Genomic DNA, 46,041 nt, shown 5'->3' with positions numbered 1-46,041 from the left:
GGGTCGACAACGGCAACCGGGCCTGATAGACCAGTGCCGGGCCCTCGGCGGGCAGATTGATGTGTGTCACGACCAGCGATCCTCGCCGAGGGCCTGCTTCATGCCTGGATGCCACGCCCGCACACCGGCCAGCACCCGGCAGATGATCACCGCGGAGATCACCACACCCGTGGTCAGCGACTCGACACCCACCACACCATCGTCAAGACCCCCCGACCAGCACAAACAGGATGAGACAAGCTCCGTGAAAGAGGCGCGACGGGGGGTGGGGGTGGGGGAGTGGGGGAGGGTCACTCGGACTCGGCGAGGATGGCGTAGAGCTTGCGCCGGGTCTCGTCGAGCACCTGGGCGGCGCGGGCCCGCTGGTCGTCGGTGCCGGTGGTCATCACCTGTCGCAGCGCGTCCATGGCCTGGGCCCCGGCGTCGCGGATGTCGTGCCAGCTGTTGACGGTCTGCTCGGCGAACTCCGCCCAGGGCGGGGCCTGCGCCGCCTGCGCCGCCTCGGCCTGCCCCGGCTCGGTGAGGGCGAACCGCTTGCGCCCGCCGTCGGAGTCGGGGGCGGTGGCGATGAGGCCCTCGTCCTCCAGCAGTTGCAGGGTGGGGTAGATCGATCCGGGGCTGGGCCGCCAGGCCCCGCCGGTGCGGGCGTCGATCTCCTGGATCATCTCGTAGCCGTGCATCGGCCGCTCGGTGAGCAGGGCCAGCACCGCGCCGCGCACGTTCGGTCGCCGGCCGCGACCCCGGCCACCCCGGCCGCGCCCGTGACCGTGCGGTCCGGGCGGGAACGGCGGCGGACCCGGCGGTACGGGCGGGAAGCCGAAGCCGCCGTGGCGGCGCATCTCGTCGTGCATGGTGTGCACGTGTCGGCGGAAACCCATCGGGCTCTCCTTCGCTAGGTGTATCGCTGATGCATCAACGATATATCGGCAACGCATCGCCGACAAGACGCGATCCGGAATCATCGCGGTGCCCGGTCGGCCCACCGGCTCCCCGGTGCATCTGGCAGGCTGGTAACCGTGCTCACGATGCCGGTACGCCAACTGGGGGAGTCGGAGCGCCGTTCGGTCGAGCGGCTGCTCGACCTCGACCCCTACGCCGGCGCGCAGGTCGCCGAGCGGGTCGCGGCGCGCGGGCTGGCCTGGTGGCGGGCCGAGGCGCGGATCCTCGGCTACGGCTCCCGGCGCAACCTGGAGTCGATCTGCTGGCTGGGCGGCAACCTGACCCCGGTGCTCGCGTCCGGGTCGGCGGTGGCCGCGTTCGCCGAGCAGTTGGGCGAGGAGGATCGGCTCTGCTCCTCGATCGTGGGCCGCGCCGACGCCGTGCTCGGTCTGTGGGACCGCCTCTCCGTGCACTGGGGGCCGGCCCGGGACGTACGCCCGAACCAGCCGTTGCTGGCCACGGACGCGCCGCCGCCGGTGGCGCCCGACCCGCACGTGCGTCGGGTCCGGGTCGGTGAGGTCGACCGGCTCTTCCCGGCGGCGGTGGCGATGTACACCGAGGAGGTCGGCATCTCGCCGCTGGCCGAGGACGGCGGGCGCGGCTACCGGCGGCGGGTGACCGAGCTGGTGCGCGCCGGTCGGGCCTACGCCCGGTTCGTCGACGGCCGGGTGGTCTTCAAGGCCGAGTTGGCGGTGGTGACCCGGCGCACCGCGCAGGTGCAGGGCGTCTGGGTGGCGCCCGAGTGGCGCGGCCGGGGCATCGCGACCGCCGCGATGGCCGCGGTGGTCCGCGACGCGCTGGCCCGGGTCGCGCCCACGGTCAGCCTCTACGTCAACGACTTCAACCGGCCGGCCCGGCGCGTCTACGAGCGCTGCGGCTTCCGCCCGGTCGGCACGCTCGCCACCGTGCTGTTCTGAGGATCACTCCGCCCCGCGTTGCCCCGAACCGGACACCCGGCGCTATGCTGGCCATGTTTTTATACTGACTGGTCAGTCTAGAAGGGTGCCATGACAATCGTCGAGGCAAGCGGGCTGGGACTGCGGACCCGCCGGGGCTGGGTCTACCGGGACGTCGACCTCACCGCCGGACGCGGTGAGCTGCACGCGGTCACCGGCCCACCCGGCAGCGGTCGCACGTCGCTGCTGCTCGCCCTCGCCGGGCGCTTCCCGCACAGCCACGGCGAGCTGCGCCGCCGCGGGCCGGCCGCGCTCGGCCAGGTGGCCGGCGTGCACGAGCCCGACCCGACGCTCACCGTCGCCGAACACCTCACCGAACGCCTGCTGCTGCTCGGGCCGGTGCCGCGCCGCCGCCGGCAGCTCGTCCCGGTGGCCGCGCTGCGGGCCCGCCGCGCCTACCGCCGCGACGCCTACGCCGCCGCCATCGCCGGCGCCGGCTTCACCGACGCCCCGCTCGACCCCGACCGGTACGGCCGCGACCTGACCCCGGTCGAGCGGCAGGTGCTCGGGCTGGTGCTGGCCGGCCTCGGTGGCCCCAGCCTGATCGTCGCCGACGACGTGGACGCCGGCGCCGACCGTCCCGAACGGGAGTGGATCTGGGCCGCGCTGGAACGCCTCGCTGGCCAGGGCTACGCGGTCGTCGCCAGCGCCCGCGCCGTCGAGCCGGGCGTCGCCGCCACCGTGCACCGCATCGGCGACCCGGCCCTGCCCACCACCGCCCTGACCGTTCCCGCCGAGGTGACCGCATGAGCATCCTGCGACTGGCCCTGTTCGAGCTGCGCCGGATGACCCGGGGCCGGCTGCCGCGCGCCGCGCTCGCCGTGCTCACCGTCGTCCCGCTGCTCTACGGCGCGCTCTACCTCTACGCGTTCTGGGACCCGTACGGGAACCTCGACCGGATTCCGGTCGCGCTGGTCAACGCGGACCGGCCGGCGAAGGCCGGCGACGGCAGCGAGGTGCACGCCGGCCGGGACCTCGCCGACGAACTGATCGACCGCAAGGTCTTCGGCTGGACGGTCACCGACCAGGCCGACGCCACGAAGGGCCTCCGCGACGGCCGCTACCACCTGGTCTTCTCCATCCCGGCCGACTTCTCGGCCACGCTCGCGGCCAGCCCCGAGCCGGACCGGCCGGCCCGGCAGGGCGAGCTGAAGGTGGTCAACGACGACGCCACCAACTACCTCTCCGGGCTGCTCGCCCGCTCGGCGTTCAGCGAGATCCGGGCCGCCGCCGCGGAGAGCACCGCCGCCTCGTACTTCGACAAGATGCTGATCGGCTTCACCGACGCCAAAGCCGAGACCGGCCGCGCCGCCGACGGGGCCGGAAAGATCTCCGACGGGCTCGACGCCTCCCAGCGGGGCGCCGGGCAGCTCGCCGACGGGCTGGGCAGCGCCGAGAACGGCGCCGGGCAGCTCGCCGGCGGGCTGAACACGTCGGTCCAGGGCGCCGACAAGCTGGCCAAGGGGCTCGACCAGTTGCAGACCGGAGCCGCCCAGCTCGCCGACGGCGCCGGCCGGGCCGCCACCGAGACGAAGGCCGCCGCCGCCACCGTCGACGCCGCCGCCGACAAGTACGAACCGGTGCTGCGCCGCAACGCCGACAGGATCCAGCAGGCGGCCACCGCGGTCGCCACCGGCGCGCAGCAGCTCGCCGCCGGCCTGGACGCGCTGCCCGCCAAGGCCGACGAGGTGGTCAGGCTGGCGCAGCAGATCTCCGACCGGCTCGACGCGGTCGCGAAGGAACACCCCGAGCTGGCCGACGACCCGAACCTCGCCGCCGCCCGCACCGCCGCCGACCGGGCCGTCACCCAGGCCAAGGCGCTGGCGTCCGCCGTGGACAAGTCCGACCTGGCCGCGTTGAAGAAGCAGATGACCGAGGTCGCGAAGACTGCCCGGGAGGTGGCCGCCGCCGCGCCGCACCTGGCCGACGACGTCGCCGCCGCCCGCGCCAAGGTCGACGCGCTGGCCAGCGGGCTCGGCACGCTGGCCCAGGGCAGCGCCAAGCTCCGCGACGGGCTCGGCGACGCGTCCACCGGCGCCGACCAGTTGCGCGGTGGCCTCTACCAACTGTCCACCGGCGCCCGCGCGCTCGACGGCGGCCTGGCCCGGCTCGGCACCGGCAGCACCTCGCTCGTCGACGGGCTGAGCAAGCTGGAGGGCGGCGCCGGCGACCTCGCCGACGGGCTCGCCGCCGGGGAGAAGAAACTGCCCGGGTACGACGACGCGGCCAGTCGCGCCGACGTGCTCGGTGACCCGGTCGGCCTGATCCGCGACGCGCAGCACCCGGCCGGCTCGTACGGCGTGGGCTTCGCCCCGTACTTCCTGGCGCTGGCGCTCTGGGTCGGCGCGATGATCACGTACATGCTGTTGCGGCCGGTCAACCGACGGCACGTGATGTCCGGCGCGCCCGGCTGGCGGGTGGTGCTCGCCGGCTGGCTGCCGGCCGCCGCGATCGGCCTGGCCCAGGTCGCCGTGCTCTACACCGTGGTGACGCTGGCCCTGGGGCTCGACCCGACGCACGGCGCGGCGACGTTCGGGCTGCTCGCGCTCACCTCGCTGGCGTTCACCGCGATCATGCAACTGCTCGGCGTGGCGCTCGGCCCGGCCGGCCGGCTGGCCGCGCTGGCGCTGCTGATGCTCCAGCTCACCTCGTCCGGCGGCACCTACCCGGTGCAGACCTCGCCGGGCTTCTTCCAGGCGATCCACCCCTGGCTGCCGATGACGTACGTGGTGGGCGGCCTGCGGCACACCGTCAACGGCGGGCCGGCCGGCCCGGTGGTCACCGCGGCGCTGGTGCTGCTCGCGTTCGGCCTGGGCGCGCTGGCGCTCACCGTCGGCTCGGCCCGCCGGTCCCGCCGGCTCACCCCGGGCAAGCTGCACCCCGAACTGACCATGTGAGGATGGGCCGGTGACGGACGGACGGACCCGCCGGCGGGAGGACACCCGCCAACGACTCTTCGTGGCCGCGGTGGACCTGATCGCCGAGCAGGGCTTCTCGGCGACCACTGTGGACGACATCGCGGCCCGCGCCGGGGTGGCGAAGGGGACCGTCTACTACAACTTCGAGTCCAAGACGGTTCTCTTCGAGGAGCTGCTGCGACACGGCATCGGCCTGCTCACCGCCGAGTTCCGGGCCGCCGTCGACGGGCTGCCGCCGCGCGAGGCGCTCGCCGCGCTGGTCCGCGCCGAACTGGACTACATCCGCCGCTACCGGGCCTTCGCCCAGCTCCTGCTCTCCGAGATGTGGCGCACCAACCGGGAGTGGCAGCAGACGTTGCGGCTGCTGCGCGGCGAGGCGATCGAGGTGATCGCCGAGACGGTCCGGGCCGGGGTGGACAGCGGCGACCTCCCGGCCGACCTGGACGTGCGGACCGCCAGCTCGGCGCTGTTCGGCGTCGGGCTGGTGGTGGCCGTGGACTGGCTGGTGTTCCAGCCCGAGCGGCCGATCAGCGACGTGCAGGAGGCGCTGCTCGGCATCGTCCGCCGCGTCGCCCGGACCTGACCGGAACGCGGTAATTCGGTTGAACCACGCCGGTCCGACGGGAAGGCTGGGTGCACCGCCCCCACCCGTCCGAGTCCGGAGGACCGTCCCATGCGCCTGCTCCGAGACCTCTGGGCCACCGCACCCCGGCGGATGGCGGCCGTCCTGCTGTTGATCGTGCTGGGCGCCGGTGGCCAGGCCGCCGCCTCCGCGCTGGCCGGGCCGGTGCTCGTGCACCGCTCGTCCGGCTGGTTCGTCGCGCTGGCCGTGGCGCTGGTCGCCGCCGTCGTCACCGACCTGCTGATCGGGCTGATCATGGCCCGGCTCACCGCCGACTGGTCCGCCGACGTGCGTCGCCGGCTCTGCCGGGTCGCGCTCGGGCAGGAGCTGCCCGCCCTGGAGACCACGCCGGTCGGCGAGCTGCTCGACCGGATCGACAACGACGTCTACCAGGTCGCCGCCGAGATGCGGAACACCGGCGTACGGCTGGCGCAGGGCATCGCCGTCTGTGTGCTCGCCACCGTCAGCGCGCTCGTCGTCTGGTGGCCGGCCGGCGTCGGGATGGTGCTGCTCACCACGCTGCTCGCGGTCGCGCTGCGCCGGCCCACCGCCCGCATCGCCCCGGCCCGGATGGCCGAGGAGGAGGCCTGGTCCGACCTCGCGGCCGTGATGGAGGAGGCGGTGCACGGGCAGGACGACGTGCGCACCAGCCTCGCTCGGCCGTACGTGCTGCGGCTCTACGCCCGCCGCGCGGCCGAGGTGGTCGCGCGCTGCGGCCGGGTGTTCCGGCTCTCCGCCCGGGTCACCTCGGTGGCCGCCGGTGGCGTCCGGGCCGGCATCGCCGGTGTGGTGCTGGCCGGCGCGTGGGCGCTGTCCACCGGGCGGGTCGACGCCGCCCGGCTCACCGCCGTCTGGCTGCTCGCCATCGCATTCGGCGCCACCGTCGAGCACATCGCCCGCTGGGTGCCGCACCTGCAACAGGCGTTCGGCGCGTGGGCCCGGGTGCAGTTGCTGGCCGGCGCGCGGCAGGAGCCGGCCGGCGGGGCCGCCCCGACCGACGGCGACCTGAGCGTGCGCGGGCTCACCTTCCGCTACCCGGCCGCCGGGGAGGAGCGCGGCCCGGCGCTGCGCGACGTGCGGCTCGACTTCGTCCGCGGGCGCTCGTACGCGCTGGTCGGGCGCACCGGTTCGGGCAAGTCGACGCTGGCCAAGGTGCTCACCCGGGCCGTGGAGGTGCCTCGTGGCACCGTCTTCCTGGGCGACACCGACCTGGTCGACCTGGACGTCGAGGAGCTGCGCCGGTGGATCGCCGTGGTGCCCCAGCGCACCGAGATCCTCGCCGGCACGCTCGCCGAGAACGTCGCGTTGCACGACCCGGAGCTGCTCGACGCCGCCGAGCGGGCGCTGGCCGAGCTGGGCCTGGCCGGCTGGATCGCCGAGCTGCCCGACGGCGTGCACACCCGGCTCGGCGAGGGCGGGCACGTGCTCTCCGCCGGCCAGGAGCAACTCGTCGCGTTCGCCCGCATCCTGGTCCGGGACCCGCACGTGGTGATCCTCGACGAGGCCACCGCGCGACTCGACCCGGTCACCGAGAACCGGGTCCGCGAGGCCACCGAGCGGCTGCTCACCGACCGGATCGGCATCGTCATCGCACACCGGCTCTCCTCGGTGCGCCGCTGCGACGAGGTGGTGGTGATGGCCGACGGCGCGGTGCTGGAGGCCGGCCCGATGCGCGAGTCCGCCCGCTTCGCCGAGCTGCTCGCCACCAGCCACGCCGGGGCGTACGCCGGCACCGGCGCGCGGCGCGGCGGCGTGGAACTGCTCGACGCGCCCGGCTGGGCCGACGAGGCGGTCGTCGCGCCGGTCCCCGCGCCGCGTCGCGCCGGGATGCCGCGCGCCGAACCGCCACCGGCGCCGCCCGCGCCGTCCGCGCGGACCATGCGCGAGATCCTCCGGCTGGGCTTCAACGATCCCCGGTACGGCCTGGCCGCGATCGGCCTGTTCATCGTGCTGACGCTGCTCGGGCTGGACGGTTCGGTGCTGCCCTGGCTCTGGGCCGAGCTGGTCGCCGGCGGCGACCCGTGGCTGCCGGCGCTCGGCATCGCCGCCGCGCTGCTGCTGGCGCTGCCGCTGCCCTACCTCACCAACCTGTGGTTCCCGCAGTGGTGGATCCGGCAGATGCTGCGGATCAGCGCCCGCCTGGTGCACGGGCAGACCGGCCCGCGCCGGGTCAGCGGGCACACCCCGGCCGAGGTGGTCGCGCAGGGCGGCGACACGGACCGGGTGGTGCAGCTCGCCGACAACCTGATGGACCAGTTCATCTCGCTGGCCATCGTGCTCACCATGACGCTGGTGACCGGCAGCTTCGTGCCGGCGCTGTTCTTCGTCGGCACGATGGTGGTCTCCGGGCTGGCGGCGACGCTGTTCGGGCCGCGGCTGGAACGCACCGCCGCCGGCACCGTGAAGGCGCGTGCCGCGTTCGCCACCGCGCTGGTCTCCGCGCTCTCCGCCGCCCGCACGGTGAAGCTGGCCGGCGCCACCCGGCCGGTGTTGACCCACCTCGCCGGGCTGGACGCGGTGCGCAGCGAGCGGCAGCGCCGGGAGATCGCCATGCAGGTGTGGGCCCGCTCCACCCCGGCGGTCGTCAGCGGGCTGCTGCCGATCGGGGCCTGGGCGCTCTACCTGACCGGCGGGCTCTCCGCCGGCGCCACCCTGGTCGCGGTCTCCACGCTGGGCGCGGCCCGCTGGTTCGCGTGGACCACCGCGGCGCTGGTCTCGCAGTACCCGTCGGCGCGGGTGTGGACGCGGCGGACCGTGGCGATGACCGGGACCACCAACTACTCCGAGCCGGTGCCCGGGCTGGACCTGGTCGCCGGCACCGCGCCCGCGCCCGAGCCGCCGCCCCGGCATCCGTTGCGCCGGCTGGAGCTGGCCGGCTTCGGCGCGCTGCACTCCGACGGCACGCTCGCCGTCCGCGACGTCGACCTGGTGGTCGAACGCGGGCAACTGGTGCTGGTGGTCGGCCCGGTCGGCGCCGGCAAGTCGTCGCTGCTGCGCGCGCTCGCCGGGATCGTGCACCACGTCGGCGCGTTGCGCTGGAACGGCGAGCCGGTCACCGAGCCGGAGCTGTTCCTGCGCCCCAACCAGGTCGGCTACGTGGGGCAACTGCCCCGGGTGCTCTCCGGCACGGTGGCCGAGAACATCGCGCTCGGCCATCCGGTCGACGCCGCGAGCGCGGTGTCGACCGCCCAGCTCGACCACGACCTGGCCGCCGCCGGAGGCGGGCTCGGGCTGCTCATCGGGCACAAGGGCACGCGGCTCTCCGGTGGTCAGCTCCAGCGGCTGGCGCTGGCCCGGGCGCTCGCCCCGCGTACCGAACTGCTGGTCGCCGACGACGTGTCGTCGGCGCTGGACGTGACCACGGAGCTGGCGCTCTGGGCGGCGCTGCGCGAGCACGGGGTGACAGTGGTCGGCTCGACCGCCAAGCGCGCCGCGCTGGTCCGTGCGGACCACGTGGTGGTGCTGGTCGACGGCGTGGTCGCCGAGCAGGGCGCCTGGTCCGACCTGGAACCCCGCTGGAACCACCTGGCCGGCTGACCTCCCGCCCCGCCCTTCCCGGGCGGGGCGGGAGACCGTCAGAAGGCGCGGGTGTACTGGTCGGGCCAGGCGGGGGTGGCGCCGAGCTTGGCGGCGGCACGGCGCGGCCAGTACGGGTCGCGGAGCAGTTCCCGGCCCAGCAGCACCAGGTCCGCCTCGCCGCCGGCCACGATCTGCTCGGCCTGCTCGGGCTCGACGATCAGACCGACCGCGCCGGTCGGCACGCCGGCGTCGCGACGGATCCGGGCGGCCAGCGGCACCTGGTAGCCGGGGCCGACCGGGATCGACGCGCGGGCGGCCGCGCCACCGGAGGAGGCGTCGACCAGGTCCACGCCGGCGGCGGCCAGCTCACCGGCGAGCACCACGCTGTCCTCGATCGTCCAGCCGCCGTCGGTCCAGTCGGTGGCGGAGATCCGGGTCAGCACCGGCACCGCCTCGCCGACCGCGGCGCGGACCGCGCGGGCCACCTCCACGGTGAGCCGCATCCGGCCGGCCCGGTCACCGCCGTAGCCGTCGGTGCGCCGGTTGGTCAGCGGGGACAGGAACTCGTGCAGCAGGTAGCCGTGCGCCGCGTGGATCTCCACCGCGGCGAAGCCGGCGTCCAGCGCCCGCCCGGCGGCGACCGCGAACGCGTCCACCACGGCCGCGACGCCGGCCTCGTCGAGCGCGGCCGGGGTGCGGTGGTCGGGCAGGAACGGCTCGCCGCCCGGGCCGACCGGCGTCCAGCCGCCCTCGGCGTCCGGCACGCCGCCGCGCCGCTCCGCCCACGGCCGGTACGTCGAGGCCTTGAACCCGGCGTGCGCGAGCTGCACGGCCGGGACCGCGCCCTGGCCGGCGACGAACGCGGTGACCGGCCGCCATGCGTCGACGTGCGCGCCGGACCAGAGCCCGACGTCCTGCGGGGTGATCCGCCCCTCGGGCACCACCGCGGTCGCCTCGGTGAGCACCAGCCCGGCCCCGCCGACCGCGCGGGAACCGAGGTGGACGCGGTGCCAGTCGGTGGGCAGCCCGTCGGGCCCGGCACTGTACTGGCACATCGGCGCCAGCGCGATCCGGTTGGGCAGCGTGACGCCGCGCAGGGCGAGCGGGGTGAACAGGGCGCTCATGCGGTCCTCCTCCGGGCCGGGCTTCATGGTGCGTTTCCTACCGTGTGTCAGGCGGGTACGGGGGCGAGCCGCTCGTTCTCCCGCTCGGCGGGCTCGACCGGCTCGATCAGGTCGCGCTTGCCGGCCGAGTCGTACGCGGCCCGGTCGAGCGTGCCCTCCCGGGCGGCCACGATGGTCGGCACCACGGCCTGTCCGGCCACGTTGGTGGCGGTCCGCATCATGTCCAGGATCGGGTCGATCGCCAGCAGCAGACCGGCGCCGGCCAGCGGCAGGCCCAGCGTGCTCAGGGTCAGCGTGAGCATCACGATCGCGCCGGTCAGGCCGGCGGTGGCGGCCGAGCCGACCACCGAGACGAACGCGATCAGCAGGTAGTCGGTGACGCCCAGGTCCACGCCGAACACCTGCGCCACGAAGATCGCGGCGAGCGCCGGGTAGATCGCGGCGCAGCCGTCCATCTTCGTGGTGGCGCCGAACGGCACCGCGAAGGAGGCGTACTCGCGGGGGACGCCGAGGCGCTCCACCGAGCGCTGGGTCACCGGCATGGTGCCCACCGAGGAGCGGGACACGAAGGCCAGCTCGATGGCGGGCCAGGCGCCGGCGAAGAAGCGCAGCGGGTTGAGCCGGCCGGCGGCGACCAGCAGCACCGGGTAGACCACGAACATCACCAGGGCGCAGCCGACGTAGACGGCGGTGGTGAACTTGGCGAGCGGGGCCAGCAGGTCCCAGCCGTACGAGGCGACGGCGTTGCCGATCAGGCCCAGCGTGCCGATCGGGGCGAGCCGGATGACCCACCACAGCGCCTTCTGCACGATCGTCAGGACCGAGCGGTTGAGCTGCACGAACGGCTCGGCGGGCTCGCCGACCAGCAGCGCGGCGGCACCCACCACCAGGGCGAGGAAGACGATCTGGAGGACGTTGCCCTCGACGAACGCGCCGACCGGGTTGGTGGGGACGATGCCGGTGAGGAAGTCGATCCAGGAACCGGTGGTCTTCGGCGCGTTGGCGCCGGCCGGGTCCAGGTTCACGCCGCGGCCGGGGTCGGTGAGCAGGCCCAGGCCGATGCCGATGCTCACCGCGATCAGCGCGGTGATGCCGAACCAGAGCAGCGTCTTGAGCGCCAGCCGGGCGGCGTTGGCCACGCCGCGCAGGCTGACCACGCTGACCACGATGGCGGTGAAGACCAGCGGCGGCACGGCCAGCTTGAGGAGCTGGACGAAGAGGCCGCCGACGGTGTCGAGGGTGCTGGTCAGCCAGGCGAGGTCGTTGGCGCGGGCGACGAAGCCGAGCGCCACGCCGAGGACGAGGCCGAGCAGGATCTGCACGGAAAAGGGAATCTTGCGCAGGGCGGAAGCCATGAGGGCGGGTCCAAGGTCTGGAGAGGGAAGGGCGGGCGTCGGGGAGCGGAGCTACGCCGGACAGACGCCGCTGGCCTGCCGTCGAAGGTCGACGTACAGGCGCTCGGTGAGGCACCAGACATTGGTCATCGCCGACCCACGCTACTCCCGCGCTCGCCTGGACGGAAGGACCGTTCCCCGTGACGCCCCTTACAGCCGGCGTTTGTGGAAGGAGGGGCCCCCTTTTAACACCTCGGTGTTAAGCGGGGCCCCCTCCTCTACCGAATGCGTTAAGCGGGGCCCCCTCCTTACCGCCAGTACCACGGCGGTGCTCAGCCCCCATGCGGCGGCGACCGCCAGCAGCAGCCGCTCCAGCACCCCCACCAGCGCGCCCCGGCCGACCAGCAGCATGGCCAGCCCGACCGCGCCGGCCAGCGGCAGCGCCAGCGCCACGCCGACCGCGGCGACCCGGCGCAGCGCCGCGCCGGTGGCGGGGGAGATCAGCAGCGCCAGCATCGCGAGGACCACCGCCGCGGTGGCCAGGATGCTGGCCCCGCCGTGCACCAGGTCGGCCACCGTGGCGGCCTCGAACGGCGGCAGCGGGCAGCCGGCGCTGCACGTCACCGTGCCGGAGAGCACCGTGGCGACCGCGCCGACGCCGAGCAGCACGGACGCCGCCCGCGCCACCGCCGGCAGCGCGCCGGCGAGCAGCAGCAGCGCCGCCGCCAGCGTGAAGATCCCGATCCGGTACGCCCCGGCGTACCCGCTGTCGGCGACGCCGGCCTCGCTGACGTACCCGGTCGGTCCCGGGCCCGGGCCGGCGACCACGGCGACCGTCACCGCGACCGCGCCGGCGACGACGCAGCCGGCGGCCCCGACGGCGGCGACCCGGCGCGGCGTGCGGTCAGCCACGCCCGTGCGGCGTGGTCCAGCCGGCCAGGTCGGGACCGAGCGGCACGATCCGGGTCGGGTTGATCATGTCGTGGGTGGCGTAGTAGTGCCGCTTGATGTGGTCGAAGTCCACCGTCTCGCCGAAGCCCGGCGTCTGGAACAGGTCCCGCGCGTACGCCCACAGCACCGGCATCTCGGTCAGCTTCTGCCGGTTGCACTTGAAGTGCCCGTGGTACGCCACGTCGAAGCGGACCAGCGTGGTGAACAGCTGCACGTCCGCCTCGGTGATCGCGTCCCCCATCAGGTAGCGCCGCCCGGCGAGGCGCTCCGACAGCGCGTCCAGCCGGGCGAACAGCGCGGTGTACGCCTCGTCGTAGGCCGCCTGCGAGGTGGCGAAGCCGCAGCGGTAGACGCCGTTGTTGACGTCGGAGTGGATCTCCGCCATCAGCGCGTCCAGCTCCGGCCGCAGCTCGACCGGATAGAGGTCCGGCGCGCCCGGCGCGTGGAACCGCCGCCACTCGGTCGAGAGGTCGAGTGTGAGCTGCGGATAGTCGTTGGTGACCACCCGTCCGGTCAGCGTGTCGACGAGCGCCGGCACGGTTTCCCGGCCGGTGTAGTCCGGGTCGGTGGCCAGGTACGCCTCGGAGAGGAAACCGACGCCCAGCACCGGGTCGAAGCCGTCCGGGTCGAGCGCGAACCGCCAGCCCCGCTCGTCCCGGATCGGGTCGACAGTGCCCAGCGAGATCACCTCGTCCAGGCCGAGCAGGCCGCGCACGATCCGGGCCCGATGCGCCCACGGGCAGGCCCGGCACCAGATCAGCCGGTAGCGGCCCGCCTCCAGCGGCCAGCGTCCCTGCTCGTCGGGCCCGCCGCCCGCCGGGGAGGTGGAGTGCGGGGTGACCCGCCCGGTGAACCGGTTCGGTTGGCGGACGAACGCACCGCCGCCACTGGTCTCTGCGCTGAACTGGGCCCCGGCCATGCCGCCAACCTATCCGCTCCGGGCGCGGATATCCTGGCGCCGTGGCACCCCGGCGCGACCCGCCGGGCCGCCGCCGACCGACCCCTTCCCACCCCCGAAGGACGTGCGCGCGATGACCGTGGCCTACCTCGTTGCCGGAGTCCGCACCCCGATCGGCCGGTACGCCGGCGCCCTCGCCGGGGTCCGCCCCGACGACCTCGCCGCGCACGTGATCCGCGAGATGGTGGCGCGGCACCCGACGGTCGACTGGGCCCGCACCGACGACGTGATCCTCGGCTGCGCCAACCAGGCCGGCGAGGACAACCGCAACGTGGCCCGGATGGCCGCGCTGCTCGGCGGCCTGCCGGCGGAGGTGCCGGGCAGCACCGTCAACCGGCTCTGCGGCTCCGGCCTGGACGCGCTCGCCTCCGCCGCCCGCGCGATCGTCGCCGGGGACGCCGACCTGGTGGTGGCCGGCGGCGTGGAGAGCATGAGCCGCGCGCCGTTCGTCATGCCGAAGGCGACCACGCCGTTCTCCCGCACCGCCGAGGTCTACGACACCACCATCGGCTGGCGGCTGGTCAACCCGCTGATGGAGCGCGGCTGGGGCATCGACTCGATGCCGGAGACGGCGGAGAACGTGGCCGCCGAGTTCGGCGTGGACCGGGTCGCGCAGGACGCGTTCGCGTACCGCTCGCAGCAGCGGGCCGCCAAGGCGCAGGCCGACGGCCGGCTGGCCGAGGAGATCGTCGGCGTCACCGTGCCGGCCGGCAAGCGGGAGACGAAGCTCGTCGAGGTCGACGAGCACCCGCGGGAGACCACGCCGGAGAAGCTGGCCGCGCTGCCCACCCCGTTCCGCGACGGCGGCACGGTGACCGCCGGCAACTCCTCCGGCGTCAACGACGGCGCGGTGGCGCTGCTGGTCGCCTCCGCGGCCGCCGTCGACCGCTGCGGCCTCACCCCGCTGGCCCGGGTACGCGGCGCCGCGGCGGCCGGCGTACCGCCACGGATCATGGGCATCGGGCCGGTCCCGGCCACCCGGCGGCTGCTCGACCGGCAGGGCCTCACGCTGGCCGACGTCGACGTGATCGAGCTGAACGAGGCGTTCGCCGCGCAGTCCGTGGCGGTGCTGCGGGAGCTGGGCCTGCCGGAGGACGCCGAGCACGTCAACCCGAACGGTGGGGCCATCGCGCTGGGTCATCCGCTCGGCGCCAGCGGCGCCCGGCTGGCGCTGACCGCCGCGCTGGAGCTGCGCCGTCGGGGTGGTCGGCGGGCCCTCGCCACCATGTGCGTCGGCGTCGGGCAGGGCATCTCGCTGCTGTTGGAGTCGGCCGGCTGAGCGCGGACGGCGGCATCGCGAGAAGTGGATCTCCCGTTGCCGGTCCGGCGCGCATAGAGTGGGCTGGACCACATGATCCGCCCCACCGGGCGGGTGACGACCGGGGAGATCGCACGATGCAGACGTCGGACGGACCTCCCGCCGGGATCGACCTGAGCCGGCCCAGCGCCGCCCGGGTCTACGACTACTTCCTCGGCGGGGCACACAACTTCGAGATCGACCGGCAGCTCGCCGAGCAGATCGCGGCCATGACGCCGAACCTGGCGGCCACCATGCGCTCCGGGCGGGAGTTCCTGCGCCGCGCCGTCCGGGTGCTGCTCGACGCCGGCATCGACCAGTTCCTCGACATCGGCTCCGGCATCCCCACCGTCGGCAACGTGCACGAGGTCGCCCAGGCCGCGAACCCCGAGGCCCGGATCGTCTACGTCGACATCGACCCGGTGGCGGTGGCGCACAGCCACGAGCTGCTCGCCGGCAACGACCGGGCCACCGCGCTCCTGGCCGACCTGCGCGAGCCGAAGCTGATCCTGGACCAGGCCCGGGCCAGTGGGCTGATCGACTTCGACCGGCCGTTGGGCATCCTGCTCGCCGGCGTGGTGCACTTCGTCCCGGACGCCGACCGGCCGGCCGACATCCTGGCCACCCTGCGCGCCGCCGCCGCGCCGGGCAGTTTCCTGGTCGTCTCGCACTCCACGTTCGAGGACCAGCCGCAGGAGATGCTGGACGCGCAGCGGCTGTCGGCGCGCACCGCCACCGAGATCACGCTCCGCTCGCGGGCCGAGATCACCGGCTTCTTCGGTGACTGGACGATCCTCGAACCGGGCGTGGTGCACATGCCGCTGTGGCGGCCCGACTCGCCGTCGGACGTGGACGACCACCCGGAACGTTTCGGGGCGTTCGGCGGGGTCGCCCGGCACGACCGCGCCGCCGGGTGAGCCGACGTGCCCGCCCCGGAGCCCGACGGGGATGACTTCAGCCGTCCCGGCGCCACGGCGTACGCCACCGAGTGGGCCCGGGCGGTGCGCCGCATCGGTTTCGTGCCGCTGAGCGCGGCCGAGACCGAACGCCTGCTGGCGGCGCTCACCGAGCGGCTGGCCCGCGCGTCGCTGGCGCCCACCTTCTCCGCCCGGCCGGCGGAGGAGGTGGGGCGTGCCCTGGTGGAGGCGCACCTCACCGAGCCCGGCGTGCTCGACTGGTCGGTGCAGGCGCTCGGTGACCGGTTCCTGCCCTGGGTGCTGCCGGCCCGGCAGGAGGTGCCCGAGCTGCACGAACGGATCGCGTTGTTGCAGGGCGCGGTCGCCGCCGGGTTCTCCCGCGCGCTGCGCGACCGGGTGTTCAGCCAGCAGGAACGGATCGCCCGGTCCGCCTGGCAGGCCCGGGACGCCGTCGAGCAGGCGTTACGGGACAGCGAGGCGCGGTTCCGGGCGGTCTTCACCGGCGCCGCCATCGGCATCGGCATCGCCGGGGTGGACGGGCAGATCATCGAGGTCAACCAGTCCTTCGCGGACATGCTCGGCTACACCGTCGCGGAGATGCGGCGGATGAACGTGTCCGCGCTGGCGCACGCCGACGACGCGGCGGGCATGTGGGAGCTCTACCAGGAGCTGATCGAGGGCAAGCGGGACAGCGCCCGGGTGGAGAAGCGCTACTACCGCAAGGACGGCAGCGTGGTCTGGACCGACCTGGCCGTGTCGCTGATCCGGTACGACGACGGCCGGCCGCGTTTCACCGTCGCCATGATCGAGGACATCACCCAGCGGTACGAGTTGCAGCAGCGGCTGCGTTTCCAGGCGCTGCACGACCCGCTGACCGGCCTGCCCAACCGGACGCTGTTCTTCGAGACGCTCGGGGACGTCTTCGCCGCGGCCGGGCCCGAGCAGCGCGTCGGGCTCTGCTTCATCGACCTGGACGGGTTCAAGGCGGTAAACGACAGCCTCGGCCACGACCTCGGCGACCGGCTGCTCCAGGTGATCGCCCGGCGGCTCAGCGACTGCGTGTCCGGCCGTGGCCACCTGGTGGCCCGGATGGGCGGCGACGAGTTCGTCATCCTGGTCGACTCCGGCGGCGGTCTCGACGACGCGGTGGAGGTCGCCGAGCTGGCGCTGGCCGCGGTCTCCGCCCCGGTGCAGGTCGCCGACCAGCAGCTCGCCGTCTCGGCCAGCATCGGCATCGTGGACTGCCCGGCGGCGGAGACCAGCGCCGCGGAGCTGATGAAGGCCGCCGACACCACGCTCTACTGGGCCAAGGCCGAGGGGCGCGGCCGCTGGGCGGTGTACGACCCGGAGCGCAGCGCCGCCGACATCGCCCGGTCCGCGCTGGCCGCCAACCTGCCCGCCGCGCTGGACCGGGGCGAGTTCGTGCTGCACTACCAGCCGATCGTGTCCCTGTTGGACGGCACCATGGTGGCGGTCGAGGCACTGGTCCGCTGGCAGCACCCGGAGCTGGGGCTGCTCGGGCCGGACCGGTTCATCGGGCTGGCCGAGGAGACCGGCCTGATCGTCCGGCTCGGCGCCTGGGTGCTGCGCCAGGCGTGCCGGGACGCCGAGGCGTGGCGGCGTGCCTTCGGCGAGTCGACGCCGGTGGTCAGCGTCAACCTGGCCGCCCGGCAGGCCGACGACCCGGCCATCGTGGAGACCGTGGCGGAGGCGTTGCAGCACACCGGTCTCCCCGCCGAGCTGCTTCAGCTCGAACTGACCGAGAGCGCGGTGATGGGCAGCGCGGGCGAGCCGCTGCGCGCCCTGCACCAGCTCGCCGACCTCGGGTTGCGGCTGGCCATCGACGACTTCGGCACCGGCTACTCGAACCTGGCGTACCTGCGCCGGCTGCCGATCCACTGCGTGAAGCTGGCCGGCCCGTTCGTCGAGGGGATCCGGGGCGACGGCGCGGTCGCCGACCACCGCGACGAGCGGATCGTCGACGCGCTGGTCCGGTTGGCGCACGCGTTGGAGCTGTCGGTGACGGCCGAGGCGGTGGAGACCGAGGTGCAGGCCGAGCGGCTGCGGGCGTTGCGCTGCGACACCGGCCAGGGCCGCTGGTTCGGCCCCCCGATGCCCGCCGACGCCATCCGCACCCGCCTGGCGGGGTAAGGAGGGGCCCCCGCTTAACGCTTTCGGTAGAGGCGGGGCCCCCGCTTAACACCTCGGTCGCACGGCGCCCGTGCAGAGAAGAGAGAGAACTCGTGAGTCTGACCGATTCGCAGGCCGTGGTGTCGGTGGTCGCCGCGCTGGCGATCCTGGCCGGGCTGGCCGGCGTGGTGGTGCCCGGCCTGCCGGCGCTGCCGCTGTGCTGGGGCGGCGTGCTGGTGTGGGCGCTGTTCGGCGACGCCGGCCCGGGCCGCTGGGCGGTGCTGGCCGCCGCCACCGTGGTCGCCGCCGGTGGCACCGTCGTCAAGTACCTCTGGCCGGGGCGGAACCTGAAGCGCACCGGTGTGCCCACCCGGTCGCTGCTGGCCGGCGCGCTGCTCGGCGTGGTCGGGTTCTTCGTGATCCCGGTGATCGGGCTGCCGATCGGCTTCGTCGCCGGGATCTGGGGCGCGGAGCTGCTGCGGCTGGGCAGCAACCGGCTGGCCTGGCCGGCCACCGTGCAGGCGCTCAAGGCGGCCGGGTTGTCGATGCTTGTCGAGTTTCTGGCCGGCATGGTGATCGCCGCGCTCTGGGTCGCCGGGCTGCTGTTCGCCTGAGCCTGGGTCCCCGTCGCGGGGGAGGCCGCTGGCTCTCCGGCGGGAGGTCGCCGGCCCCGCCGGTCCCTAGCGTCGGCCCCATGGTCCTTCCACACCCGGCCACCCGCCGGCGAGCGGCCCGCCCCCGGGCGCTGCCCCGTCCCGCGAACGCTCGGCGAGCGGCCCGGCCCCGTCCCGCAACCGGTCGGCGAGCGGCCCGGCCCCGTCCCGCAACCGGTCGGCGAGCGGCCCGGGCCTGGGCGCTGGTCCGCCTGACCCGACCGTGGTTCTGGCCGCTCGGCTGGGCCGCCGCGTACGCCGGGTCGGTGCTCGCGACCCGCGACTGGCTGCCGCCGCCGGCGGCGCTGCCGCGGTCGCTGGCCGCGCTGGTCGTGCTGGGGCCGCTGGTGTGGACCGCCGTGCTCACCGGCAACGACCGGCACGACCTGCCCAGCGACCGGCGAAACCCGCGCAAGGCCACCGCGCCGCTGGTCACCGGCGTGCTCACGGCGACCGACCTGGTCCGCGCCCAGGTCGGCGCCACGGCGGCGGCGCTCGCGCTGGCAGCCACCGTGATCGGGCCGGCGTTCGCCCTGGGCACGGCCGTGGTGCTGCTGCTCGGGTGGGCCTACAGCGCCCCACCGGTACGCCTCAAGGTCCGGCCCGGCCTGGACGTCGCCGCCAACGCGGCGGCCGTCGGCGTGCTCGCCCCGTTGGCCGGCTGGTCGCTGCACCGGCCGGTCACCGGATATCCGCTGCTGATCGCCGCGCTGGGCCTGTTCCTGGTGGCCGCGCTCTACCTGCCGACGACCGTGCTGGACGTGGACGCGGACACCGCGGCCGGGGACACCACGGCGGCGGTGTGCTGGGGCGCCCGGAGGTGCCGGCGGGCCGGCCTGACCCTCTGGACGGCCGCGACCGGGGTCTGGCTGGTCGTCTGTCACCTGGGCGTGCTGGTCCGGCGGGACTCGTGGACCGTGCAGGACCTCTGGGCGCCGGTGCTGGTCGTCGGCTACGCCGTCGCGGTCCGTCGACCGACCATCGCCCGGCTGGCGGGGATCTGCGTGCTCTTCGCGGTGCCGGCGGCCGATTTCCTGACCGCCTGGACCGCCGCCGGCCCGGTGTGAGAGTGCGGCGGTGCGGGGCCATGGCCGCGTCGCCCGAGTCGATCCACCGTGACTGGCGCGAAGCGGTGAGCCATCCCGTCTCCGGATCACCGGGCCCGGGCGGCGACCAGCTCGGTGCGACGACGGTGTCTGAGGTAGAGCTGCCGGAACACGCCGTCCGGGAAGGTCGGATGCCAGGGCTTCACCGGGCCGGCGAAGTGGATGATGGACGCGTCCGTGATGCTCCCGCCGACGCTCGGGTCGAGCCGCCACGCCATCATGTGGTTCCAGCGCTTGGGAAGCCGGGTCCACCGGCCGTAGACCGCATGGTTGAGCGCGTCCTGGTCCGGGAAACGCGCCTCGTGGCCGTGGCGGGCGATGTAGTCGAGCGCCGCGGCGGTGACCTCGAGTTCCCGCCACCGTGGCACGTCGATGAGCAGCACCCCCGAGTTCAGGTACGGAGCCTGGGCGTCGAGGTCACGGTAGCCGTAGATGCCGGGCAGGCCGCCGTTGTCGATGAGGCGGCGGGTGAACGCGTCCCGGACCGCGCCGACCGGCGTGCCACCCAGGTCGACGTCGCGCAACGGTGCCAGGGACCCGGTGCAGAGGACATCGGAGTCGAGGTAGAGCAGCCGGTCGACGCCCGGGGGCAGGGCGTGCGGGATCAACAGCCGCAGGTACATGGCGGCGGAGAGGTAGCTCAGGTGGGGTTCGCGGGATCCGGGCAGGCGGATCGGAGGGGGGCCCACGGTCAGGAAGGTGACGGTGGCGTGCCGGGCCGCCCGGATCAGCGTGGCTCGGGTCTGTTCGGTGACGCCGTCGGCGACCAGCCAGAACCGCAGCGGTTCGGTAGGCATCTGAGCGGCCACGGTGGACATCACGACCGCCGCGTGCGGGGCGTAGGTGGCATCGAAGGCCAGCGCGCAGTCCAGGATTACCTCCTCGGTCGGGGTGAACAACTGTCAATTTATAACGTTGCATACGTGTCGACAACCAGGACCCCTGTCGCGGCGGAGCAGGTACGGTCGGCCGGTGCGGATCGACGTGTTGGGCGGGCTGGGCGCCTTTCCCACCGCCCACCAGTCGTGCTCGGGTTTCCTCGTCGAGCACGACGGCTTCCGGCTGCTGATCGACCCGGGTTACGCGACGCTGCAACCCTTGCTGGCGCGGGTGCGGGCCGAGCAGGTCGACGCCGTCTACGTCAGCCACGGCCACCCCGACCACTGCGCGGACCTGCAACCGTTGGCGCGGGCCCGGGTGCTCACGGACCGGTCCGGGCCACCGCTGTCGGTGTACGCGCCCACGGGCAGCCTGGCCGACCTGCTCGCCATCGATGAGCCCGGCCTGCTGGAACCGGGGTACCACCTGACCGAGTTCACCCCGGGGGAGACCCTGCGCCTCGGACCGTACGGGGTGCGAACGTTCCTGTTGCTGCACTGGGTGCCGAACGCCGGCGCACGATTCGAGGCGTCGGGCGTGGTGCTCGCCCACACCGGGGACACCGGGCCCAGCCCGGCGCTCGTGGAACTGGCCCGGGACGCGGACGTGCTGATCGCGGAGGCGACCTACCGGGCTGACGGTGACCGTCGGCCGGTAGGGAGCGGCGGCGCGGGCGTCCGGGGGTACGGCGAGACGCCGTACTTCAGTGAGAGAGAGGTGGACGCCGCGCGCCGCCGCGGACCGGGCGTTGCCGAGCGCCCGGTGCCGGCCCGTCGGGTCGGGCCTGGTCACAGCTCCCAGCATGCCCCGGGCGGGGAGTCGGGACAACGCATTTAACCGGTACGCGTATTGACCACCTTGATCGGCGGGAGCAGACTGCGAGCACTCGCCCGAGGAGGTGTGCAGTGGCCACGACGCCCGCGCCGACCGCCGAGCAGCCGATGGACGACGACGCCCGACGACTCGCCGAACTCGGCTACAAACAGGAGCTGCGCCGCACGTGGAGCGGCTTCTCCAACTTCGCCATCTCGTTCTCCATCATCTCGATCCTGGCCGGCTGCTTCACCACGTTCGGCCAGGCGTGGAACAACGGCGGCCCGGTCGCCGTCTCCTGGGGCTGGCCGCTGATCTCGATGTTCATCCTGGTCATCGGGTTCTGCATGGCCGAGCTGGTGTCCGCGTACCCGACGGCGGGCGGGATCTACTGGTGGGCGGCGACCATGGGCCGGCCGGTGCACGGCTGGTTCACCGGCTGGCTCAACCTGATCGGGCTGGTCGCGGTCACCGCCTCGGTCGACTACGGCTGCGCCACGTTCCTCAACCTGACCCTCTCCGCGCTGGTCGACGGCTGGGCCGGCACCGGGCACCAGACGTTCGGGCTGTTCGTGGTGATCCTCGCGCTGCACGGCCTGATCAACATCTACGGGCACCACATCATCGACGTACTCCAGAACATCTCGGTCTGGTGGCACGTGGCCGGTGCGGCCGCGGTGGTGCTGATCCTGGTCCTGGTCCCGGACGACCACCAGAGTTTCCAGTTCGTGTTCACCGAGCGGTTCAACAACTCCGGCTTCGGCGACGGGGACACCGGCGGGCTGACGTTCTGGTTCTACGTGCTGCCGCTGGGCTTCCTGCTGACGCAGTACACGATCACCGGCTTCGACGCCTGCGCGCACGTCTCCGAGGAGACCCGGGGCGCGTCCAAGGCCGCCGCCCAGGGGCTGTGGCGATCGATCTTCTATTCGGCGGTCGGCGGCTGGATCCTGCTGCTCGCGTTCCTGTTCGCCGCCACCGACGTCGACGCGATCAACGACGCGGGCGGCTTCTCCGGGGCGATCTTCGAGACGGCGCTGACCCCGTTCTTCTTCAAGGTGGTCATCATCATCTCCACCATCGGGCAGTTCTTCTGCGGGATGAGCTGCGTGACCTCGATGTCGCGGATGGCGTACGCGTTCAGCCGGGACCGGGCGGTGCCCGGCTGGCGGCTCTGGTCGACCGTCAACCGCAACGGCACGCCGGTCAACGCCATCATCGGCGCCACGCTGGCCGGGCTGGTGCTCACGCTGCCCGCGCTCTACCAGCGGGGCGGCATCCCGGTCGCGTTCTACGCGGTGGTGTCGGTGGCGGTGATCGGGCTCTACCTGTCCTTCATCATCCCGATCTTCCTGCGGCTGCGGATGGGCGACCGGTTCGTCCCGGGTCCGTGGACGCTCGGCCGCCGCTACAAGCTGCTCGGCTGGATCGCGGTGGTGGAGATCGCCGTCATCGCGGTCTACTTCGTGCTGCCGATCGTCCCGGCCGGCGTGCCGGGCCACCCCGACTTCACCTGGACCGCGGTGAACTACGCGCCGTTGGCGATCGGCGGCGTGCTGCTCGGCGTCGCGATCTGGTGGTACGCCTCGGCCCGCACCTGGTTCACCGGCCCCCGCCGCACCGTCGACCAGCCCACCCCCGACACCCCCGCCCCACCCTCCTGACCGCGCGCCACTCCACCCCACTCCACCCCGCGCCACTCCTTGCCGCGCCGGTCGGTGGAACGTCATGGGTGTCACGACGCGCTTGAGACACCCATGGCGTTCCACTCGACGGCCCGCGTGGCGGTGGGTGGAACGTCATGGGTGTCACGACGGGCTTGAGACACCCATGGCGTTCCACCGGTGCGGCGGGGCGCCGTGAGGGTGGTGCGATCAGGTGGCGGCGGGGAACTGCCGGGCCAGGGTGACGAACGAGCGCCACGACGAGGGGTCGACGTGGAGGGTGCCGCCGTCGCGGTCCTTCGTGTCACGCACCAGCACCACGCCCGGCAGGTTGATCGCGACCTCGACGCAGTCACCGCCGCTCGTTCCGCTGCGGGCGCGGGCGGGTTCCAGCCCGGGGCCGCCCGGTCCCGACGATTCGCCGGGCGGCCCCTTCCACACGACCACCAGGAGGCCGATGGTGACGGGTCGCCGACGGGTGCCGCACGTGCCGATCCGCCCGCTGTGGCGGTGCCGCAACTGCGGCGCGGAGTGGCCCTGCCAGCCCGCGCGGCTTGATGGCCGAGGCGCACGAACACCTCGCCCGGCTGAACTCGGACCATGTGCCGGACCTGCATCGCCGCTTCCTGGCCTGGGCGCGGGCGCGTGACTGACGCCGTCGGCGGCTGTCCGCGTACCCCCGGGTCAGGGTGTGGGCTGGCGGTGGGTGAGCGGGAAGCGGAGGATGCGGTCGTCGTCGGCCGCCGGTGGGACGCCGCGCGGCTCGCGGTTGCTGGTGGTCACCCAGAGCGCGCCGTCGGGGGCGACCGCGACGGTACGCAGGCGGCCGTAGACGCCGACCAGCTCCGCCACCGGTACGCCGACCGTGCCGTCGTGGTCGACCGGCACCGCCCAGAGCCGGGTGCCGCGCAGCGCGGCCACGTAGAGCGTGCCCCGGGTGAACGCCGCGCCGCTCGGGGACGCCTGCGCGGGCGGCCAGACCACGACCGGGTCCCGGAATCGGGGGTCGCCCGCGACGCCCTCGACGATCGGCCAGCCGTAGTTGCCGCCCGGCACGATCCGGTTCACCTCGTCCCAGGTGCTCTGCCCGAACTCGGTGGCGAACAGCCGGCCGTGCCGGTCCCAGGCGAGCCCCTGCACGTTGCGGTGGCCGTAGCTGTAGACCGGCGAGCCGGGGAACGGGTTGTCCGCCGGCACCCCGCCGTCCGGGCGGATCCGCAGGATCTTGCCGTTGCGGCTGGTCAGGTCCTGGGCGCGGGCGGTGACCCCGGCGTCGCCGACGCCGGCGTAGAGCATGCCGTCGGGGCCGAACGCGATCCGCCCGCCGTCGTGGAAGGTGGCCCGGGGGATGCCGCTGAGCAGCACCTGCGGGACCGGCGTCGCGGCCAGCCGGAACCGGACGATACGGATGTCGGTGAGGGTCGTGTAGCAGGCGTAGACCCAGCCGTCCCGCCGGTAGGTGGGGGAGACCGCGAGCCCGAGCAGGCCCGCCTCGCCGTCGGCGACCACGTCGGCGATCCGGGCCACCTGTTCCGCCGGCCGGCCGGGGCGGACCCGGAGGATGGTGCCCCGGTCCCGCTGGGTGACCAGGGCGCTGCCGTCGGGCAGGAAGTCCAGCCCCCAGGGCACCGCCAACCCGGTGGCGACCACCTGCGGGTTGGTCAGGTCGTAGCCGACCGCCGGACGCCTGTCGACGTGCCGCTCGAAGCCGGCCGGGCGCAGGTCGACCACGTCCGGCTGCGGCGCCGTCTCGATGGCGGGGCGGTCGGGGGCGGCGGTGGGCTGCCGGTCGGCGCGGGCGTCGGTGGCGCCCAACCCGATCGCGAGGACGGCCACGGCGGCCGCGACGATCCGACGACGCATGTGCTCTCCCCGGTTTCGCACCCGGTCCCACCGGGGCATTGACGGTGATCCGGTTTGCCAGTAGACCTTGGTGATGGAGGCCCCCTGATGAGTAGAACGCCGTTCTCGCTGGAGCAGTTGCGGGTCGCCGTCGCCGAGGGCGAGATCGACACGGTGGTGCTCGCCCTCACCGACATGCAGGGTCGCCTCCAGGGCAAGCGGATCCACGCGCCGTTCTTCCTCGACAACGTGGTGGAGAACGGCAGCGAGGGCTGCAACTACCTGCTCGCCGTGGACGTCGACATGAACACCGTCGACGGGTACGCGATGTCGAGCTGGGAGCGCGGCTACGGCGACTTCGCCATGCGTCCCGACCTGGACACGTTGCGCCGGACGCCGTGGCAGCCCGGCTCCGCGATGGTGCTGGCCGACCTGGAGTGGCTGGACGGCTCCGGCCCGGTGGTCGCCTCGCCCCGGCAGATCCTGCGCCGGCAGCTCGACCGGCTGGCCGCGCACGGGCTGACCGCGTACGCCGGCACCGAGCTGGAGTTCGTGCTCTACCGCGACTCGTACGAGGAGGCGTGGTCGCGCGGCTACCGTGACCTGACGCCGGCCAACCAGTACAACGTGGACTACTCGCTGCTCGGCACCGCCCGGGTGGAGCCGCTGCTGCGCCGCATCCGCACCGAGATGGCCGCCGCCGGGCTGACCCCGGAGAGCGCGAAGGGTGAGTGCAACCTCGGCCAGCACGAGATCGCCTTCCGGTACGACGAGGCGGTGGCCTGCGCCGACCACCACGTCGTCTACAAGAACGGGGCGAAGGAGATCGCCGCCCAGGAGGGCATGGCGATCACGTTCATGGCGAAGCCCAACGCGCGGGAGGGCAACTCCTGCCACATCCACTTCTCGTTGCGCGACGCGTCCGGCTCGTCGGCGATGCTGGGCGACGGGCCGGCGCACCTGAGCGTGACCGGGCAGCGGGTGCTGGCCGGGCTGCTCGCCACGATGCGCGAGTTCAGCCTGCTGTTCGCGCCGAACATCAACTCCTACAAGCGCTACCAGCCCGGCTCGTTCGCGCCGACGGCGCTGCGCTGGGGCACCGACAACCGCACCTGCGCGCTGCGGCTGGTCGGGCACGGGCAGGGGATGCGGGTGGAGAACCGGGTGCCGGGGGCGGACGTGAATCCCTATCTGGCGATCGCCGCGCTGGTGGCCGGCGCGGTGTACGGCATCGAGCACGAGCTGGAGCTGGCGGAGGAGTGCACCGGCAACGCGTACGACGATCCGGCCGCCGAGCGGGTCCCCGGCACGCTGCGCGACGCGCTCGACCTCTGGCAGCGCTCCACTGTCGCCCCCGAGGCGTTCGGCGACGAGGTGGTCGCCCACTACGCCAACCAGGCGAAGGTCGAGCTGTCCGCGTTCGACGCCGCCGTCACGGACTGGGAGCTGATCCGTGGCTTCGAACGCCTCTGACCCCCGGCCGCGCCGTCGGTTGCTGTGCGTGACGGCGACGAAGGAACAATCAGTTCGGAGCGATATACCTTCGAGTCATAATTATGCCTCTCAGGTATATCGCTCCAAGCGGATTCATCTCGCCGGCCGCGACACGCCGGAACTGATCCGTGAGGCAGAGCGTGGGGGGCGGCGTGGGTGAGGTGATCTCGCCAATTGACGGGGCGAGCCTGAGAGAGGTCGCGACCTCGTCCGTGGCGGACGTGGATCGCGCCGTCGGGCGGGCCGCCGCCGCGTTCGAGGGGTGGCGGAACGTCGCGCCGGGGGACCGGGCGCGGCTGCTGCGACGGTTCGCCGCCGAGGTGGACGCGCACCGCGAGGAACTGGCGCAGCTCGAGGTGCGCAACGCCGGGCACACCATCGGCAACGCGCGCTGGGAGGCCGGCAACGTCCGGGACGTGCTCGACTACTACGCGGGCGCGCCGGAGCGGCTGACCGGCCGGCAGATCCCGGTGCCCGGCGGGCTCGACGTCACGTTCCACGAACCGCTCGGCGTGGTCGGGGTGATCGTGCCGTGGAACTTCCCGATGCCGATCGCCGGTTGGGGGCTCGCCCCGGCGCTGGCCGCCGGCAACACGGTGGTGCTCAAACCGGCCGAGCTGACCCCGCTGACCGCGCTGCGCCTGGCGGAGCTGGCGCTGGACGCCGGGCTGCCCGAGGGCGTGTTCACCGTGCTGCCCGGGCAGGGCAGCGTGGTCGGCGAGCGGTTCGTCACCCACCCGGCGGTCCGCAAGATCTGCTTCACCGGCTCCACCGAGGTCGGCACCCGGATCATGGCCGGCGCCGCCGACCAGGTCAAGCGGGTGACGCTGGAGCTGGGCGGCAAGTCGGCGAACCTCGTCTTCGCCGACGCGGACCTGGCGAAGGCGGCGGCCACCGCGCCCTCCGCGGTCTTCGACAACGCCGGCCAGGACTGCTGCGCCCGCTCCCGGATCCTGGTCCAGCGATCGGTGTACGACCGCTTCCTGGAGCTGCTCGAACCGGCGGTGCAGGCGTTCCGGGTCGAGGACCCGGCCCGGGAGACCGCCGAGATGGGCCCGCTGATCTCCGCCGCGCACCGGGACCGGGTCGCCGGGTACGTCGACGGCGCGACCGTGGCGTTCACCGGCGCCCGCCCGGACGGCCCCGGCTTCTGGTACGCCCCGACCGTGCTGCTCGCCGACTCCCCGGCGGACCGGCACTGGCGCGAGGAGATCTTCGGGCCGGTCGTCTCGGTGCTCCCGTTCGACGACGAGGCGGACGCGATCCGGCTCGCCAACGACACCGAGTACGGCCTCTCCGGCTCGATCTGGACCCGGGACGTGGGTCGCGCCGTGCGGGTGGCGCGGGCCGTCGAGGCCGGCAACCTGAGCGTCAACTCGCACTCCTCGGTGCGCTACTGGACCCCGTTCGGCGGGATGAAGCGCTCCGGCCTCGGCCGGGAGCTGGGTCCGGACGCGCTGCACGCCTTCACCGACGTCAAGAACGTGTTCATCGGCACCGAGGAGTGATCACAGTGCAGGGACGGCTTTCCGACCGGGTGGCGGTGGTGACCGGCGCGGGCAGCGGCATCGGGCTGGCCACCGTGCGGCGCTTCGCCGCCGAGGGGGCGCGGGTGGTCTGCGTGGACATCGACGCCGACGCCGGCACCCGGGCCGCCGAGGAGGTCGACGGCGAGTTCGTCGCCGCCGACGTGGCCGACGAGACGGCGGTGCGCGACCTGTTCGACGGCGTGGTGGCCCGCCACGGCCGGGTCGACGTCGCCTTCAACAACGCCGGCATCTCGCCGCCGGACGACGACTCGATCCTGGAGACCGGGCTGGACGCCTGGGAACGGGTGCTGCGGGTCAACACCACCAGCGTCTACCTGTGCTGCAAGCACGTCATCCCGCACATGCGCCGGCAGGGCAAGGGCTCGATCATCAACACCGCCTCGTTCGTGGCGCTGATGGGCGCGGCCACGTCGCAGATCGCGTACACGGCCAGCAAGGGCGGGGTGCTGGCGATGACCCGGGAGCTGGGCGTGCAGTTCGCCCGCGAGGGCATCCGGGTCAACGCGCTCTGCCCCGGCCCGGTCGCCACGCCGCTGCTGCGGGAGCTGTTCGCCAAGGACCCGGAGCGGGCCGCCCGGCGGCTGGTGCACGTGCCGATGGGCCGGTTCGGCGACCCGACCGAGATCGCCGCCGCGGTGGCGTTCCTGGCCAGCGACGACGCCTCGTTCATGACCGCCGCGCAGTTCGTGGTCGACGGCGGCATCACCGGCGCGTACGTCACTCCACTGTGAGTCGGCGGCCGGTGGTCGGCGTCACCGCGTACGTCGAGCCGGCCGGCTGGGCGGTGTGGCGGGACGTGCCGGCGACGCTGGTGCCGCACGCGTACGTCCGGTCGATCACCGCGGCCGGCGGCCGGGCCGTGGTGCTGCCGCCGGACGACATCGACGCCGACGTGCTGGGGCTGCTGGACGGGCTGCTGTTGGCCGGCGGCGCGGACGTCGGCCCGGAACGGTACGGCCAGCCACCCGACCCGCGCACCGAGAGCCGGCCGGAGCGGGACGCCGGTGAGCTGGCGCTGCTGACCGCCGCGCTCGCGGCCTCGGCGTGCAGTGGCACCCCGAGAACGAGCCCGACCCGCGCCCGGTCACCGCGCTGGTCCGGGCCGCGGTGTCGGCCAGATCACAGTCGACCGACGTGCGGGCCCGCCCGGGTCGCCCCCGCCCGCCGGTTACGACAGGATGAGGCGGAGGTAACCAGCGTCCTACGGTCCGCATGCGTTACGTTGCTCGTCCGTCGGGGTAGTAGGCGGGGACGGTCGGTGCAGCAGCGCCGGCCGTCGCGGACATGGCCGGAGCGGGAGGCTGCATGGGCTCGGCCCAGGGGGGCGGGGACGTCGGTTGTTCGTCCCCGGCGGCCGGCGACCCGTCACTGCCTCCGCTGCTGACCGCCGCGTTCGCCGCCGGCGGTGAGATGGGCGAGCGGCTGCGCGGCTTCGACTGGTCCGCCACCCCGCTCGGCACGCCGGCCGGCTGGCCCGCCGCGCTCTGCCACGCGGTGAGCACCATGCTCGCCTCCCGCGCCCAGATGGTGGTGTTCTGGGGCGCGGAGCACCTGGCCTTCTACAACGACGCCTACCGGCCCACCATCGGCGACAAGCATCCGGCCGTGATCGGGCAGTCCGCCCGGCTGCACTGGGCGGAGACCTGGGACGTGCTCGGCCCGCTGCTGGACGGGGTGCGGGGCACCGGCGTGCCCTACCGGGGCGAGGACCACCCCTTCGTGATCAACCGGCACGGTTTCCTGGAGGACGTCTACTTCGACGTCTCGTACGACCCGATCCGCGACGCCGACGGCACCGTCAACGGCATCTTCTGCTTCGTCAACGAGACCACCGGTCGGGTGCTCGGCGAGCGCCGGCTGCGGGCGCTGGCCGAGCTGGGCAACGAGCTGGGCGACGTGCCGAGCACGCTGGAGCTGGGCCGGGCCGTGGCCCGGGTGCTCGACGCCCATCGCGCCGACGTGCCGTTCAGCGCGCTGTGGCTGCACGACGACGACGGCAGCGCCGCGCTGGCCGGCTGCACCGGCGTGGACCCGGGCGCGGTCGCCGGCTGGTCCGGCCTGCCCACCGGCGAGCCGCTGACCGCGCCGCGCTGGGTCGCCACCGCCGACCTGCCGGGCACGGTGCCGCCGGACGCCGCCGACCAGGCGCTGCTGCTGCCGCTGACCGCCACCAACGAGCCGGCCGGCGCGCTGCTGCTCGGCGTGTCCCGCCGGCTGCCGTTCGGTGACGACTACCGCGACTTCGTCGACCTGGTCGCCGCGCAGGTCTCCCGTGCCGTCGGCAAGCAGCGGGCGTACGAGCAGGAGCGCGCCCGCGCCGCCGAGCTGGCCGCGCTCGACCGCGCCAAGACCAACTTCTTCGCCAACGTCAGCCACGAGTTCCGCACCCCGCTGACCCTGGTCCTCGGGCCGCTGGAGGACATGCTCGCCGACCGGGAGCTGCCCGACCGCTACCTCGACCGGCTGACCGTCATGCACCGCAACGGGCTGCGCCTGCTCAAGCTGGTCAACACCGTGCTCGACTTCTCCCGGCTGGAGTCCGGTCGGCTGGCCGCCCGCTACCAGCCCACCGACCTGTCCGACTACACCTCCCGGCTGGCCAGCACGTTCCGCTCGGCCATCGAACGGGCCGGGCTGCGCCTGGTGGTCGACTGCCCGCCGCTGCCGGCGCCGGTCTACGTCGACCGGGACATGTGGGAGAAGATCGTCCTCAACCTGGTGTCGAACGCGGTGAAGTTCACCTTCGAGGGCGAGATCCTGGTCCGGGTGCGTGCCGGCGACGGCGCCGCCGTGCTGGAGGTGACCGACACCGGCGTCGGCATCGCGCCGCAGGAACTGCCGCAGGTCTTCGAACGGTTCCACCGGGTGGCCGGCGCGCGCTCGCGCACGTACGAGGGCACCGGCATCGGGCTGGCGCTGGTCCGCGAGCTGGTCGAGATGCACGGCGGCACGGTCACCGCGCGCAGCGTCGTCGACCGGGGCACCACGTTCACCGTCGCGGTGCCGTTCGGCTACGCGCACCTGCCCGCCGACCGGGTGTCCGCGCTCTCCCCGGTGCCGCTGAGCGAGCCGGAACAGGCCCGGCTCTACGTCGCCGAGACGGCGCTCTGGACCGACGAGGTGGCCCGGCCGGTCGGGCTGCCCGAGCCGTCCGGCACGTCGGGTGGCGCCGGCCGCGTCCTGCTCGCCGACGACAACCCCGACCTGCGCGAGCACGTCAGCCGGTTGCTGTCCCCGGCATACGAGGTGGTGGCCGTGCCGGACGGCGTGGAGGCGTTGCGGCTGGCCCTGGACAGCCCGTTCGACCTGGTGCTGACCGACGTGATGATGCCCCGGCTGGACGGCTTCGGGCTGGTCGCCGCGCTGCGCGCCAACCCGGTCACCCGGGGGGTGCCGATCGTGCTGCTCTCCGCCCGGGCCGGCGCCGCGGAGGAGGTCGCCGGTCTGTCGGCCGGCGCGGACGACTACCTCACCAAGCCCTTCTCCAGCCAGGAGCTGGTCGCCCGGGTCCGGGCCAACGTCGAGCTGGGCCAGCTCCGCGGGCAGATCATCCGCCGGTTGCGGGCGCTCGCCGACGCCGCGGTGGCGATCAACACCGCCCGCTCCACCGCCGAGGTGGTGCGGGTGGCCGCGCAACACGCGATCGGCCTGGCCGAGGCGGGCCGGGTGCTGGTGGTCGCCACCGGGGTCCGCCACGAGGAGGACACCGGCGGGGACCTGCCGGCCGAACCGTCCGCGGTGCTGCCGCTCACCGGCACCACCGGCGAGCAGCTCGGCGAGCTGCGGGTGTGGCGTCGCGAGGGCGGCGGCACCGAGCAGGCGGCGTTGACCGAGCTGGCCCGGCTGGTCGGCGTACGGCTGGAGAACGCCCAGCTCTACGAGGCCGAGCACCGGATCGCCACCACGCTCCAGCACAGCCTGCTGCCGCGTACGCTGCCGCAGCTGCCCGGCGCGCTGGTGGCCACCCGCTACCTGCCGGGCAGCGCCGACGTGGAGGTCGGTGGTGACTGGTACGACGTGATGGGCACCCCCGACGACGGGCTGGTGCTGGTCATCGGCGACGTGGTCGGCAAGGGCGTGCAGGCCGCCGCCGCGATGGGCCAGCTCCGCAACGCGTTGCGGGCGTACGTGCTGGAGGGCTACGACCCGGGCGAGGCGCTGACCCGGCTCAACCGACTGGTGCACTCCACCGGCAGCGGCTCCTTCGCCACCGTGGTCTGCCTCAACTTCTGCCCGCGCACCGGCCGCCTCCGGTACGCCAGCGCGGGTCACCCCTCGCCCCTGCTGATCCGAGGAGACGACGTGGCGTTCCTGCACGATCGGGCCCTCGGACCACCGGTCGGGGCGATCCCCGGCACCACCTACCCGACCGTCGAGGGCGAACTTGCCCCCGGCGGCCGGCTGCTGCTCTACACCGACGGTCTGATCGAGGACCGGGAGGAGGGCATCGACGCCGGGCTCCGCCAGCTCCGGGCCGACGCGGCGGCGCGCGGCGAGCACGTCGCCGACCTGGTGGACGCCGTCGTGGAGCGGGTCGCCGGGCGGCCCCGGCACGACGACGTGGCGGTGCTGGCGCTGGAGGCGGTCGAGCGGAACCGCTTCGCGCTGCGGCTGCCGGCGGACCCGACCCGGCTCAGCGTGCTGCGCAAGCGCCTGGAGGACTTCCTCGTCGCCCACCGGGTCGGCGAGACCGACCTGTTCGACCTGACGGTGGCGATCTCGGAGGCCGCGGCGAACGCGATCGAGCACCCGGTCGACCCGGTCGAGGAGTCCATCGAGGTCGAGGTCACCATCGCGGACCGCACGGTGACCGCGATCGTCCGGGACAGCGGCCGGTGGCGCGAGTCCAGCGGGTCGAGTTTCCGTGGTCGCGGGCTGGCGCTGATCAGGGCGTTGGGGGAGATGAGCGTGACCCGCAGCGGGGACGGCACCGAGCTGACGCTGCGACGCCGGCTGGCCGACTAGGCCGGCCGTGGGCTCAGGCGTCGGCCAGCCACTCCTGCTCACCCAGGCCGGAGATCTCCAGCACCCGCCGGACCTGCCGGGACGGCAGCACGGTGAGCGCGGCCGGGTACCGCTGGGACAGCCGGACCACCGCGTGGATGGCGGCCGAGTCGAAGAAGGTGACCGCCCGCAGGTCGAGCGTGAGCCGCCGGGCGGGCTCGCGCAGCGCGGTCTGGAACATGGTGTCGGCGGTCGCCATGTCGACCTCGCCGGTCACCTGGACGCGAAGCCGGTCGCCGTCACCCTCCGCCGTCACGGAGAAGACGGGCGGCGCGCCCCCTTGATCCACGCAGCAACAATGGCACAGCGTTTGCGGCACGGCAACAACCTCCCTGGCGGGGCCGTGGCGGGGTCGCCGTCGAGGGCGGCGATAGGCTGAGGGCATGACCGTCCGTGCGCCGCTGACCCCAGGCACGCTCTCCCCGTGGCGGGCGGTCCCCGCCCACATTCCGCGTCCGGAGTACGTGGGCAAGAAGCGCCCCCAGGAGTGGCGTGGGTCGCACGTGCAGACACCGGAGACCATCGAGAAGATGCGCGTGGCCGGCCGGCTCGCGGCCCGGGCCACCCAGCTCGCCGGTGAGCACTGCAAGCCGGGGGTGACCACCGACGAGATCGACAGGGTGGTGCACGAGTTCCTCTGCGACCACGGCGCCTACCCGTCGACGCTGGGCTACCGGGGCTTCCCGAAGTCCTGCTGCACCAGCCTCAACGAGGTGATCTGCCACGGCATCCCCGACTCCACCGTGCTCCAGGACGGCGACATCATCAACGTCGACGTCACGGCGTACCTGAACGGGGTGCACGGCGACACCGACGCCACGTTCTGCGTGGGTGAGGTGAGCGAGGAGGCCCGGCTGCTGGTCGAGCGGACCCACACGGCCATGATGCGGGGCATCAAGGCGGTGGCGCCGGGCCGGCAGATCAACGTCATCGGCCGGGTGATCGAGTCGTACGCCAAGCGGTTCGGCTACGGCGTGGTCCGCGACTTCACCGGCCACGGCATCGGCGAGGCGTTCCACAGCGGCCTCTACGTGCCGCACTACGACAGCCCGCGCCCCACCGACCTGATGGAACCCGGCATGACGTTCACCATCGAGCCGATGATCACCATCGGCACCCACCAGTACGACGTGTGGGACGACGGCTGGACGGCCGTCACGAAGGACCGCACGTGGACCGCGCAGTTCGAGCACACCATCGTCGTGACCGACGACGGCTACGAGATCCTGACCCTGCCGTGACCGAGACCCCGGCGGCGCTGCGCGAGGCGCACCACGCGGACGTGTCCGGCGGCTGGCTGCGGCCGGCCGTCTTCGGCGCGATGGACGGGCTGGTCACCAACATCGCGTTGATCGCCGGCGTCGGCGGTGGCGGGGTGTCCCCGCGCAGTGTCGTGCTGACCGGCGCCGCCGGCCTGGTGGCCGGCGCCATCTCGATGGGCCTGGGCGAATACACCAGCGTCCGCTCCGCCAACGAGCAGGTCGCCGCCGAGGTGGCCAAGGAACGGCGCGAGCTGGAGCGGCACCCGGAGGCGGAGGCGCGTGAGCTGGCCGACGCCTGGGTCGCCCGCGGGCTGCCCCGCGACCTGGCCACCCAGGTCGCCGAGGCGGTCCGGCGCAACCCGGAGGAGGCGCTGCGCGTGCACGTCCGGGAGGAGTTGGGCGTCGACCCGGACGACCAGCCCAGCCCCTGGGCGGCGGCGATCTCGTCGTTCGTCTGCTTCTCGATCGGCGCCCTGGTGCCGCTGCTGTCGTACCTGCTCGGCTTCACCAGCCTCTGGCTGGCGCTCGCCGTCGGCGGGGTGGGGCTGTTCGTCGCCGGCGCGATCGTGGCCCGGTTCACCTACCGTTCGTGGTGGACCAGCGGCCTGCGGCAGTTGCTGCTCGGCGCGCTGGCCGCCGGCGCCACCTACCTGATCGGCGCCCTGATCGGCGTAGGCGGCGGCCTCACCTGAGTCCCCCACCCACCCCACCCCACCCCACCCCCGCGCGCTGATTCACGGAAAGTGTGGGTATCGGGCGCGAGATGACCACGCTTTCCGTGAATCAGCGCGGATCTTGGGGTGGGGCGGGGGCGGGGACCAGGCGGAACACCTTGATCTCGCGTCCCCCGGCCCGCTCGACGTACGTGCGGTAGGCCGGCCACTCCTGGACCAGGCGGTCGAACAACCGGTCCCGGTCGGCGCCGCTGACCTGCTCGGCGCGCACCGGGATCCGCCGGCCCCTGACGTCGATCTCGGCGGACGGCTGGGCCAGCAGGTTGAACGTCCACGACGGTTGGTGCTGCTGCCCCCAGTTCGAGCCGATCACCACGTAGGCGTCGCCGTCGGGAACGTAGAGCAGGGGGTTGCTGCGGGGCTTGCCGGAGCGGCGGCCGGTGGACGTGAGCACCAGCGTGGGCACCAGCCCGAAGGCGACCACCCGCCCCTTCGTCAGCCGGCCGACCAGCCGGTCGGCGGGGACGAACAGGCGCATGGTGGTGGCGAACCACCGCTGGTGACCGAGGTGGCGGGCGAGGGATCCCAGGGCGGACACCCGCCCAGTGTGCCGCGCCCACCGGCCGCCGTCACCCCCTGAGACCCCGACCACCCGGGCCGGTCAGTCGAGGCGACGTTCGACGGGCAGGCGGGAGCGGGTGAGCAGGGCCGCGCCGAGCATCGCCACCACCGGCACCACGACCAGCACGGCCATGGTGAGACCGGGCACGGTCATCGGGTACGGCGGCTGCACCGGCCAGGACTGCGCGTACCGCTGGTTGAGCGCGGCCAGGACGACGGCGGCCGAGCCGAGCCCGGCCAGGATGCCCAGCGTGGAGCCGAGCACCGCGATCACGCCGGCCTGGCAGAGCGACAGCATCCGGCGTACCCGGGGGTCGGCGCCGACCGCCGCGAGCGTGGACAGGTCCCGGCGGCCCTCCGCGGCGGCCAGGCCGGTGGCGACCGCGGCGGCGCCCAGCGTGATCACCCCGGAGGCGGCGGCCAGCAGGAGCAGCAGGGAACGCTGGTCGGACGGCGGGTCGGCGGTCGACATCTGCACGGACAGCGGGGCCACCGCGGACACCTCGTCGGTCAGCCGCTCGCGCTGCCCGTCGGTGGGCGGGCCGGTGGTGTCCACCAGGTAGCCCAGCGGCGCGGCCGCCAGACCGAGCGTCCGCGCGGCGGCGGAGGAGAGGACCAGCCGGTCCACCGGGAGTCCACCGCGCAGCACGTGGCCGGGCAGCAGGCGCACGGCGGTCGCCGCGCCGGAGCTGTGGGTGACTTCGATCCGGACCTGCCCGTCGACCACCTGCCGGGGGTCGGTGACGACCACGCCGCCCGCGGCGAGCGTCCGGCGCGCGGCGGTCACCTCGTCGGCCGGGGCGCCGGTGAGCGCCGCCAGCGCGTCGCCGTCGTCCACGGTGGCCGGCAGGAAGATGTCGTTCGGTTCCCGGAACGGCCGGTAGCAGCGCGGATCGTCCCGGGCCGAGGCCGGACCCGACTCGAACGACCCGTACGGGCAGCGCTCCTGCGGCGGGCGCACCGCCGCCGCGGCACAGTAGTCGTCCGGGTCGGCCGGGCGGGCGCACTCCGGCACGGCGAGGGCCGCCACCGTGGCGTCCGGCAGCACCGCCCGAACCCGGTCGGCGATGGTCCCGACCGCCGGCGGGGGGTCGGCCGTCGACGAATCGGTGGGCTGGAGCAGCACGTGCCCCGGTGGCAGGCCGGGCTGCCACTGCGCCCGCTCCCGGGCGCCGTCGCTGGCCACGTAGACGCCGAGCGCGACGCTGCCGGCGACCGCCGCCATCACGGCCGAGATGGCCGGCGCCGCCGACGACCGGTTGCGGCTGGCGTCGCGCAACGCGAGCCGGGGGGTCAGCGGCAGCAGCCGGCCGGCCCGGGCGAGCAGCCCGACCAGCGTCGGCGTGCAGAAGACCAGCCCCAGCTCGCCGAGGGTGACACCGGCCAGCACCCCGGTCGCCGAGGTCTGGCTGGCGGCGAACGCGGCCAGCGCGGTGCCGACGACCGTGAGCAGCGCGCCGAGCAGCAGCCAGCGGCCGGGTGGCCGGGGCGCCTCGCGCCGGCCGGCCAGGCCGGACACCACGTCCTGCCGGGCCGCGGTCCAGGCCGGCGCGAGCGCCGCGAGCACCCCGGCCAGCACCGCGACCGCGGCGATCGCGGCGAGCGCGCTGGGAAAGACGCGGTACGCGCCGAAGCGCTCGTGGAGCAGGTACTGCTCGACCAGCGGCCGGCCGGCGAACGCGGTCCCCACGCCGAGCAGCAGCCCGAGCGCGGCCCCGCCGGCGCCGAGCACCACCCCGTCGGCGAGCACGATCCGGCGCAGGTGGGCGGCGTCCCCGCCGGCCACCGCGACCAGCGCGAGGTCCCGCCGCCGGCGGCGTACGCCGACCGCGAACGCCGGCCCGACCAGCAGCACCACCTCCAGCAGCCCCAGCCCGCCGACCAGCACCGAGACGCCGGCCTCCTCGGCGTCCGGCAGCGGCATGCCGCCGCCCAGCTCCTGCCGGCCGGGCAGCGGGTCCCGGGCGGACACCTGGATGCCGCGTGCGTTCAACCGGTCGGCCAGCGCCGCATCCATCGACCCGGGCAGGTCCACCAGCCAGCTCTCGTCGGTGGCCGACCCCTCCGAAGCGACGCCGGACAGCGTCACCGTCTCGCGCAGGTTCTCCGGGAACTCGACCACCCCGACGATCCGGTACACCGTCCCGTCGGTGGTGCGTACCGGCGCCCCGATCCGGGTGTGCAGCCGGCGCAGCGCGGCCGGGCTGACCGCGATCTCGTCCGGGCGGACCGGCACCCGTCCCTCGCGCAGCCGGGCCAGCGGCCGGGCGAGCGGGTCGGTCAGGTCGAGGGCGCGCGCCTCGAACGTCTCCGTCTTCCGACCGATCCGGGTCTCGAACGGCATCCACCGCCGGACCCGGGTGACCCGGCTGCCGGCGGGCAGGAGCGCCCGCAGCTCGTCGGCGGCGACCGGGCGGGTCCGGGGCGTCGGGTCACCCTGGACCGGCCAGGAGTTGTCGCCCCACGCGTCCTGCGTGACCGGGGCCAGGTTCTGCCAGCGCAGCTCGGCGTCGGCCGCGCCGAGCCGGCGGTCGAGCCGCTCCGACCGGGTCAGGTCGGACATGTCGTAGCTCACCGCGGCGAAGCTGAGCCCCAGCACCGGCAGCGCGATCATCACCAGCACCAGCAGGGTGCGGCGGCGGGACCGGCGGGCCTCCCGGCGGGCGATCCGCAGCGCGGTGCGCCACGACCCCCGGGCCGCGGCGAGCCGGCCGGAGCTCACCGGCCGCTGCCGCTGAGCAGGTGCTCGATGCCGACCAGCGGCGCGGTCGAGTCGACCAGCACCCCGTCCCGCAGGAAGACCACCCGGTCCGCCCAGCCGGCGTGCCGGGCCTCGTGGGTGACCAGCACCCCGGCGGCGCCGTCGTCCACCCGGCGGCGCAGCAGGTGCAGCACCGCCTCGCCGGCCTGCGAGTCCAGCGCGCCGGTCGGCTCGTCGGCGAGGACCAGCCGGCGTTCGCCGACCAGGGCCCGGGCGATCGCCACCCGCTGCTGCTGGCCGCCGGACATCTGGTCGGGGAAGCGGTCGGCCTGGCCGACGATGTCCACCTCGCGCAGCGCGGCCAACGCGAGCCGGCGGGCCGCCCGCACCCCGGCGCCGTCCAGCTCCAGGGGCAGCGCCACGTTCTCCACCGCGGTCAGGCTGCCCAGCAGGTTGAGGTCCTGGAAGACGTAGCCGATCCGGCGGCGGCGCAGGCGGGCCAGCTCGCGGGCCGGCAGGCCGCCGAGCGCCTCGCCCTCGACCAGCACCTCGCCGCCGGTGGGCCGGTCCAGTCCGCCGGCCAGGGCGAGCAGCGTGGACTTGCCGGACCCGGAGGGGCCCATCACGGCGACCAGCTCGCCCGCCGCCACGGTGAGACTGACGCCGCGCAGCGCGTGCACGGCGGCCTCGCCGGCACCGTGCGTCCGGCGTACGTCGCGTAGTTCGAGCACTCCGCTCATCTCCGCGGCCTTCCGTCTCGTGTCACCGCCGGGCCTCGTCACCGGCCCGGTCCACCGCCTCGGGGTGGGCGACCGGCCGGCTCGACGCCGGGCGGTGGCGGACCAGGCTGGTCTCGCAGTGGTCGAGCCACCGCACCTCGGCCTCGGCCTGGAAGATCATCGCGTCCAGCACCAGCCGCCAGGGCAGATCCTCCGGCTTGTCGCTGGCGTACTTCAACCGGGTGAACTCCTGCAACGCGCGCATGGTGGCGCTGCGCTGGGTCTGCACCACCGCCCGGACGTCCACGCCCGGGGTGGTCAGCGCCAGCGCCAACTTGATCGACAGTTCGTCCCGGGGGCGGTCGGCCCGGCTGATCGGGGTGGCGAACCAGAGCGCCAGGTCGGCCCGCCCGGCGTCGGTGATCTCGTACGGCCGCTGCCCGCTCTCGTTCTCCGGCAGCGGGCGGACCAGGCCGTCGCGTTCCAGCCGGGCCAGCGTGGTGTAGACCTGCCCGATGTTGAGCGGCCACGTCGAGCCGGTCGACTCCTCGAACGACGCACGCAACTGGTAGCCGTACATCTGGCCACGTTCGAGGAGGGCGAGCAGACCGTGGCGGATGGACATGGCCTGGAGTATGCATACCTGGTATGCGCGCCGCAACCGGGGCGCTCCGCCGGGTGACCGGCGTCGCGCTCAGGCCGGCCGGCCCGGGAACGGCACGGTGATCGGGCTCACTCCGGCCGTCCGCCGCCAACGGGTGGCGCGCAGCGCGCAGTCGGTGAGCGCGGCGAGCGCCGCGTTCCGGTCCGCGCCGGTGGTGTGCGGCAGCGCGGCCCGCCAGTGGCCGGCGGTCCGCTCCTCGATCTCCACGGCCAGCCGCAGCGCGGTCGTCCGGTCGGTCACCGGATAGGGCAGCGCGTAGCCGGCCCGGTCCGCCGGCACCTGCCCGGCACCCTCGGCGAGCTGGAGCAGCAGCGCGTCCCGACGGGAGCGGTGGGCCGCCTCGGCCGCGCGGGCGGCCGAGCGGGCCGCGTCGGTGAGGTGCACGCCGATCACCCCGTACGCCCAGATCGCCGCGTACTCGGCGGCGAGCGCGTCGCCGAGCGCCTGGGCCGGGCCGTTGGTCGGACTCATGCTGTGCCGGCTGGGCATGCGCTCGCGGCCCTCGCTGCGCTCGGTGCGTTCGCTCATGCTGTGCCGGCTGGGCATGCGCTCACGGCCCTCGCTGCGCTCGGTGCGTTCGCTCATGCTGTGCCGGCTGGGCATGCGCTCACGGCCCTCGCTGCGCTCGGTGCGTTCACTCATGCCAGCGCCTCCACGTGGGTGGCCCGGGCCGCGGCGATCGAGCCGAGCAGCGCCGCCCGCTCGGCGGGCGCGGTCGCGCCGGCCTTGGCGGCGTTCGCCTGGCCCTGCTGCTCGGCGCGGCGCAGCTCGGCGAGCACGGCGTCCGGACTGCCGGCCGGCGTCCCGGTCGAGCCGGTCGAGCCGGTCGGCGTGCCGGAGGGCGCCGGCCGGCCGATCACCCGGCGCAACTCGTCGGCGTGCGCCCGGTGCGCGTCGGCGATCGGGGTGAGCCGCGCGGCCAGCGCGGGCGTGGCGGAGGCGGCGGCCCGGTGCCGTGCCTCCAGCGCGAGCGCCTCGGCCGCCAGCGGCTCCAGCGCGTCCGGTGGCGGAGGCTCGCGGTCGCGGTCGAAAAGATCACAACCAGTCAGCGGCGTGGCCGCGCCGCCGAGCGCCACGAGCGCGCCGGCACGCAGCAGTCGACGCCGGGAATGCCCCGCTCCGCCCCGGTCGGATGGTGTTCTGCCGGTCCCCACCGGACAAGTCAACACCATCCCCGCCACCCTGTGGGGCAGGGTCGTCGGTGCGCCGCCCGGCCCGCCGCCCGGCCCAGGCGTTACGCTCTGCGCAGCCACCGGGCGCGAACGCCCCGGTGGCGTGCCGGCATGGCGGGTCGACCGCCCACGCCGGCTGAGGAGGAACACGGCCCCGACGGGCCGTGGCAACAGCAGAGAGGTGCGCGGAATGACGCAGCGTGGCCGTGCCACCCGGTCGTCCGGGCCCGCCGGTCGGCCCCGCCGAGCCGACGGCCCCCGCAGCGCGGAGCGGAGCGGCGCACCCCGCGGCGATCTCGCCGCCCGCCGGGCCCGGCTGCGCGAGGTGATCGAGCCGGTGGTCACCGCCGCCGGCTACGACCTGGAGGACCTCTCCGTCTCCCGGGCCGGTCGTCGGCACGTGGTCCGCGTGATGGTGGACGCCGACGGCGGGATCAACCTGGACGCCGTCGCGGACGTCTCCCGGGCCGTCTCGGCCGCGCTGGACGCCGCCGAGGAGGCCACCGGCGACATCGTCGCCGGCGAGTACCAGCTCGAGGTCAGCTCGCCCGGCGTGGACCGCCCGCTCACCCTGCCCCGGCACTGGCGGCGCAACGTCGGCCGGCTGGTCAAGGTCACCGTCCGCGGTGCGGCCGGCGACCGGCAGCTCACCGGCCGGGTCACGGCCGCCGACGACGAGCGCGTGACGCTGGAGAACGACACCGGCTCCGCCGCCCATCCGTACGCCGAGCTCGGGCCCGGCCGCGTCCAGGTGGAGTTCGCCCGCCTGGACGACCTGGCCGACGACGACCTCGACGACGACACCGACATCGACATCGACGACGACGAAGATCTGGAGGACGAGGAGAGGTGAACATCGACCTCGCGGCGCTGCGCGCCCTGGAGCGCGAGCGGGAGATCCCGTTCGACACGATCCTCGCGGCGATCGAGACCGCGCTGTTGACCGCGTACCGGCACACGGACGGCGCCGAGCCGCACGCCCGGGTGGAGATCGACCGCAAGAGCGGGGCCGCCTCGGTCTACGCCCAGGAGCTGGACGACGACGGCACGGTCACCCGGGAGTGGGACGACACCCCGCACGACTTCGGCCGGATCGCCGCCATGACCGCCAAGCAGGTGATCCTCCAGCGGCTGCGGGAGGCCACCGACGAGGTGCACTTCGGGGAGTACGCGGGTCGCGACGGCGACCTCGTCACCGGCGTGGTGCAGGCGCACGAGGCCCGCAAGGAGAAGGGCATCATCAGCGTCGACCTGGGCAAGCTGGAGGGCGTGCTGCCGCAGTCCGAGCAGGTCCCGGGCGAGGACCCGCAGCACGGCGAGCGGATCCGCTGCATCGTGGTGCACGTGGCCAAGGGCATGCGCGGGCCGCAGATCACGCTGTCCCGGTCGCACCCGGCGCTGGTGAAGAAGCTGTTCGCGCTGGAGGTTCCGGAGATCGCCGACGGCACGGTGGAGATCGGCGCGATCGCCCGTGAGGCAGGTCACCGCACGAAGATCGCCGTACGCTCCACCACGCCCGGTGTCAACGCCAAGGGCGCCTGCATCGGTCCGATGGGGCAGCGGGTCCGCGCGGTGATGAGCGAGCTGCACGGCGAGAAGATCGACATCATCGACTGGTCGGACGACCCGGCCACCTTCGTCGGCAACGCGCTCTCGCCGGCCAAGGCCCTGCGGGTCGAGGTGGTCGACCTGGCCAGCCGCACCGCCCGGGTCACCGTGCCGGATTTCCAGCTCTCGCTCGCGATCGGCCGGGAGGGGCAGAACGCCCGCCTCGCGGCCCGGTTGACCGGTTGGCGCATCGACATCCGCTCCGACGCGGAGTCCTCCGGCGCTCCCGGCCGGAGCGGAGCCGAGCGCGTACGGGAGCCGGGCGGCGCGATCTCGAGCAGCTAGGGGTAGACTTTCTCAGTGGCACGACGCGAGCTGCCGGAGCGCACCTGTGTGGGCTGCCGGAAACGAGCGCCGGCCAGCGAGTTGTTGCGGGTCGTCGCGGTCGGTGACGAGGCTGGTCAGACCAGTCTCCGGCCCGATCCGGCCCGCAGACTGCCGGGTCGGGGAGCGAACATGCACCCCAATCCGGCCTGCTTCGCGCAGGCGGTGCGGCGCCGCGCCTTCGGGCGGGCACTGCGCGTCGCCGGGGTCCCCGACCACGGCGCGCTTGCCGAGCACGTCGACGCGCAACCCCCGACGAGCGGTCAAACCCGACCGGTCGCGGGTCGCTAGCAAGGTAGGACGACCGACATGAGCACACGATGAAGTCGCAGAAATGACCAGGCTTCAAGTGCACGAGTGAGGTTGTTGCGGGTGCTGCCCGCACGACCTCGGAGTGAGGAGTGCAGTGGCAGGAAAGGCCCGCGTACACGAGCTTGCCAAGGAGCTCGGGGTCGAAAGCAAGACCGTTCTCGCCAAGCTCAAGGAGATGGGCGAGTTCGTGAAGTCCGCCTCCAGCACCGTCGAGGCGCCTGTCGCCCGACGGTTGCGGAACGCGTTCGTGGCGTCCGCCGGTTCACCGGCGCCCGCCGCCCCGCCGGCGGCCGCTTCCAGCGGCCCGGCACCGACCCCCACGCCCACCCCGACCCCGGGTGCCCCCCGGGTCTCGGCCCGTCCGATGCCGCCCCGGCGGCCGGCCGCGCCGACCCCTGGACCGAAGCCCAAGGGCCCGGTCCCCGGCCCGCCGCAGCCGGCGACCCCGGTCGCCAAGCCGGCGAGCGCGCACGACATCGAAGTGGCGGCCGCGGAGGCCCGCGCCGCCGCGCTGAAGGCTGAGCAGGAGGCCGCGGTCAAGGCCGCCCAGGCCGCCCGCCAGCAGCAGCGTGAGACCGTTCGCCGGGAGCCCCCGGCCGAGGGCGGTCCCCGTCCCGGCCCGCGTCCCGGCCCGAACGCCATGCCGCCGCGTCCGGGCTCCCCGGCCGCGCGTCCCAGCGGTCCGAGCCAGGGTCAGGGCCCGGGTGCCCGGCCGGGCGGTCGTCCGCCGGCGCGGGGCGCGGGTAACAACCCGTTCGGCATCCAGGGCGGCCAGCAGCGGCCGCCGGCCGCCGGTGCGGGCGGTCCCCGTCCCAGCCCGGCCGGTATGCCGCCGCGGCCCAGCCCGGCGTCCATGCCGCCGCGGCCCAGCCCGGCGTCCATGCCGAGCCAGCGTCCGACCACGGGTCGCCCCGGCGGCCCCGGTGGCGGTCGTGGCGGTCCCGGTGGCGGCGCTGGTCGTCCCGGCGGCGGTGGCGGTGGCTACCGCGGCGGTCCCGGTGGCGGTGCCGGCGGTGGTGGTGGCTACCGAGGTGGTCCCGGTGGCGGTGCCGGCGGTGGCGGTGGCTACCGCGGCGGTCCCGGTGGTGGCGCCGGTGGCGGTGGCGGTGCTCCCGGCGGCGGTTTCCGTCCGGGTGGCGGCGGTGGCCGTCCCGGTGGCGGCGGTCGTGGCCGTGGTGGCGGCGCGGCGGGTGCCTTCGGGCGTCCCGGCGGGCGGCCGACCCGCGGTCGCAAGTCCAAGAAGCAGCGCAGACAGGAGTTCGACAACCTGTCGGCCCCGACCATGTCCTCGGGTGCTCCCCGCGGTCAGGGTCAGGTCGTCCGGCTGTCCCGTGGCGCCTCGCTGTCGGACTTCGCCGACAAGATCAACGCCAACCCGGGTTCGCTGGTCCAGGAGATGTTCAACCTGGGCGAGATGGTGACCGCGACCCAGTCGTGCTCCGACGAGACCCTGCTGCTGCTGGGTGAGCACCTCGGCTTCGACGTGCAGATCGTCAGCCCGGAGGACGAGGACCGCGAGCTGCTCGCGCAGTTCAACATCGACCTCGACGCCGAGGTCGCGGCGGACCGCCTGGTCAGCCGTGCGCCGGTGGTGACCGTCATGGGTCACGTCGACCACGGTAAGACCAAGCTGCTCGACGCGATCCGCAAGGCGAACGTCGTGGCCGGCGAGGCGGGTGGCATCACCCAGCACATCGGCGCCTACCAGGTCCACGTCCCGCACGAGGGCGAGGACCGCGCGGTGACCTTCATCGACACCCCGGGTCACGAGGCGTTCACCGCCATGCGTGCCCGTGGTGCCCAGGTGACGGACATCGTGATCCTGGTGGTGGCGGCCGACGACGGCGTGATGCCGCAGACCATCGAGGCGCTCAACCACGCCAAGGCGGCGGACGTGCCGATCGTGGTCGCGGTCAACAAGGTCGACAAGCCGGAGGCGAACCCGGACAAGGTCCGCCAGCAGCTGACCGAGTACGGCCTGGTCGCCGAGGAGTACGGCGGCGACACCATGTTCGTCAACGTGGCCGCCAAGCCCGGCATCGGCATCGAGGAACTGCTCGAGGCCGTCCTGCTGACCGCCGACGCGTCGCTGGAGCTCACCGCTCCGATCGACGGGCCGGCGCAGGGTGTCGCCATCGAGGCGCACCTGGACAAGGGCCGGGGCGCGGTGGCGACCGTGCTGGTGCAGAAGGGCACGCTGCGGGCGGGTGACTCCATCGTCGCCGGTGGGGCGCACGGCCGGGTCCGGGCCATGCTGGACGAGAACGGCAAGCCGGTCGACACGGCCGGGCCGGCGCGTCCGGTCATGGTGCTGGGTCTGACCACGGTGCCGGGTGCGGGTGACACCTTCCTGGCCGCCGAGGACGACCGCACCGTGCGGCAGATCGCCGAGCAGCGGCAGGCACGGCGGCGGGCGGCGTCGTTCGCCAACTCCCGTGGCCGGGCCACCCTCGAGACGCTCATGGAGCAGCTCAAGGAGGGCGAGAAGACCTCGCTCAACCTGGTGCTCAAGGGCGACGTCTCCGGTTCCGTGGAGGCGCTCGAGGACGCGCTGTTCAACCTCGACATCCCGGAGGAGGTCCAGCTTCGGATCATCCACCGGGGCGTGGGCGCGATCACCGAGAGCGACGTCATGCTCGCGAGCGCCTCGTCCGAGGCGGTCACGATCATCGGCTTCAACGTGCGGGCTGCCAACAAGGTCCGCGAGATCGCCGACCGCGAGGGCGTGGAGATCCGGTACTACACGGTCATCTACCAGGCCATCGAGGAGATCGACGCCGCGCTCAAGGGGCTGCTCAAGCCGGAGTACGAGGAGGTCGAGCTGGGCACCGCGGAGATCCGCGACGTCTTCCGCTCGTCCAAGATCGGCAACATCTCCGGCTGTATCGTCCGGTCCGGCCTCATCCGCCGCAACGCCAAGGCGCGGCTGCTGCGGGACGGGTCGGTCGTGGCGGACAACCTCACGATCAGCTCGCTGAAGCGGTTCAAGGACGACGCGACCGAGGTCCGCGAAGGCTTCGAGTGTGGTCTGACGCTGGGCGGTTACAACAACGTCCAGGTCGGCGACATCATCGAGACCTTCGAGATGCGGGAGAAGCCGCGCGCCTGAGCGATGTGCACGACCGGTCGACGGCCGGGGCCCTCGGGCCCCGGCCGTCGCCGTTTCCGCAGGCTGCGACAATCTGCGGCGTGATCGGGTACGCACTGCTCCTCGCCCCCTCCGCCAACCGCGTCTACGCCGACGCGGCGGCCCGGCTGGCCCGGGCCGAACTGGCCGTGTTCGCCGGGTCGGGCGTGCTCGACACGCCGCCGAC

General features: G+C 74.2%; 39 protein-coding genes and 1 pseudogene (1 of these 40 only partly in view). 24 read left to right on the top strand and 16 right to left on the bottom strand.

Going from position 1 to position 46,041, the window contains the following annotated elements:
- Positions 1-66: 66 nt before the first annotated feature.
- On the bottom strand, positions 67-192 hold the full coding sequence (locus tag ACH495_RS24645) for a hypothetical protein (RefSeq protein WP_396860057.1): 126 nt from the start codon (positions 190-192) through the stop codon (positions 67-69).
- A gap of 98 nt (positions 193-290) precedes the next feature.
- Positions 291-878 carry a PadR family transcriptional regulator gene (locus ACH495_RS24640; protein WP_396860056.1) on the bottom strand — a complete coding sequence of 196 codons (588 nt, stop codon included), beginning with the start codon at positions 876-878 and terminating at the stop codon, positions 291-293.
- A gap of 138 nt (positions 879-1,016) precedes the next feature.
- Here ACH495_RS24640 and ACH495_RS24635 point away from each other — a divergent pair, with 138 nt between their 5' ends.
- The 5 genes from ACH495_RS24635 (at position 1,017) to ACH495_RS24615 (ending at position 8,972) form a co-directional block, all read left to right on the top strand.
- Complete coding sequence (locus ACH495_RS24635; RefSeq protein ID WP_396860055.1) at positions 1,017-1,856, top strand: GNAT family N-acetyltransferase; 840 nt, start codon at positions 1,017-1,019, stop codon at positions 1,854-1,856.
- 90 nt (positions 1,857-1,946) lie between these two features.
- The gene (locus ACH495_RS24630; RefSeq protein WP_396860054.1) at positions 1,947-2,645 is read left to right on the top strand and encodes an ATP-binding cassette domain-containing protein; all 699 of its coding nucleotides are present in this window, start codon (positions 1,947-1,949) and stop codon (positions 2,643-2,645) included.
- On the top strand, positions 2,642-4,792 hold the full coding sequence (locus ACH495_RS24625; protein ID WP_396860053.1) for a YhgE/Pip family protein: 2,151 nt from the start codon (positions 2,642-2,644) through the stop codon (positions 4,790-4,792). The genes ACH495_RS24630 and ACH495_RS24625 overlap by 4 nt, the downstream gene beginning before the upstream one ends.
- 10 nt (positions 4,793-4,802) lie before the next feature.
- Positions 4,803-5,396: a TetR/AcrR family transcriptional regulator gene (locus ACH495_RS24620; protein WP_396860052.1), complete on the top strand. Its 594-nt coding sequence runs from the start codon at positions 4,803-4,805 to the stop codon at positions 5,394-5,396.
- 90 nt (positions 5,397-5,486) lie between these two features.
- Positions 5,487-8,972: an ATP-binding cassette domain-containing protein gene (locus ACH495_RS24615; protein WP_396860051.1), complete on the top strand. Its 3,486-nt coding sequence runs from the start codon at positions 5,487-5,489 to the stop codon at positions 8,970-8,972.
- Between the two features lie 38 nt (positions 8,973-9,010).
- Here the strand turns inward: ACH495_RS24615 and ACH495_RS24610 are convergent, their stop codons facing one another.
- From ACH495_RS24610 to ACH495_RS24595, 4 genes are all read right to left on the bottom strand, one after another.
- Positions 9,011-10,078: an NADH:flavin oxidoreductase/NADH oxidase gene (locus tag ACH495_RS24610; protein WP_396860050.1), complete on the bottom strand. Its 1,068-nt coding sequence runs from the start codon at positions 10,076-10,078 to the stop codon at positions 9,011-9,013.
- 47 nt (positions 10,079-10,125) lie between these two features.
- A complete protein-coding gene (locus ACH495_RS24605) occupies positions 10,126-11,421 on the bottom strand; it encodes a dicarboxylate/amino acid:cation symporter (RefSeq protein ID WP_396860069.1) in 1,296 nt (431 codons plus the stop codon).
- A 201-nt stretch (positions 11,422-11,622) separates the two neighbouring features.
- Positions 11,623-12,324: a DUF998 domain-containing protein gene (locus ACH495_RS24600; RefSeq protein WP_396860049.1), complete on the bottom strand. Its 702-nt coding sequence runs from the start codon at positions 12,322-12,324 to the stop codon at positions 11,623-11,625.
- A complete protein-coding gene (locus ACH495_RS24595; RefSeq protein ID WP_396860048.1) occupies positions 12,317-13,282 on the bottom strand; it encodes a glutathione S-transferase family protein in 966 nt (321 codons plus the stop codon). The genes ACH495_RS24600 and ACH495_RS24595 overlap by 8 nt, the downstream gene beginning before the upstream one ends.
- 112 nt (positions 13,283-13,394) lie before the next feature.
- Here ACH495_RS24595 and pcaF point away from each other — a divergent pair, with 112 nt between their 5' ends.
- The 5 genes from pcaF to ACH495_RS24570 all read left to right on the top strand — a co-directional run bounded on the left by pcaF (position 13,395) and on the right by ACH495_RS24570 (position 19,385).
- Positions 13,395-14,600 (top strand): 3-oxoadipyl-CoA thiolase, encoded by a 1,206-nt coding sequence (gene pcaF, locus ACH495_RS24590; protein WP_396860047.1) that lies wholly within the window; start codon positions 13,395-13,397, stop codon positions 14,598-14,600.
- Positions 14,601-14,716: 116 nt separating this feature from the next.
- Entirely contained in the window at positions 14,717-15,535 is an 819-nt protein-coding gene (locus tag ACH495_RS24585; protein WP_396860046.1) for an SAM-dependent methyltransferase, read from the top strand.
- Between the two features lie 6 nt (positions 15,536-15,541).
- Positions 15,542-17,686: a putative bifunctional diguanylate cyclase/phosphodiesterase gene (locus tag ACH495_RS24580; RefSeq protein ID WP_396860045.1), complete on the top strand. Its 2,145-nt coding sequence runs from the start codon at positions 15,542-15,544 to the stop codon at positions 17,684-17,686.
- Positions 17,687-17,778: 92 nt separating this feature from the next.
- Positions 17,779-18,279, top strand: a complete 501-nt coding sequence (locus tag ACH495_RS24575) for a DUF456 domain-containing protein (RefSeq protein WP_396860044.1) — start codon at positions 17,779-17,781, stop codon at positions 18,277-18,279.
- 80 nt (positions 18,280-18,359) lie between these two features.
- Positions 18,360-19,385 carry a UbiA family prenyltransferase gene (locus ACH495_RS24570; RefSeq protein ID WP_396860043.1) on the top strand — a complete coding sequence of 342 codons (1,026 nt, stop codon included), beginning with the start codon at positions 18,360-18,362 and terminating at the stop codon, positions 19,383-19,385.
- An 86-nt stretch (positions 19,386-19,471) separates the two neighbouring features.
- Here the strand turns inward: ACH495_RS24570 and ACH495_RS24565 are convergent, their stop codons facing one another.
- Positions 19,472-20,323: a glycosyltransferase family 8 protein gene (locus ACH495_RS24565; protein WP_396860042.1), complete on the bottom strand. Its 852-nt coding sequence runs from the start codon at positions 20,321-20,323 to the stop codon at positions 19,472-19,474.
- Positions 20,324-20,396: 73 nt separating this feature from the next.
- On the opposite strand from ACH495_RS24565, the gene ACH495_RS24560 reads away from it, so the two are divergent.
- On the top strand, positions 20,397-21,140 hold the full coding sequence (locus ACH495_RS24560) for an MBL fold metallo-hydrolase (protein WP_396860041.1): 744 nt from the start codon (positions 20,397-20,399) through the stop codon (positions 21,138-21,140).
- Positions 21,141-21,208: 68 nt separating this feature from the next.
- On the top strand, positions 21,209-22,780 hold the full coding sequence (locus ACH495_RS24555) for an amino acid permease (RefSeq protein ID WP_396860040.1): 1,572 nt from the start codon (positions 21,209-21,211) through the stop codon (positions 22,778-22,780).
- Positions 22,781-22,990: 210 nt separating this feature from the next.
- On the opposite strand, the gene ACH495_RS24550 is transcribed toward ACH495_RS24555, so the two are convergent.
- Together ACH495_RS24550 and ACH495_RS24545 are read right to left on the bottom strand one after the other, a co-directional pair.
- Positions 22,991-23,173: a DUF397 domain-containing protein gene (locus tag ACH495_RS24550; RefSeq protein WP_396860068.1), complete on the bottom strand. Its 183-nt coding sequence runs from the start codon at positions 23,171-23,173 to the stop codon at positions 22,991-22,993.
- 291 nt (positions 23,174-23,464) lie between these two features.
- Positions 23,465-24,643, bottom strand: a complete 1,179-nt coding sequence (locus ACH495_RS24545; protein WP_396860039.1) for a PQQ-dependent sugar dehydrogenase — start codon at positions 24,641-24,643, stop codon at positions 23,465-23,467.
- A gap of 87 nt (positions 24,644-24,730) precedes the next feature.
- Here ACH495_RS24545 and ACH495_RS24540 point away from each other — a divergent pair, with 87 nt between their 5' ends.
- The 5 genes from ACH495_RS24540 to ACH495_RS24520 all read left to right on the top strand — a co-directional run bounded on the left by ACH495_RS24540 (position 24,731) and on the right by ACH495_RS24520 (position 32,631).
- A complete protein-coding gene (locus ACH495_RS24540; protein ID WP_396860038.1) occupies positions 24,731-26,095 on the top strand; it encodes a glutamine synthetase family protein in 1,365 nt (454 codons plus the stop codon).
- A 173-nt stretch (positions 26,096-26,268) separates the two neighbouring features.
- Positions 26,269-27,624: an aldehyde dehydrogenase family protein gene (locus tag ACH495_RS24535; protein WP_396860037.1), complete on the top strand. Its 1,356-nt coding sequence runs from the start codon at positions 26,269-26,271 to the stop codon at positions 27,622-27,624.
- Between the two features lie 5 nt (positions 27,625-27,629).
- Positions 27,630-28,397, top strand: coding sequence for a 3-oxoacyl-ACP reductase (locus ACH495_RS24530; RefSeq protein WP_396860036.1), 768 nt, complete (start codon positions 27,630-27,632; stop codon positions 28,395-28,397).
- A complete protein-coding gene (locus ACH495_RS24525; RefSeq protein WP_396860035.1) occupies positions 28,394-29,050 on the top strand; it encodes a gamma-glutamyl-gamma-aminobutyrate hydrolase family protein in 657 nt (218 codons plus the stop codon). The genes ACH495_RS24530 and ACH495_RS24525 overlap by 4 nt, the downstream gene beginning before the upstream one ends.
- On the top strand, positions 28,972-32,631 hold the full coding sequence (locus ACH495_RS24520; protein ID WP_396860034.1) for a SpoIIE family protein phosphatase: 3,660 nt from the start codon (positions 28,972-28,974) through the stop codon (positions 32,629-32,631). The genes ACH495_RS24525 and ACH495_RS24520 overlap by 79 nt, the downstream gene beginning before the upstream one ends.
- Before the next feature lie 13 nt (positions 32,632-32,644).
- Here ACH495_RS24520 and ACH495_RS24515 read toward each other — a convergent pair whose 3' ends face one another.
- On the bottom strand, positions 32,645-32,959 hold the full coding sequence (locus tag ACH495_RS24515; RefSeq protein ID WP_396860033.1) for an STAS domain-containing protein: 315 nt from the start codon (positions 32,957-32,959) through the stop codon (positions 32,645-32,647).
- 94 nt (positions 32,960-33,053) lie between these two features.
- Here ACH495_RS24515 and map point away from each other — a divergent pair, with 94 nt between their 5' ends.
- Entirely contained in the window at positions 33,054-33,911 is an 858-nt protein-coding gene (gene map / locus ACH495_RS24510) for a type I methionyl aminopeptidase (protein WP_396860032.1), read from the top strand.
- The gene (locus ACH495_RS24505; protein WP_396860031.1) at positions 33,908-34,624 is read left to right on the top strand and encodes a VIT1/CCC1 transporter family protein; all 717 of its coding nucleotides are present in this window, start codon (positions 33,908-33,910) and stop codon (positions 34,622-34,624) included. The genes map and ACH495_RS24505 overlap by 4 nt, the downstream gene beginning before the upstream one ends.
- Before the next feature lie 91 nt (positions 34,625-34,715).
- On the opposite strand, the gene ACH495_RS24500 is transcribed toward ACH495_RS24505, so the two are convergent.
- The 6 genes from ACH495_RS24500 to ACH495_RS24475 form a co-directional block, all read right to left on the bottom strand.
- On the bottom strand, positions 34,716-35,204 hold the full coding sequence (locus tag ACH495_RS24500) for a nitroreductase family deazaflavin-dependent oxidoreductase (protein ID WP_396860030.1): 489 nt from the start codon (positions 35,202-35,204) through the stop codon (positions 34,716-34,718).
- A 63-nt stretch (positions 35,205-35,267) separates the two neighbouring features.
- Positions 35,268-37,949 (bottom strand): FtsX-like permease family protein, encoded by a 2,682-nt coding sequence (locus tag ACH495_RS24495; RefSeq protein WP_396860029.1) that lies wholly within the window; start codon positions 37,947-37,949, stop codon positions 35,268-35,270.
- The gene (locus ACH495_RS24490) at positions 37,946-38,668 is read right to left on the bottom strand and encodes an ABC transporter ATP-binding protein (protein ID WP_396860028.1); all 723 of its coding nucleotides are present in this window, start codon (positions 38,666-38,668) and stop codon (positions 37,946-37,948) included. The genes ACH495_RS24495 and ACH495_RS24490 overlap by 4 nt, the downstream gene beginning before the upstream one ends.
- Positions 38,669-38,690: 22 nt before the next feature.
- The gene (locus ACH495_RS24485) at positions 38,691-39,272 is read right to left on the bottom strand and encodes a PadR family transcriptional regulator (RefSeq protein WP_396860027.1); all 582 of its coding nucleotides are present in this window, start codon (positions 39,270-39,272) and stop codon (positions 38,691-38,693) included.
- Positions 39,273-39,341: 69 nt separating this feature from the next.
- The gene (locus ACH495_RS24480) at positions 39,342-39,782 is read right to left on the bottom strand and encodes a ferritin-like domain-containing protein (protein ID WP_396860067.1); all 441 of its coding nucleotides are present in this window, start codon (positions 39,780-39,782) and stop codon (positions 39,342-39,344) included.
- A gap of 167 nt (positions 39,783-39,949) precedes the next feature.
- On the bottom strand, positions 39,950-40,408 hold the full coding sequence (locus tag ACH495_RS24475; protein WP_396860066.1) for a hypothetical protein: 459 nt from the start codon (positions 40,406-40,408) through the stop codon (positions 39,950-39,952).
- 265 nt (positions 40,409-40,673) lie between these two features.
- Here ACH495_RS24475 and rimP point away from each other — a divergent pair, with 265 nt between their 5' ends.
- The 5 genes and pseudogenes from rimP to ACH495_RS24450 form a co-directional block, all read left to right on the top strand.
- Positions 40,674-41,336, top strand: coding sequence for a ribosome maturation factor RimP (gene rimP / locus ACH495_RS24470; RefSeq protein ID WP_396860026.1), 663 nt, complete (start codon positions 40,674-40,676; stop codon positions 41,334-41,336).
- Positions 41,333-42,376: a transcription termination factor NusA gene (gene nusA / locus ACH495_RS24465; protein ID WP_396860025.1), complete on the top strand. Its 1,044-nt coding sequence runs from the start codon at positions 41,333-41,335 to the stop codon at positions 42,374-42,376. The genes rimP and nusA overlap by 4 nt, the downstream gene beginning before the upstream one ends.
- Positions 42,377-42,391: 15 nt before the next feature.
- Positions 42,392-42,728: pseudogene (locus ACH495_RS24460) on the top strand (YlxR family protein).
- Positions 42,729-42,821: 93 nt separating this feature from the next.
- The gene (infB, locus tag ACH495_RS24455; protein ID WP_396860024.1) at positions 42,822-45,836 is read left to right on the top strand and encodes a translation initiation factor IF-2; all 3,015 of its coding nucleotides are present in this window, start codon (positions 42,822-42,824) and stop codon (positions 45,834-45,836) included.
- 80 nt (positions 45,837-45,916) lie between these two features.
- Positions 45,917-46,041: the 5' portion of a TRM11 family SAM-dependent methyltransferase gene (locus tag ACH495_RS24450; RefSeq protein WP_396860023.1), read on the top strand. 919 nt of this gene lie beyond the right edge of the window; 125 of the gene's 1,044 nt are visible here — the first part of the coding sequence; the start codon lies at positions 45,917-45,919; its stop codon lies beyond the right edge, outside the window.

The sequence above is a fragment of the Micromonospora sp. NPDC018662 genome (assembly GCF_044391475.1).
In the GTDB taxonomy this organism is placed as follows: Bacteria; Actinomycetota; Actinomycetes; order Mycobacteriales; family Micromonosporaceae; genus Micromonospora.
The sequence above is the reverse complement of the archived record's forward strand: the minus strand, read 5'-3'. Positions and strand labels throughout refer to the sequence as shown.

Excerpts from the sequence above, each read along its gene's own strand:
- ACH495_RS24640 (WP_396860056.1), bottom strand. The coding sequence starts at position 878 with ATGGGTTTCCGCCGACACGTGCACACCATGCACGACGAGATGCGCCGC.
- ACH495_RS24630 (WP_396860054.1), top strand. The coding sequence starts at position 1,947 with ATGACAATCGTCGAGGCAAGCGGGCTGGGACTGCGGACCCGCCGGGGC.
- ACH495_RS24625 (WP_396860053.1), top strand. The coding sequence starts at position 2,642 with ATGAGCATCCTGCGACTGGCCCTGTTCGAGCTGCGCCGGATGACCCGG.
- ACH495_RS24615 (WP_396860051.1), top strand. The coding sequence starts at position 5,487 with ATGCGCCTGCTCCGAGACCTCTGGGCCACCGCACCCCGGCGGATGGCG.
- ACH495_RS24610 (WP_396860050.1), bottom strand. The coding sequence starts at position 10,078 with ATGAGCGCCCTGTTCACCCCGCTCGCCCTGCGCGGCGTCACGCTGCCC.
- ACH495_RS24595 (WP_396860048.1), bottom strand. The coding sequence starts at position 13,282 with ATGGCCGGGGCCCAGTTCAGCGCAGAGACCAGTGGCGGCGGTGCGTTC.
- pcaF (WP_396860047.1), top strand. The coding sequence starts at position 13,395 with ATGACCGTGGCCTACCTCGTTGCCGGAGTCCGCACCCCGATCGGCCGG.
- ACH495_RS24585 (WP_396860046.1), top strand. The coding sequence starts at position 14,717 with ATGCAGACGTCGGACGGACCTCCCGCCGGGATCGACCTGAGCCGGCCC.
- ACH495_RS24570 (WP_396860043.1), top strand. The coding sequence starts at position 18,360 with ATGGTCCTTCCACACCCGGCCACCCGCCGGCGAGCGGCCCGCCCCCGG.
- ACH495_RS24545 (WP_396860039.1), bottom strand. The coding sequence starts at position 24,643 with ATGCGTCGTCGGATCGTCGCGGCCGCCGTGGCCGTCCTCGCGATCGGG.
- ACH495_RS24540 (WP_396860038.1), top strand. The coding sequence starts at position 24,731 with ATGAGTAGAACGCCGTTCTCGCTGGAGCAGTTGCGGGTCGCCGTCGCC.
- ACH495_RS24520 (WP_396860034.1), top strand. The coding sequence starts at position 28,972 with ATGGGCTCGGCCCAGGGGGGCGGGGACGTCGGTTGTTCGTCCCCGGCG.
- map (WP_396860032.1), top strand. The coding sequence starts at position 33,054 with ATGACCGTCCGTGCGCCGCTGACCCCAGGCACGCTCTCCCCGTGGCGG.
- ACH495_RS24490 (WP_396860028.1), bottom strand. The coding sequence starts at position 38,668 with ATGAGCGGAGTGCTCGAACTACGCGACGTACGCCGGACGCACGGTGCC.
- ACH495_RS24485 (WP_396860027.1), bottom strand. The coding sequence starts at position 39,272 with ATGTCCATCCGCCACGGTCTGCTCGCCCTCCTCGAACGTGGCCAGATG.
- ACH495_RS24480 (WP_396860067.1), bottom strand. The coding sequence starts at position 39,782 with ATGAGTCCGACCAACGGCCCGGCCCAGGCGCTCGGCGACGCGCTCGCC.
- rimP (WP_396860026.1), top strand. The coding sequence starts at position 40,674 with ATGACGCAGCGTGGCCGTGCCACCCGGTCGTCCGGGCCCGCCGGTCGG.